Origin of the sequence: Corynebacterium halotolerans YIM 70093 = DSM 44683, from assembly GCF_000341345.1 — a bacterium.
GTDB classification, from domain to species: Bacteria; Actinomycetota; Actinomycetes; order Mycobacteriales; family Mycobacteriaceae; genus Corynebacterium; species Corynebacterium halotolerans.
Genome location: NC_020302.1, coordinates 2,287,353 through 2,345,023, shown reverse-complemented (window position 1 = coordinate 2,345,023; position 57,671 = coordinate 2,287,353). Strand labels below are relative to the sequence as shown.

Sequence of the window (57,671 nt, the reverse complement as noted above, 5' to 3'; positions counted from 1 at the left end):
CGTCGTTCCTGCGGCGGCGCTCCGCGTCCTCGTCCGGGGAGATCCGCCTGCTCACCCGCGGCGCGGACGGCCGGTACACCTCCAGCACGCTGCTGAGCCCCGCGCAGCTGGCCGGCCTGACGAGGCTCAACCCGCAGCTGCTCGTCGTCCAGGCCGCCGTCACGGCCGTCAGCTCCGCCCTGGGGGAAATCCGCGAGTCCCTCGACGAGGTGCGCGAGGGCGTCGAGGAGCTGCTGCGCGCCGCCGACGCCGAGCAGCTCGGCGACGTCTACGGCCGCCACCGCATCCTGGTCCGCATGGTCGGCGACCTCGCCGACGGCCACCGCCTGACGACGACCGACTGGGAGGCTATCGCCGGGCTCGGCCCGGGACTGGAGGTGGGCACCGAGAAGCTGCGCCGCCACCTTCTGGGCCAGCTGTCCACCCTGACCGTGGACGCCTCCCCGCGGGCGCGGGCGAAGGCGCTGCGGCGGATGGTGGGCACCGGGCGCATGGGGGATCTGCTCAAACTGCTCGTCACCGCCGAGGAGACCCTCGCCCTCTACCAGCGGCTGCGCCTGGAGCGCGTGCACGACCGGGAACCCGGGGCCGTCGAGCAGACTGTGGCCAGCATCCGCCGCATCCTCGACGAGAACCTCGTGTTGGACACCCAGCTCGCCGTCGAGCTACGCCGCATCCTCAACGACGTCGCCGTCCTCCGTCCGGCCGAGGGCTGGGACGTGCTGACCCGCCGCTCACTCGACGCCCACCGCGCGCAGCTGGCGGCGGACGTCGAGGAGTTCCTCAGTCACCGCCAGGCCCAGGCGGAGCGCTGGGAGCTGGCCGACTCGGCGAGGGTGCGCGACGCCGTCCACCACTACCGCGGGCGCGCCGGGGCGATCGGCCGGGCGGGCCGGCGGGGTGTGGCCAAGGGACTGAACACACTGGCGAGGAGGATTGATCCGACATGATGCGTCTGTTTGCGGCGTTCACGCCCTCCGACGAGGCCCGGGAGCACCTGGTGGCCGCGCTGCGCCCCATCCGGGAGCGCACCGGCCAGGAGCTGCGCTGGACCGACCCCGACAGCTGGCACCTGACCCTGGCCTTCTACGGCGACCAGCCCAACGATCCTGCCGATCTGGAACGCCACCTCGCCGCCGTCGCGGCCGGCTACGGGCCCCTGGAACTGGGGCTGCGCGGGGCCGGTTCCTTCAATCAGCGCACCCTGTGGATCGGCGTGGACGGGGACACCACCCAGCTGCGCCACCTGATGGCCGAGTGCCTGCTCGACCCGGGGGAGCGGCAGCGCCAGCGGGCGCACCTGACCGTGGCCCGCACCGGCAGCCGCACCCGCGACCGGTGGCTGCTCGACGACCTCGTGCACGCCCTGGCCGTCTACGACGGCCCGCAGTTCACCTGCGACCGGATTGAACTGGTGCAGTCCCACCTCGGGGCGGGGCGTTCCGGCGGGCCGCGGTACGAGACCGTGTCGGAGATCCGGTTGCTGGGGTAGTCCGGGCCGTGTGGTGACCGGAGGCGACAGCCCACCCGGTCCTGTTCGCCAGGCCCAGGGGATTGCCCTGGCGAAAAAGGCCGGCGAGTACACAGGTCGCAAACGTGCTCTCAGTCCGGAGAAAGTTGCAGAGGCCCGTCGGCGGGCCGACGCCGGCAAATCCACGGTCGCCATCGCCAAAGACCTCGGCGTCAGCAGGGCCACCCTCTACCGGGCACTATCGAAGGGCGATTAATCCTCCCCATGTGCATAGCTTGCGGGGAGGTGCGGTTGTCGGTGGCTCAGGCCCCCGGGAGCAGGGGTACGCGATACCTGCTTTAGGGCTGCGCGACTATTTGTAGACATCGCCGCGGGGCCCGACTCGGGCGACTTCCACGATCAGTCGATGATCTTCTACCGAGTACAAGATCCGGTGGTCACGTACCCGGATACGGTAGCCTTCTCGGCCTCCCAGGTCGACATGCCCATCCGGGTACGGGTCAGTGGACAGAGCCTGGATAGCGTGGATGATCTGCCCATAGAGCTTTGGGTCACCGCGCTGGATCTTGCGTAGGTCCCGAGCTGCCCGCCTGGTGAGGTCGATCTGATATACCGCCGTCATAATGAACAAAACGTACCATATGAATGTTTGTACTAAATGTTGTGTTTTGTTGCTTTTCCTGACATGATGAAGTCATGGCCACTGCAATGAACAACCTGTCCGCGGTCTCCCTGGGGGAGTTGCGCAAGGAGCTCGGTGAGATCGTCAACCGGGCCACTTTCGCGGGTCAGCGCACGGCTGTGACCCGTCATGGCAAGAAGGTCGCAGCGATTGTCTCCGTGGAGGATCTGGCCCTGTTGGATGAGCTGGAACGTCGAGCCGATCTCGAAGCATTGCGGGAGGCCCGCCGCGAGGATGACGGGGAGCGTATCTCTCTGGATGATTTTCTCGCCGGCAAGGATCTCTGACGAGCCCCCTCACCCCTGTCAAGGGCATGTTCTGGCGCCTCCGGGCCGGACAGCCGGCCCCAGCTGCAAACCGCTGGGACCCTGCCTTCCCGGCCCCATGGACCCTCCAGGCGCGGGAAGTGGCAGATTGAGCAGCATTCTTAGAGCGCCCGAGTATCCTTCCAGAGGGCCTGGAGGATGCCGTCCAGCCCGCCTCTCGACGATGGCGAATGAAACAACGCCCACGGATGGTTGTTCGCCCAGTTCCTCGCCGGTCTGTCGCCGCCATCGTCCACACCGGCCAGTCCCAGACGACTTCTGAAAACGACAGCACGGGCGTCGGTTGGCGCGCGAGCGGCGCAAAAGGGACCCCGCATCGGTACACGTGCGTACCGCCCCCTTTTGGGATGGGGAGAGACAGGAGGACTCCCCCTCCAAGCCCACCCGCCCCTACAGCACCGGGATGGCCGCCAGCAGGGACTTCGTGTACTCGTGCTGCGGATCGCGCCACACGTCCTCGGTGGGGCCGTGCTCGACGATCCTGCCCTCGTGCATCACCGCGACGGTGGTGCACACCTGCCGGACCACGGACAGGTCGTGGGAGATGAACACCAGGGTCAGCCCGTACTCGTCGACGAGCTTGTCGAGCAGCTCGAGCACCTGGGCGCGCACGGAGACGTCGAGGGCGGAGACGGCCTCATCGGCGAGCAGCACCGCCGGTTTACCGGCGAGGGCCCGGGCGATCGAGATGCGCTGGCGCTGGCCCCCGGAGAACTCGTGCGGGTAGCGGCCGGCCGCGTCCGCCGGGAGCCCGACCTCGGCGAGCACCTCGCGCACCCGGTGCCGGTCGGGGCGCGGCATCCCCTCGGCCACGGACCTGTCCACCCGCAGCCGCGGGTTCAGCGAGCTCATCGGGTCCTGGAAGACCACCTGCACCCCGTCGTCCACGGTCACCGTGCCGGAATCGGGGGCATCGAGACCGGCAAACTGGCGCAGCAGGGTGGTCTTGCCGGAGCCGGAACCGCCGACGATGCCCAGGCGCTCGCCGCGGCGGACGGTCAGCGAGACATCGTCGAGTGCGCGCAGCCCACCGAACTCGCGGGTCACTCCCTCGAGCCGCAGCACCGGCCCCCCGACTTCCCGGACGGCCGCGGGCGCGCCGGGGCGGGAGGCCGCGACGAGACCGGCGGTATACTCGTGCCGGGGCGCCTCCAGCACCGAGGGAGTGTCGCCGGATTCGAGGATCACGCCGTCGTGCATGACGTGGACGCGCTCGCACATCCGGGAGATCACTCCGAGGTCGTGGGTGATGAACAGCAGGGCGACGCCGCGCTCCTCGACGAGCCGGGACAGCAGCGTGAGGATCTGGTCCTGGACCGTCACGTCCAGGGCGGTGGTCGGTTCGTCGCAGATCAGCAGGTCGGGGTTGTTGGCCAGGGCCATGGCGATGAGCACGCGCTGGCGCTGTCCGCCGGAGAGCTCGTGCGGGTAGGCCGACATCTTCTCCGGCGGCAGGGCGACGTCGGAGAACAGGTCGGCCACGTCCGCCCGCCCGGCGACCTCGGCGACCTGTTTCCCGACGGTCATCAGCGGGTCGAGCGCGGTCATCGGCTCCTGGAAGACCATGGACACCGCCCTACCGCGCAACGGGCGCATGCGGCGGTCGTCGAGGCCGATGATCTCCGTGCCGTTCAACGCCACCGAGCCCCGCGCGGTCAGCGTGCCGGGCAGCAGGCCCATGACCGCCAGGGCCGTCAGGGACTTGCCGGAGCCGGACTGGCCGATCAGCCCGACGCGTTCGCCGCGGCCGATCGTCAGCGAGATGCCGCGCACCAGCCCGGCGGCGTCACGCCCGGAACGACCCGGGAGCCCGCGGCGGCTGACGTGCAGGTCGGTTATCTCCAGGACAGTCACCGCTGCCTCCTTCGCGGGTCGAGGGCGTCGCGCAGTCCGTCGCCCAGCAGGTTGAATCCGAGCACGGTCACGGCGATCGCCAGGCCGGGCCAGAACGCCAGCTGCGGGGCGGTGCCCAGCGAGGCCTGCGCGGACTGGAGCATCCGGCCCCAGGACGGGTCGGGCGGGGCGGTGCCCAGGCCCAGAAAGCTCAGGGCCGCCTCGGCGAGGATGGCCAGGGCGAACGCCACGGACGCCTGGACGATGACCACCGCGCCGATATTGGGCAGCACGTGGCGCCACGCGACCACCAGCCCCGGCACCTTCGACACCTTCGCGGAGGCGATGTAGTCCTGCGTCATCACCTGCAGGGTCCCGGCGCGGGCCACCCGGGCGAAACCGGGGATACCGGCGATACCGATGGCGATCATCGCCGTCAGTGTCGACGGCCCGAAGACCGCCCCGGCGACGATCGCCAGCAGCAGCGCCGGGAAGGCCAGCATGATGTCGGACCCGCGCATGATCAGCGTCTCGGTCCAGCCGCGGCGCATGCCCGCCCAGATGCCCAGCGGCACGCCGACCACCAGGGAGATGCCCACGGCGACCAGGCCGACGAACAGCGTGATCCGCGAGCCGGCCAGGATGCGGGAGAACACGTCCCGGCCGTAGCGGTCGGTGCCCATCAGGTGCTCGGGCGTGGAGCCGAGCAGCCGGTCGGCGGGCACGGCGTGGACCGGGTTGTAGGGGGTCCACGCCAGGGAGATCAGCGCGGTGAGGACGACGAGTGCGACGATGGCCGCGCCGATCCACCCGGAGACGGGCAGGCGTTTCAGGTTGGTCATGCGCTCCTCCTGATCCGCGGGTCGATGAGCCGGTAGGCCAGGTCGACGAGGAAGTTGACGGTCAGCGTGAACACGACCAGCAGCATGACGATGGTCTGCACGGCGGTCAGGTCGCGGTTGGCCACCGAGTCCAGCAGCATCGTGCCGAGTCCGGGGATGAGGAAGACGCGTTCGATGACGACGGCCCCCACGACCAGGGTAGTCAGCTGCAGGCCGGTGACGGTGAGCACGGGTAGGGCGGCGTTGCGCAGGCCGTGGCGGCGCAGCGCCTGGGCGACCGACGCCCCGGAGGCCCGGGCCGTGCGCATGAAGTCCTGGTCCATCACCTCGAGGATCGCGGAGCGCACGTAGCGGGTCAGGATCGCCGCCTGCACCGCGGTCAGGGCGATCACGGGCAGGATGAGCCGTTGCAGGAAACCGCCGGCATCCACGTTCGGCGGGATCCAGCCGTTGGCGGGCAGCCAGCCCAGTTGCACGGAGAACACCGTCACCAGCAGCACGCCGGCCAGAAACGAGGGGATGGCGATGCCGATCTGCGAGGCGGCGGTGATCAGTGAGCCGTCGAGCCGCCGCGAGCGCCGCGCGGCCCACATGCCCATGGGCACGGCGATGAGCAGGGACAGCACCATCGACACCCCGATCAGGATCAGGGAGACCTGCGCCCGGTCGACGATCAGCGGGGTGAGATCCTGGCGGCTGGCCAGGGACAGGCCGAAGTCGCCGGTGAGCAGTCCGCCCACCCACTCCAGGTACTGGGTGATCAGCGGGCGGTCGGTGCCCAGCTGGGCCGAGAGCTCGGCGACGGCCTCCTCGGTGGCGGTCACCCCGAGGGCCACCCGTGCGGGGTCGCCGGGGATGGCGCGCAGCAGCAGGAAGATGACGGCGGAGGCCAGCAGCAGGGAGACGAGGAATCTCAGCGCGAGGCGCGCGATGACGCGGAGAATCATGCCTTCTCCATCTCCGACAGCTGGAGGGCGTCGGTGACCACGTTCGGGTTCACGCCCTCCACGCCGGGGGAGAGCACCACGATATTCGGTGAGTTGAACAGGGTCAGCGCGCCGGCCTCCGCCATGATGCCGTCGACGGCCGCGCGCATGTGCCGGACCTGGTCTTCGCCGGTGTCGGCGGCCAGCAACTGTTCGCGCACGCCCGCGTCGTCGAAACCGAGGTAGCCGTCCGCGTCGCCGAACAGGGTGGGGATGTCGCGGGGTTCGACGTGGGCGATGATCGACATCTGGTAGTCATGCGCGCCCATGACCTCGGCGAGCCACACGGCGGGGAACTCGACGGTGGTCAGCTCGACGTCGAAGCCGACCTCGCTCAGCTGCGAGTACACCAGTTCGGAGATGTTCTGCGCGTAGGGCAGGCTGGGCACGGAGATGGTCACCTCCGGCCGGTTCCCCTCGCCGTAGCCGGCCTCGGCCAGCAGCTCCCGCGCCCGCCCCGGGTCGTGGGGGTAGTAGTTGTGGCCCGTGAACCAGGGGTCGGTCGGGGGCACCGGTGCGCCGCCGGTGTCGGTGGCCAGGCCCTCCCAGACCACCTCGTTGACGGCCGTGCGGTCGACGGCGTGGGCCACGGCCTGCCGCACGCGGACGTCGTCGAACGGCGCGGCGTCGTTGTTCATGGAGAAGATCACCTCGCCGTTGGTGGTGCCCACCTCCACCTCGTACTCCTCGGGCAGGGTGTCCAGCAGCTCGGGCGCCTGCATGGCCCACACCAGGTCGATGTCGCCGGAGCGCAGCGCGTTGACGGCGGAGACGGCGTCGGAGAAGTAGCGGATCGCGGCGTCCTGGTGCGCGGGGGTTCCCCAGTAGTCCTCGCGGACGTCGAAGGAGATGGACTCGCCGACGGCGAAGCGGTCGAGCACGTACGGTCCCGTGCCGACCGGTTCGGTGGCCAGCGTCGGAATACCGGACGGCGTCATCATCGCGCCGGTCAGCGTGCCCATCGACCACAGCCAGTTGTTGCTGGGGCGCGACAGGGTGACCTGCAGGACGTGCTCGTCGAGCACCTCGACGTCCTCGACGACGTCCATCTGGGACTTCAGGCCGTTGGTCCACTCGTTCTGCACGTACTCGATGGAGAATTTCGCGGATTCGGCGTTGAAGGGGTCACCGTTGGAGAAGGTCACGTCCTCGCGCAGGTCGAAGGTGTAGCGGGTGCGGCCGTCGGAGACCTCCCAGGACTCCGCGAGCTGGGGCCGGATCCCGCCGTCCTGGTCGATGCGCACCAGCCCCTCGTAGACATTCGACATCAACGCCTGCGGGATCGCCGCCCCGCCCGTGGCGGTGAAGTCCAGGGAGGCGGGCACCCCGGTGGTGCCGACGACTATCGACGCCCCGGCCACCCGCCCGATCTGCGTCGCGGTGGAGCCCGCGGAGCAGGAGGCGAGCACGAGGCCGACCAGGCTGATGACCGCCAGCAGTGACGCCGACCACCTTCTTGAATGCATGGGTGCAGGTTATCCCCGGCGGTTTGGCGCGCAAAAATGGCCGGAGCAGGAGTAATGGTCGAAGTTGTGTGCACAACTCGGCGGGCTTCGGCGCGAACCGTGGGGATCATCCGTCCTGCGCCCGCAAACCCGGGGCAACTTGTATTGCCAGGTGCACCGACGGGGACGCGGCGTGCCTTATCCCCGATTCCCGTTCGGGGGTGGCGGACCGCCTACCGGCGGCCGGTCACCGCCGGATTTCCATCCACAACGGTGAGGGATTGCCGCGCACGGTGTTCACGCCCAGGGTGACCAGATCGCTGCGGTAGCGGTAGTCGGAGAACTCCACTGGCTCACCGGCGCGGGTGAACGCGCGCAGCGTCAGGCGCAGCAGGGGAGTCCCCGGTGCGATGTCCAGCAGCTCGGCGTCGTCGGCGTCGGCGGGAATCGCGTCGAAGGAACGGGCCAGGTTGTCGTAGTCGACGCCGGCGTCCAGCAGGCGGCGGTGCACGGAGCCGGCGTCGGGGTCGAAGTCCAGCAGGTGGCGTCCGATCTCCAGCGGGTAGTTCTGCCGCTCAACGAGCACGGGCACGGCGTCGGCGAGCCGCAGGCGGTGCACGGAGACGATCGGCCCGCCCTCGGCCACCCCGAGGGCCGCCGCGACATCCGCGGGGGCCGGGCGGCGGGCCACCCACCGGGTCTCCTGTCCCGGGATCGCACCCAGCCGTTGGAAGGCGGTGGTGGCGGAGATGGTGGCCTCGAAGGTCTCGGTCGGGGTGGTCTCCAGCACCGTGGATCGCCGGCCGCGCCCGGAGGAGATCAGCCCCTCCGAGCGCAGGGTGGCCATGGCCTGACGCACCGGCCCACGGGAGGAGTTGAACCGCCGGCACAGCTCGGCCTCGGAGGGCAGCGGGTCACCGGGGGAGAACTCCCGTGTTCCGATGGCGTCGCGCAGCCACGCGGCGATCTCCTCGTGCTGCTGCAGCGGGCGGGTGGGGTTCACGGGTCACTTCCGGGGGCAGGGGATCTGGGGACGGCAGTGATCCTACCCAGCCGCCGGCCCGGCCCGTGCTGGTCTAGCGTGCCATCTCCCCGTGGATCATCGACACCGAGGACGGGTTGTTGCCCCGGATGGAGTTGAGGGTGAAGCTCGCCTTGTCGGGCAGGTACCGGTCATCGGAGGACTCGACGGGTGTGCCCTCGCCGGTGAAGGCGCGGCGGCGCACCCGGAGCAGGGGAGTGCCCTCCGGGACCTCGAGCAGGGCGGCGTCCTCGGCGGTGGCGCCCACGGCGTCGATGGTGCGGGTCGCGTGGTCGATGTCGACGCCCGAGTCGAGCAGGCGCTGGTAGATCGAGCCGGAGTCCGGGTCGAAGCTGAGGATGTGCTGCCCGGCCTCGAGCGGGTAGTTCAGCCGCTCGACCATCGCCGGTGTCCCGTCCATGAGGCGCAGCCGGAACACCGAGACCACCGGGGCCCGGTCGGGGATGTCGAGGGCGGCGGCCAGGCCGGCGTCGGCGGGGCGGCGGGTGACCCACTGGGTCTGCTGGCCGGGCGTGATGCCGGAACTGACGCACCACTGGGTGAAGGAGATGACCCCGTCGAAGGACTGGGAGGGGACGGTGTCGAGCACCCGGGAGCGTCGGCCCTGCCCGGAGGAGATGAGCCCCTCGTTGCGCAGGGTGGCCATGGCCTGGCGGACGGTGCCTCGGGCGGTCTCGAAGCGGCGGCACAGTTCCGCCTCGCTCGGCAGCGGCTCCCCCGGGGCGTACTCGCCGTCGCGGATCGCGGCGCGGAGATGGGCGGCGATCTCCTCGTACTGCTGAAGACGGGCCTCGGACACCTGGGACACCTGGAAACCTCCGGAACTTAACTGGACAGATTCTTCACTGCCCGAACAAGTGGTGACGTTCTTGTTGAGCATCCTAACCCGCTTTTCGGGTTTCGGTGGGGGAATCCGGGAGAAAACGACCTCACTTGTCCGGAAAAACATGAATTTTCGGTTAACTTGTCTAGACGGGAGAGATAATACCGGTCCGGGAGCGCATGATGTCCGTATGGAAAATTCCTCTGATCTCATCGTCGTCGGGTCCGGCATTCTCGGGCTCGCCACCGCTTTCCTGGCCCACGAGCAGGGCCGCACCGTCCACGTCATCGACAGCTCTGACCGGCCCGTCGGTTCCTCGATCCAGAACTTCGGGCACGCCTGCTTCACGGGGCAGGCCGACATCGTCCAAGGTGTCGTCCGTGACTCCCGCGCGGGTTGGCTGCGTGCCGCCCAGGCCGCCGGCTTCTGGGCCGCGGAATCCGGCACCCACGTCCCGGCCATGACCGAGCTTGAGCTGCAGGTTCTCCGGGAATTCTCGGAGCACCGTGAGGGTGAGGTCACGCTTCTCGACGGCCGCGGGGTCGCCGGTGCGATCGGTAACCCCGACCTGCCCGCCGTCGGCGGCGCGCACCTGCCCCGTGACATGCGCGTCGATCCCCGGGAGGTGGCGCCGGTGCTCGCCGCGTGGCTGGCGCGGCAGGGGGTGCGGTTCACCTGGAACACCCGGGTCACGGACGTGGGTGACGGGAAGGTGGCCACCACCCGCGGGGAGTTCGCGGCCGGGCAGGTCGTCGTCTGTCCGGGGTACGGTCTGGCCGGGCTCTTCCCGGAGCTCGCGGAGCGCCACGGGGTCCGGGTCTGCACCCTGGTCATGGCGCTGATCGACCGTCCCGAGCGGGTGCGCCGGGACCTCGGCATGCTCACCGGCACCTCCCTGGCCAGATACGACGGTTTCGCCGCCATGCCGTCGGTGCCGGCCCTGCGCGCGGAGCTGGCGGAGCGGGAACCGGAGTTGGTCGACTGCGTGGCCAACCTCATGGCCACCGGCATTCCGGGCGGGCTGCTCGTCGGCGACTCCCACGCCTACTCGGCCACCCCCGAGCCCTTCCTGGACGAGGGGATCGCCGAACTCCTGCTGGACAGGGCCACCGCCCTGTTGGGCATCGACCGGCCGGTCGTGCGTCAGCGGTGGCTGGGGCGCTACTCCGATTCGCCGGAGACCAACCTGGTGCTGGAGCGGCCGGATACGCGCACCACGGTGGCCGTCGTGACGTCGGGGATCGGCATGACGCTGTCCTTCGGGATTGCCGAACTCATTCTTAACGGCGGGGAAATTCCGGGCTTTTAATGGCGGGGAGGTGGCCCCCGAATGATGGTGGGGTTACTTGTACATGAACTCTTTCAACTCAGCTAGACAAGTTTGGTCCCGCCGCTGAAAATAAGTTCCGTACCTGGCGGAGACGGGCGCAGTGAACCCCCTTTTCCCGCCCGAACCCCCACCAACTTGTCTTCGAAAGGTCGACGCAATGTCCCTCCAGTCCGTCCTCCGCGGGGCCACCGGCATCGGCACCGCCGTTGCCGCCGCCTCCCTCCTCGCCGCCTGCGGTTCCTCCGAGGCCGCCAAGCCGATCACCTTCGCCGCCGTGCCGTCGGAGTCCGCCGCCACCCTGGAGACCTCCTTCGAGAACATCACCGAACTCCTGGAGCAGGAGACCGGCCAGGCGGTCGAGTTCCAGAACGCCTCCGACTACGCCGCCGTCATCGAGGGCATGCGCGCCGGTCAGATCGACGTCGCCTCCTTCGGTCCCTTCGCCTATGTCATCGGCAAGGACTCCGGCATCGACATGGAGGCCGTCGCCTCCCCGACCAACGACCCGGAGGTCGCCCCCGCCTACACCTCCCTGGCCTACGTCCGCGAGGGCTCCGACATCGACAGCCTCGAGGATCTCCGGGGCAGGAACGTCTGCTTCGTCGACGCCGCCTCCACCTCCGGCTACCTCATCCCCATGAAGGGCCTGATGGACTCCGGCATCGACATGGACACCGACCTGACCGAGATCCTCGCGGGCGGGCACGACGCCTCCCTGCTCTCCCTGGACGCCGGCAACTGCGACGCCGCCTTCGCCCACGACACCATGCTGCAGACCCTCGAGGAGTCCGGCCAGGTGACGCCGGGTTCCCTGGTCCCCGTCTGGGAGTCCGACCCGATCACCGAGGACCCGATCACCGTCAACCGCGGCTCCCTCGAGCCTGAGCTGGCCGACCGGATCGCCACCATCCTGGAGGAGCAGGCCAACGTGCCGGCGCTCGTCGAGGCCGGCATCTGCTCCTCCGGGGAGGACTGCACCCTGCCCGAGGAGATCGAGTACGGCTTCCTGCCGGTCGACGACTCCGACTTCGACGCCATCCGCGACGTCTGCGCGGTCACCGACGCCGACGCCTGCCAGAACGTCGGTTAAGGGAAACACACCATGAATCAGAAGCTCCAGCAGGAAATCGACGACCTGTACGCCGTCCAGCTGTCCCACGTCACCAAGGACTTCGGCGGCGGGGTCCTCGGCCTCGACGACGTCAAGGTCGGCTTCCGCAGCGGCGGCATCACCGTGCTGCTCGGGCTGTCCGGCTCCGGCAAGTCCACGTTGCTGCGCCACATCAACGGCCTGCACACCCCGACCTCGGGCACCGTCCGCGTACTCGGGCGGGACCTCGACAGCATCCGGGCGCGGGAACTGCGCGAACTGCGCCGGGACATCGGCGTGATCTTCCAGTCCTTCAACCTCGTCGGCCCCATGTCCGTCCTCGAGAACGTGTGCACCGGCCGCCTCGGCTCCCTGAAGGGCCCGCGCATCTCGCTGATGATGTACCCGAAGTCCGTGCGCCGGGAGGCCCTCGAGAACCTCGACCGCGTCGGCCTGGCCGACCGCGCCCATCAGCGGGCGGACACGCTCTCGGGTGGTCAGCAGCAGCGCGTGGCCATCGCCCGGGCGCTGATGCAGCACCCGAGGATCCTGCTGGCCGACGAGCCGGTGGCCTCCCTGGACCCCGTCTCCTCCCGCGACGTGATCGACCTGCTGTGCCGGATCTCGGCCGAGGACAATCTGACGGTCATCGCCTCCCTCCACCAGGTGCAACTGGCGATCGACTTCGCCGACCGCATCATCGGCCTGTGCGGCGGACAGGTCGTGCTCGACCAGAACACCGACGGCCTGACCGCCGAGGAGGCCTCCCGGATCTACTCCAGCGTCTCCGGTCTGGACGGCCTGGGCGAGACCGCGCCCCAGGTCCCCGCCCGTGGTGTCGAGGTGTACTGATGACCGCCCCCACCGTCCCGCCCGCACCGGAGCTCCCGGCCCGGCCGAAACCCCCGGTCTCCACCGCCGCCGCGGGTGTCGTCCTGCTCGCCCTCGCCGTCGCCGGCGCCTGGTCCGTGGGCGCCGTCGGCATCGACGTCGCCACCCTCGCCCGCTCGGTGGACAATGCGGTCAGCTTCATCGGCCGCATGTTCCCCCTCGACTTCCCCTCCCTCGGGGAGACGGTCGAGCTCATCGTCGAGACCCTGTCGATCGTGTTCCTGGCCACCCTGCTCTCGGTCATCCTGTCCGTCCCGCTGTCGCTGGCCGCCGCCTCCGCGACCAGCCGCGGCCGGTTCTCCCGGGGCACTGCGCGCACGCTGATCGTCCTGGCGCGCGCCCTGCCGGACCTGGTGCTCGCCATCGTCTTCCTCCGCATGTTCGGGCTGGGCGCCATGGGCGGCATCCTCGCCATGGGCATCCACTCCGTCGGCATGGTCGCCAAGCTCTACGCCGACGCCATCGAGGAGCTTGACGACGGCCCCCGCGAGGCCGTGGAGTCCACCGGCGGCACCCGCCGCCAGCAGATCTGGACGGCCGTCCCGCAGCGGCTCATGCCGCAGATCATCGCCACCGCGCTGCACCGCTTCGACATCAACCTGCGGACCTCGGTCCTGCTCGGCTACGTCGGCGTCGGCGGCCTCGGCCTGGCGATCGCGGACTCCCTGCGCGTGCTGGACTACCAGCGCGGCATGGCGCTGGCCCTGATCGTCCTGGTCCTGTGCATCGTCATCGAGATGATCTCCGGCGCGGTGCGCGCCGCGCTCATGCGCTCGGCCGGCGGTAAGGTCACCGGCGGCACCTGGGCCGACCGGATGTTCAACCGCAACCGGACAACCGGTGGCGGCGATCTCCGCCTCACCCCGCCATGGACCAGGGAACGTGCCCGGCGTTTCGGCTCGGTCGCGCTGATCGTCGCGTTCACGGTCTTCGCCCTGTGGTGGGTGGACATCTCCCTGGGCCAGTTCCTCCGGGGGCTGCTGAACCTGCCGGAGACCCTCGCGCTGTTCTTCCCGCCCTCGGCGGACGGGATGCTCCCGCTGCTGCTCGAGGAACTGCTGGTCACCGTCCAGATCGCCCTGGCCGCCACCTTCATCGGCGCGGTCCTGGCCATCCCCATCGGCGTGTTCGCCGCCCGGAACGTGGTGGCCAACCGGTACGTCCAGCAGTTCTTCCGCGTCGTCATCGTGGTCATCCGCGGCATCCCGGAGCTGATCCTGGCGATCATCTTCGTGGTCATCTCCGGACTCGGCGGCGTCGCCGGCACCCTGGCGCTGTCCCTCGGCGCCGTCGGCCTGCTGTCCAAGCTGATCGCGGACTCCCTCGAGGAGACCGACATCAACGTCCAGGAGTCGATCCGCACCGCCGGCGCCACGGGACCGCAGATCTTCTTCGCCGCCACGCTGCGGCAGGCCGCACCCGCCTTCGTGGCCCACACCATGTACCTGCTGGACACCAACATCCGCTCGGCGACCCTGCTCGGGGTCGTCGGCGCGGGCGGCATCGGCTTCCAGCTGCTCAACGCCTCCCGCATCAATCAATTCGACGTCGTCACGATGATCCTCATCCTCATGGTCGCAGTCGTCCTCCTCGTCGAGGCACTGTCCATGTGGCTGCGCAGGGTCGTCCGATGACCGGAAAGGAGCACCCCACCATGATCCGTCTCGCCGTGTTCGACATGGCCCACACCACCGTCGACGACCGCGACGAGGTCTACCGCGTGCTGCGCGAGGCCACGGAGCGGGAGGGCGCCCGCTACACCGACGAACAGTTCCGCCACCACATGGGCACCGAGAAGAAATGGGCCATCCGCCGGCTGCTCGAGATCGGCGGCATCGACGCCACCGACGACCGCGTGGAGCAGGCCTGGCAGTGGTTCCGCGCAGAGCTGCGCCGCACCTACACGGAGAACCCCCCGGTTGCCCTGGACGGTGTGCCGGAAGCCCTCGACGCCCTCCGCGACCGGGGCATCACGGTGGCGCTGACCACCGGCTTCTCCCGCGAGATCGCCGACCTGATCATCGACGCCCTCGGCTGGGACATCGGGTACTCCGCCGCCGGGGACGAGGTCGCGGCCGGTCGGCCTGAGCCGGACATGATCTTCCGGGTGATGTCCGAGGCCGGAATCAGCGACCCGGCCGAGGTCATCAGCTGCGGAGACACCGAGGCCGACGTCGTCTCCGCCCGGCGCGCCGGCGTCACCTCCGTCGGCGTGCTCACCGGCCACCTGAGCCGGGAGGACTTCGAAGAGCTCGACGCCGACCTCGTCCTCGACTCCGCCGCCGACCTGCCGGACCACCTCGTGCTGGAGGCCAAGTGACCACCGCGACCGCCCAGATCTGGACCGGCGGGCCGGACTTCGAGTGCCGGGAGATCCCCCTCCCCGAGCTCGCCGCTGGTGAGGCGATGATCCGGCTGACCACCGCCACCATCTGCGGCTCCGACCGACACACCGTCGCCGGCCGACGTTCAGCCGCCTGCCCGTCCATCCTCGGTCACGAGGGGATCGGAGTCGTCACCGAGACCCGCCGGGATGATCTGACGGTGGGGCAGCGGGTGGTGTCCAGCGTGACCACCACCTGCGGCACTTGCGCCAACTGTGCCCGTGGCCTGACCGCCAAGTGCTCGTCTGTGGAGAAGGTCGGCCACGAACCGCTCGATGGACCGTGGCCACTGTCGGGCACCTATGCCACCCACCTCCACCTACGGGCGGGGCAGACCGTGGCGCCCGTACCGGATAGCGTGCCCGATGCGCTCGCCTCGACGGCCGGCTGCGCAGCGGCCACTGTCATGGCCGTGCTCGAGGCGGCCGGGGACCTCACCGGCCGCCGGGTGCTCGTCAACGGCATCGGCATGCTCGGAACCATCGCTGTTATCGCCGCCAGGGCGCGGGGCGCCGCCCACGTGATCGCCTGCGATCCGGCGCCCCGCAGCCGGGAACTGGCCGCCGGTGTCGCCGATGAGACCATCGCCCCGGGAGGCACCCACCTGGTCGACGTCGCCTTCGAGTTGTCCGGGGTGGCGGCCGGGGTGGACGCGTGCCTTGCATCCCTCGACATCGGCGGGACCGCTGTGCTCGCGGGGTCCGTTACTCCCGGTCCCGAGGTCGTGATCGACCCGGAGTGGGTGGTGCGTGGCTGGCGCACGATCACGGGCGTACACAACTATGAGCCGAGGCACCTGATCGAGGCGGTGGATTTCCTCGCCGCAGAGGGGCACCGCCTCCCGACGGACCGGATCTTCGGCGGTCCGGTCACCCTGGAGCAGCTACCGGCGCAGTTCGCGTACCCTGACGGGACGTTACGGACCGTGGTCGAGATTCAGCGGGTCTCCGGGGAATCGAACCGCTGACGTTTCCGGGGTGCATCGCCGGTCCTGAACGTCCCCGAACGGAGGGCGGGCTGCACGGACCCTGAGGTTGTTCGCAAAAACTAACACGGGGGCGGGATGACGGACGCGTTGTGCCTGTTCGGCAGGCGAGGGGGCGTGAACTTTTGCGACCACCCCGCAGGCTCCGGGGTAGCCGCCGGAGAGCGGACGCGGCAGAGGCGAGAAGGCCCAGGATCCCACCTCCCGTTCAACGGCCCGTGCCGAACACGCACGCGCCTGCCTACGTGCCGATACGATCGCACACAGGAGGGAGATCGATCATGGACACCATCCGCTTCGACCGGCTCGACCCGTCGGTCTACGCCCGCCAGGCCCGCACGGGACTGCGCACCGACATGACCACCCGCGCCGCCTACACCTCGGACGCCTCGATCTTCCGGCGGGTGCCCGCCGCGGTGCTCGAACCCCGCTCGGTCGAGGACATCCGCGACGGGCTGATGATCGCCCGGGAGAAGGGGTGGCCGATCGTCGGCCGCGGCGGCGGGTCCTCGGTGGCCGGCAACGCGATCGGGGAGGGGCTGGTCATCGACACCTCCCGCCACTTCAACCGCATTCTCGACCTCGACCCGGTGGCGCGCACCGCCACCGTCGAACCCGGCGTGGTGTGCGACGCGCTGCGCGACGCCGCCGCGGTCCACGGCCTGACCTACGGCCCGGACCCGTCGACGCACTCGCGCTGCACGATCGGGGGCATGGTCTCCAACAACGCCTGCGGCTCGCACTCGATCGTCCACGGCACCGCCGCCGACAACCTCGTCGACGTCACGCTCATGCTCGCCGACGGCCGCGAGGTCACCGTCGGTCCGGAAGGCTGCGACGACCCGGAGATCGACGCGCAGCTGCGGCGGCTGGCCGAGGCGGATGACTGCCTGCTGCGCAGCGAGCTCGGCCGCTTCCCGCGCCAGGCCTCCGGCTACGGGCTGCACCACCTGCTCGACAACCCGGCCAAGGCCATCGCCGGCACCGAGGGCACCGTCGGCGTCATCACCCGGCTGACCGTCAACCTCGTGGCGAAACCGCGGGCCACCGCACTGGCGGTGCTGGCCTTCGGCTCGATCTTCGACGCCGCAGCGGCCGCCGCGGCCCTGCGCCGGGTTGACCTGCCCGGTCTGGCCACCGTCGAGGGCATGGGCGGCGACCTGATCGATGCGCTGCGCAACCGCCCCGGCCAGAAGAACGCCGGCGACAACCTGCCCGGCACGGACCGCGACGCCGACGGCTGGCTCTACTGCGAGACCGGCGGCGCCACCCCGGAGGAGGCCGCCGAGCGCGCGGCGGCCGTGACTGAGGCAGCGGCCGTCGACACGCTCGCCGCGCAGGTCTACACCGACGCCGACGAGATGCGCGGGTTGTGGCGCATCCGCGAGGCCTCGGCCGGCATCGTCACCCGCCTGCCCGACGGCGGCGAGGCCTGGCCGAGCTGGGAGGACGCCGCCGTCCCACCGGAGCACCTGGCCGACTACCTGCGTGACTTCGACGCCCTGCTCGACCGGCACCACCTGCACGGCATCCCCTACGGCCACTTCGGCGAGGGCTGCGTGCACGTGCGCATCAGCTTCGACTTCCACTCCGAGGAGGGGGTCGCCGTCTTCCGCGAGTTCATGGCCGACGCCGCCCGCCTCGTGGTCTCCTACGACGGCTCCCTGTCCGGCGAACACGGCGACGGCCGGGCGCGCTCCGCCCTGCTGCGCGAGATGTACTCGTCCGCGCTGCGCGACGCCTTCGAGAAGTTCAAGCTCATCTTCGACCCCGACCGCGTGTTCAACCCCGGTGTGCTCGTCTGGGCTGATGCGCTGACCGACGGCCTGCGCCCGGGGCCCGCGCAACGCACCTTCGAGATCACCCCGGTGCACAGCTTCCCCCACGACCGCGGCTCCTTCCTCAACGCCGTCAACCGCTGCGTCGGGGTGGCCGCCTGCCGCTCCGAGGAGGGCGCGATGTGCCCGTCCTTCCAGATCACCGGCGACGAGGTCCACTCCACCCGCGGCCGCGCCCGGGTGCTCTCCGAGATGTTCCGCGGCGAGAGTCTGCCCGAGGGCTTCCGCGCCCCCGAGGTCGAGGAGGCCCTCGACCTGTGCCTGTCCTGCAAGGCGTGCGCGGCGGAATGCCCCGTCACCGTCGACATGGCCACCTACAAGGCGGAATTCCTCCAGGAACACTACCGCGGGCGGCTGCGCCCCCGCTCCCACTACCTGCTGGGCTGGCTGCCGCTGCTCGGGCACCTGGCGCACACCCTGCCCGGTGTGCCCCGTCTGGCCGACGCCGCGCTGCGCACCCCGGGGCTGTCCGGGCTGATGAAGCGGCTGGGTGGGCTGGACCGGAAGCGTCCGCTCATCCGGTTCGCGCACACCTCGCTGCGCAAGTGGCACCGGAAGCGGACGGGCGGCCGGTCGGCCGGTACGGACGGTGCGGACGGTGCGGACGGGGACTGGGAGACCGTCGTCCTGTGGCCGGACACGTTCACCTCCTCACTCGACACGGGTCCCGGCCGGGCGGCCGTCGAGGTGCTCGAGGCGCTCGGCTACCGGGTGGAGATCCCCGATGCCTTCGTCTGCTGCGGGTTGACCTGGCACTCCACCGGTCAGTTGGGCATGACGAAGAAGGTCCTCGAGCGCACCGCGAAGGTGATGAAGCCCTATCTCGACCGCGGGCTGACCGTCGTCGGCCTCGAGCCCTCCTGCACGGTGATGCTGTCCACCGAGGTCACCGCGCTCTCCGACCACCCGGACCTGGCGCGCCTGGCCGCGGCCGTGAAGCCCTGGGCGGAGGTCGTCGCCCCGCGCCTGCGCGCGCTCGTCGAGAAGGGGGAGGTGGATGCGGCGGGGCCGGCGACCGCCACCGCCCTGACGCAGGTGCACTGCCACGAGCGCTCCCTCGGTGACCCCGGTGCGGCGTCGGCCCTTCTCGACGCCCTCGGCATCGACGAGGAGCAGATCGCCACCGGCTGCTGCGGGCTGGCCGGCAACTGGGGCTTCGAGGACGGGCACGCCGAGATGTCGCTGGCCCTCGGCGAGCGCGAGCTCTTCCCGAAGGTGCGCGCCGCCGAGGGGGAGGTCATCGCCGACGGCTTCTCCTGCCGCACCCAGATCGGGCAGGGGACAGGTGAACGCGCGAAACACCTCGCCGAGGTCGTGCACGACCTCCTCGCGGACCGGGGCGTGGCAGAGTAGGACACCATGCTGCAGGTGCTCATGGGTTTCATGGTGGTGGTCATCGTGATCGCCGTCGGCTGGCTGCTCGGCCGCCGCGACTCGCTGGGGGCGGGCGGCCGGCAGGCGCTGTCGTCGTTCGTCTACCTGGTGGCCACCCCGGCGCTGCTGTTCGACCGGATCATCCACACCGACCCGGCCGAGATCCTCTCCGCCGATCTGGTGGTCATCTCCGTCTCCGCCCTCGTGGTCGGCTTGCTGTTCTTCCTGCTCAGCCGGCTGCTCCTGCGCCGCAGCGCCGCGGACAGCATCATCGGCATGCTGGCGTCGTCCTATGTCAACGCCGGCAACCTCGGCATCCCGCTGGCCGTCTACATCCTCGACGACGCCGCCGCGGTCGTGCCCGTCGTCCTGTTCCAGGTGGCCTTCTACGCGCCCGTGTCACTGACCGCGCTCGACCTGCTGCACCGCTCGAAGCAGTCGAATCTGCTGCGTAACCTGGTCGTCATCCCGCTGACCAACCCGATGCTCATCGCCGCCCTGGCCGCGATGCTCATCGCCTTCCTGCACGTGCCGGTGCCCACCTTCGTCGAGGAACCCGCGGCCATCCTCGCCGGCGCCGCGGTGCCGTTGGCCCTGGTGGTCTTCGGCATGTCGTTGCACGGTGGCCGGGTGCGCCTGGGGGCGGACGTCCTGGCCGTCGCGGCGTTCAAGAACATCCTCCAGCCGGTGGTGGCCGGCCTGCTGGCCCACTACGTGTTCGGCATGACCGGCCACGCACTGTTCACCGCGGTCGTGCTGGGAGCCCTGCCCACGGCCCAGAACGTGCTCACGTACGCGTTGCGCTTCCGCACCGACGAGGCTCTGGCGCGCGACGCGGGTGTGGTGACCACCCTCGTGTCACTGCCCGTCCTCATCGTCGCGACCGTGCTGCTGGGATAAACTCACAACCACCATGAACGCGATCACGCTGCGCCCGAGCGCGGCCCACCTGGCGACGTCGAGGGCCGTCATCGTCTGCGCCGTCTTCGTCGTCGGGTTGCTGCCGGTGCTCGCCGGGCTGCTGTTCTCCGCGTCCCGGCAGACCGATGAACTGTGGGCCCGGCTCTACGCCGTCGCCGCGCTGGCCCCGGCCACCGGCGTGGTCATCGCCCTGATCAGCGTGGTGGTGGTGCTGTGGCGCCGCTCCCGGCCGGTGCTGCGCATCGACGGCTGTGTGACCATCCCGCACACCGGCGTGTCCTTCCCCCTCGAGGAACTCCACACCGTGCAGCTGTGGTCGCGCGGCCGGACCTTCGTGACCCTGTTGCCGGGGCACGTCGACGAGCGCGTTCCCCACGACCGGAAGGCCGTCGCGGCCTACACCGTCGCGTTTCCCGCCGGGGCCACCCCGCGGCCTTTCGAACTGATAAGTCTCATCAAAGAAGTGAAACCGGGCGTCAAGGTCGATAAGATCGGTTCCCTGACCTGACGCCCCCGTTCCCGCCGCACCTCGGACCGGGGGTCTCCCACACGAGAGAGCGGCACTGATCATGGAGAACCCTCCCAGTACACCCGACTATTCCCACCGCTCGGAGACCAGGGAGGTCTCCGAGCCCGAGGAACGGGAACCGAAGAGACGCTTCCTCGGCCTGAAGTCGGATCCCTTCATCTTCCTCGGAGCCACCGGATTCATCGTGGTCTTCGTCATCGGCACCATCCTGCTGGGCGAGTCCGCGCAGATCGCGTTCGCCTCGGTGGCCGACTCGCTGATGACCAACCTCAGCTGGCTCTACATCGGCGGTGTGTCGATGGCGTTCCTGTTCCTCATCGGCATGTTCGTCTCCCGCTACGGCCGGGTGAAACTCGGCGATGACGACGACGAGCCCGACTACTCCCTGCCGGTGTGGTTCTCCATGCTGTTCGCCGGTGGCCTGGGCGCGACGCTGATGTTCTGGGGCGTGGCGGAGCCGATCAACCACGCCTACAACGTGCCCATGGACAATCATCCCTCGATGTCGCAGGAGGCCGTCGAGCAGGCGTTCGCGTTCACCTTCTACCACTTCGGCATCCACATGTGGGTGATCATGGCCCTGCCCGGGCTGGCGCTGGGCTACTTCATCTACAAGCGCAAGCTGCCTCCGCGCCTGTCCAGCATCTTCGCCCCGCTGCTCGGCGGGAAGATCTACGCCTGGCCCGGCAAGCTCGTCGACATCCTCGCGATCATCGGCACGACCTTCGGCATCGCCGTCTCCGTCGGCCTGGGCGTGCTGCAGATCAACGCCGGCATGAACATGATCTGGGGCACCCCGCTCGCCAGCTGGGTCGAGCTGCTGATCATCCTGTTCATCACCGTCATCGGTTGCCTGTCAGTGGCCTCCGGCCTGGACAAGGGCATCAAGATGCTGTCGAACATCAACATCGGCCTGGCGGTGCTGCTGATGCTGTTTATCCTGGTCACCGGCCCGTTCCTGACGCTGATGAAGCTCATCGTCGAGTCCTTCGGCATCTACGCCGACACCCTGCCGGAGCTGATGTTCTGGGTCGACTCCTTCAACAACAACCCGGGCTGGCAGGGCAACTGGACCGTGTTCTACTGGGCCTGGTCGATCTGCTGGTCGCCGTACGTGGGCATGTTCATCGCACGCATCTCCCGCGGCCGCACCGTGCGCGAGTTCATCGCCGGCGTCCTCTTCCTGCCGACCCTGTTCGTGATCGTCTGGTTCGCCGTCTTCGGCCGCGCCGGCATCGAGGTCGAGCGCGAGAACCCCGGCCTGCTCACCGAGCGCGTGGTGGAGGACGGCGACGTCCCGTTTGCGCTGTTCGGCCTGCTCGCCGAGTACCCGCTCACCGGCGTCGCCTCCGTGCTGGCGCTGGCGGTGATCATCATCTTCTTCATCACCTCCATCGACTCGGCGGCCCTGGTCAACGACATGTTCGCCACCGGCGAGGAGAACCAGACGCCCACCTACTACCGCGTGGGCTGGGCGATCGCCATCGGCGCGGTGACTGGCGCGCTGCTGCTCATCTCCCCGGAGTCGGGCATCGCCACGCTCCAGGAGGTCGTGATCATCGTCGCGCTGCCGTTCTTCCTCATGCAGTTCGTGATGATGTACTCGCTGGTCAAGGGCATGGTGGACGACGCCTCCGCCCAGCGCCGCATCCGCACCCGCCAGTGGGAGAAGACCGACACCCCCGAAAAGCTCGAGGAGCACGAGGCCCGGCCCGCCCCCGGCTTCGACGAGGAGGGCAACGAGCTCGGCGTCCCGGTGCTCGAGCACGACGAGGACGGCAACATCGTCATCCCGGGCAACGTCGTCGTCGGCGGTGACCTCGGCGTGGTCGGCGACATGGTCGATCAGGACGAGGCCGTCGACATGCAGCGCCGCTTCCGCATCGTGGAGCAGTCCAAGCCGCGTTCCCGGGACGAGGACTTCACTATCTGACGCGTCCTGTGATGCTGAGCATGTCAGGGCCCCGCCCGTCTCCGGTACGGAGGTGGCGGGGCTGTGTGGTGTCTGCGGCGGTGAACAGTATCGGATGCCGGACAGCCAGCCGGTCGGCGTCTGGCCCGTACCGGGGCCGACAGAATCGGAACCGGGAGCCCGCCGGTACGGGACGCTGGCCCAGAACACGCCCTGTTGTCCGGGCGAACAGGGGGTGCGGTCTCCCTTCGGGATTCCGGCGCCCGAACCGGGAGGGGTGGACCTCCGCCAAATGAATCCGATTCGTTGTGCTTTCGACACCTGGAGCTCTGACCTGCCGGTTGTCGTTACAACGTCCCGCAGATACCACGATCTCCCCCAGAATGGGCCTGTCAGTGGAGCCGGCGGCATGTCTGAAATGCCGGGTTTCCCTACCGTGGGCGGTGATGCCGAAAAACAACCCGGCAGATCTGATCATGAACTGAAGGGACACCATCATGGCGAATAACGTGAATCGCCCGGCAGGGGACGCGGGGACCGGTGACCGCCCACTCACCGGGGCCAGGCCGGCCACCGAGGGGCGCCGCGAGACCACCCCGGCGGTCGAGCCCACCTCCAGCGCGGTCCACACCGAGACCGCGCCCGACGACCACAGCGCCCAGGAGGCCTGGCTGGGCACCGACGACCCGAACGTTTCCAGGGGTAACGCCTCCTGGGGCGCGATCATCGCCGGTACCGTGACTTTCATTGCCCTGACGCTCCTGATCGGCGTGGGTGCCGCGGCCCTGGGCCTGCAGGACTTCAGTGGCACTGTCGTCGGCATCTGGACCCTCGTGGGTCTGGTGATCGCTTTCGTGGCCGCAGGCTACGTCTCCGGCGTTCTCGCCGTCCGGAGCGGCCTCCTGCATGGTTTCGTCACCTGGGCCACCTCCGTGCTTGCGGTGATCTTCCTGGCGGGTTGGCTGGGCACCAGCGCGATGGGCGCGTTGGGTAGCGTCGCAGGCACCGTGGCCACGACAGCTTCCGAGGCTGTCAACGTCACCACCGGAGACGCGCAGTCTGCGGCTGAGAACACCAATCCGCAGCAGGCGCAGGACACGGCCGGACAGGTGGCGCAGGACGCCCAGCAGGCTGTCGAGGAAGCTGCGCCCGAGGCTGCAGCCGGCAGCTGGTGGACCTTCGCCGGCCTGCTGATCGGCGCGGTGCTCGCTTCCCTGGCCGGGGCAGCCGGCGCACGCAGCGTCATCAACAAGCGCGAGGAGTATGTCGCAGGCCCCAACCGCGGCTAAGCTCGTCACCTGACTCGCGTAGCGACGCCGAGCGGCACCGGAGCCCGGGTCACCAGGAGGTGGCCCGGGCTTTCGCGTGCCCTGGCGGCGGGCTCAGCGACGGGGCTCAGCGACGGGCGTCGAGAAGCGGGGCGGAAGCGCTACACCCTGTGCTCGCCCGGTGCCCCGGCCATCCGAGACGGATCCAGCGACCAGGCGTCGGCGAGGATCTCCATGGAGCGCAGCGCCTCGTCGTGGCTGGTGGACTGCAGGGAGATCATCAGCTCGTCGGCTTGGGCCAGTTCGGTGAACTCCTCCAGGTACTGGCGGACCTTGTCGCCGGTGCCGATGGCGGAGAAGCGCAGCATGTCGAGGATCTGCTGACCCGAGTGGGAGTTGAGGATCTGGTCCAGCTGGTCCTCGGTGAGGTGGCGGCCGCGGCCGGCCATGGAGCGCACGCGCTCGCGGTGCACGCCCTCGGTCTGGCGCTCGGCGTCCTCCTGGGAGTCGGAGGCGGTGACGTTGACCGCGGCGATGACGTACGGCTCGGACAGGGTGTCGGAGGGCTCGAAGTTGTTGCGGTAGTAGGTCACCGCCTGCACCAGGTGGGTCGGCGCGAAGTGGGAGGCGAAGGAATACGGCATGCCCAGCTTCGCGGCCAGGGTCGCGCCGAACATCGACGAGCCCAGGATGTAGAGCGGCACGTTGGTGTTCGCTCCCGGGATGGCCTGCACGCTCGGGATGCGCGAGCGGCCCTTGAGGTAGCCGTCGAGCTCGAGGACGTCCTCGGGGAAGTGGTCGGCGGCGTTCGCGTCCCGGCGCAGCGCCCGGCCCAGGGTGTTCATGTCCGTGCCGGGGGCGCGGCCCAGGCCGAGGTCGATGCGGTCCGGGTAGAGCTCGGCGAGGGTGCCGAACTGCTCGGCGATGACATAGGGGGAGTGGTTGGGCAGCATCACACCACCGGCGCCGAGGCGGATCTTCTTCGTCTTCGCGCCGATGTGGGAGATGAGCACCGCCGGGGCCGCGGAGGCGATGGACTTCATGTTGTGGTGCTCGGAGTACCAGATGCGGGAGTACCCGAGGCTCTCCGCGCGCTGGGCCAGGTCCACGGAGCGGGCCATGGATTCGCCGACCTTCTCCCCCGGGTAGACGGTGCAGAAGTCGATGAGGGACAGGGGGGTCGAGGGAGACATGAAAAAATCCACCTTCCGGTTAGCTGGGGGTTTCTTAACCCAACCTTACGGAAAGTGGACTGTCCCGGGGCAGGGGCGCGGCCTTCACCCCGCCACCCCGGGGGCGAAACTCAGCCCTGCAGGGAGTGGATGAGCTTCTTGACGTTCTCGGGCGCCGGGTGCGGCTTGACCACGTCGATGATCAGGCCGATGACCAGGGCGACGACGGTCGGCAGAACCCAGCCCAGGGTCAGATCCTGCATCGGGGCCCAGGAGATCAGCGGCTCAAGGAAGGACGCGCCCCAGCCGAGGTCGACGAGGGTGGTCAGCGCGGACCAGATCACGGCCACCCAGATCGGCAGACGGAACGCCCAGAAGAAGAACAGCTTCCCGCGCAGCACCGGCTCCAGCAGGGTGATGAAGATCAGGGTGATCGCCGGCGGGTAGATGAAGCCGATGATCGGGGCGGCGACCGCCAGCACGGTGTCCAGGCCCATCGTGGCCAGGGCGAAGGACAGCAGGGAGAAGACGATCGCCCAGGCGCGGTAGTTGATACCCGGGGTCAGGGTGTGGAAGAACTCCGAGGTGGCGGAGATCAGGCCAACGGCGGTGGTCAGGCAGGCGAGCAGGACGATCAGGCCGAAGATGATCTGGCCCGGCGTGCCCATGGTCAGTTCCGCGGCACCGGCGAGAATGCCCGCGCCGTTGTCGTACTGCGCCGGATCCGGGATGATCTGGCCGATGAAGCCCAGACCCAGGTAGATCAGCGCCAGCAGGACACCGGCGCCGAGCCCGGCCCAGATGGTGCCGCGCACCACCGGGCCCCCCTCCGGCATGCCGCGGTAGCGCAGGGCGGAGATGACCACGATGCCGAAGGCCAGGCCGGCGATGGCGTCCATGGTCAGGTAGCCCTCGAGCAGGCCGGCGGCGGCGGGCGAGTCGTACTTCTCCAGCGGGGCGCCCGGCTGGCCGTCGAACTGGAACACCGCCAGGGCGACCAGGATGACCAGCAGCACCAGCAGGATCGGGGTGAGGAACTTGCCCAGGGTGGCCACGATCTGGTTCGGGTTCCAGGCCAGGGCGAGCGCCACGCCGAAGAAGATGAAGTTGAAGATGCCCGACGACAGCATGCCGTCCCAACCGGTCAGCGGCTGAATGGCGGTCTCGTAGGCGACCGCCCCGGTACGCGGCAGGGCGTAGAAGGCGCCGATGGACAGGTAGGCCAGGATCGGGAAGACCAGGCCGAAGATCCAGCCGCCGCGGTTGGCGAGATCCCGGAGGTTGTTGCCGGACAGGGCGATGGCGATGATCGCCAGCACGGGCAGGAGCACGCCGGTGCCCAGGAAGCCGAGAATGGCCGGCAGGAAGCTTTCGCCGGCCTCGACGCCGAGCATCGGCGGGAAGATCAGGTTGCCGGCACCGAAGAACATCGAGAAGAGCATCAGGGCCGTGGCCACGACGAGCATCGGACCGGGCTTCGAGGCCACGGTGGAACCGGCGCGGGCGTCAGTGTCAGCTGTCATCGGGAAAACCCCATCATGTCAGGTAGCGGGTGCGGATTAAGTCACGGTATCTGTCGAGCATGCGGCAGTGAAAGGGGGTGTTTCTCGTGCCGGTGATGCCACCCGGGTCAGGGCGATGAACGGTTCGGGGCCGGGGCGGGGCGTGGGTGACCTCGCCCGTCCGAACATGTCCTGGTAAGTCACTGAACTATACCGCGCGGGAGGCCCACTGAGACAGCCGGGGAACGGACGGCACGACCGCCCGCAACCGCTTGCCGACGCCCCGGAAGACCACCTGGTTGTCGACGGGCGTGGTGGGGCTTACAGTTTCCGGCACGGGCCCCGCCCGCGGCCGGGCATCCGCTGCACGAGCCGTGCCTCTACCACCGGGAGTTGCCATGACACCGTTGCACGAGATCATCGACACCGCCGTGACCACCGCCGCTCGCGCGCCCTCGGTCCACAACACCCAACCCTGGGAACCGGGCACGCCCGTGATCGACGGCGACGAGGCCTGGCTCGAGGTCGGCGTCGACCCATCCCGCACCCTGCCCGCGGCCGATCCCTCCCACATGGACCTGCTGCTCGGGCTGGGCTGCTGGATCGAGTCCTTCGCCATCGCCGCGGCCGCACAGGGCGCCCGCGCGGACGTCGTTGCGGTCACCGGCACCGCCCCGGATATCACCGTGGCGCTGCGGGTGCGCCGGGAGGCGGGCATCGACGAGATCTTCACCGCCACGGACATCCGCCACCGCCAGGTCGACCGCGGCCGACTCGAACCCGACCCCGCCGCCCTGCAGGCCGCCCTTGGCGACGCGGAGGCCGAGTGGCCGGCCCGCCGGGCCACCCACGGGTACCCGGAGGTGGTCGTCGGCATGGTGCCGGAATCGATGTGGTCCCGCCTGGCCCCGATCGCCGGGAGGCACCTGGCCGGCAGTCCCGCGCTGATCCGGGAGACGATTGCGTGGCTGCGCCTGGACCCGGCACACCCCCGCCACGGGCTCGACGGGCTCAGCGCCGAGACTCTGCGCATACCACCGCGCCGGGCCCGGTTGGCCGCCCGTCTGCTGCGTTCCCGGCCGGCCGGGATGCTCATCGACCACGCCGGGTTCTGGCACCGGGCACTGCACCGTGTCCACCGGATGAGCGCGCGGGCGTCGGCGGGCGTGCCGCGACGGAAACGCCCGCCGGCGCGGCTGGTGCTCGGCGCGCGCCCCGGCCCGGTCACGCCGGGGGAGTGGATCGGCCTGGGGCGGGTGCTCATGCGGCTGTGGCTCACCCTCGACCGGTACGGACTTCGGGTCTCGGTGCACTCCGAGCTCAAGAACCCCCCGGACACCGCGCGGTTTCTGCGCCGGTTGGTCGACGGCGAGCCGTTCGCGGTGTTCTCGGTGGGCCGCTCGGTCCCGGAGGAGGTGCCGCGCTCGGCGCGGCGGTTCTGAGGATCGCGAGGTCGGCGGCAACCGGCCGGGATTCGGGAAATTGTTCCGCGCGTTCAGAGGTACCGGAACACGAACAGGTGCAAGGAGGAACAGGAGATGACCGCACGATCGGGCGGCTTCACAGAGCGGGAACGCGCCGCCATGAAGGAACGCGCCGCGGAGCTGAGAAGGGAGTCCGAGCGCCCCCGGGGCGGGAGGAAGGCCGCCGAGGAACTCGACGTCCTGGCGAAGATCGAGGGGATGGACGACACCGACCGCCCCGTCGCCGAGCGCATCCACGCCATCGTCACCGCCACCGCACCGGACCTGGCCCCGAAGCTGTGGTACGGCCAGCCCGCCTACGCGCGGCAGGGAAAGGTGGTGTGTTTCTTCCGGAGCGGAACCGACGACAAGGAGCGCTACTCCACGTTCGGGTTCACGCCCGAGGCGAACCTCGATGACTCGGACGGCCTGTGGCCGACCTCCTTCGCCGTCACCGGGCTCACCGGCGCCGCGGAGAAGGCCATCGCCGATCTGGTGGCGAAGGCCGTGGGCTGAGCCTGCCGGTCTTATCCGACCAGCCGTTTGACCGCCTCGAGCGGGATGTCCACCCAGCCGGGGCGGTTGTCGGATTCGTAGACCACCTCGTAGAGGGCCTTGTCCAGCACGTAGGCGTCCAGCAGCGGGGAGGCCCCCACGCCGTAGCCGGCCAGGAATTCCCGGGTGGCGCCGGCCGCCCACTCCGCGGGCGCGGCCGGGCCCTGTTCCCCGGAGTGGGAGTGGAAGTGCGCGGCGTAGTCCAGCGAACGGATGATCCCGGCCACGTCGCGCAGCGCGGAGTCGGGGCGGCGGCGCTCGGCCAGCGGGCGGGCGGGCTCGCCCTCGAAGTCGATGAGCACGTAGGCCTCCGGGGCGCGCAGCACCTGACCCAGGTGCAGGTCCCCGTGGATGCGCTGGACTGTGTGGGTCCCGTCGCCGAGCGCCCGGTAGCGCTCGCGCGCGGCGTCGGCGTAGGGCTCGAGGACGGGGGCCCGGGCCACCAGGTGGTCAAGGTGTTCCTCGAGGCTGCGGGTCAGTTCCGTAGCGGGGACCTCCTCGGTGGGGAAGGCGTCGGCCAGGGCGGTGTGCACCGCGCGGGTGGCCTCGCCGAGCAGGGCGGCCTCGGCGCCGAAGCTGGCGTCCAGGGCGGCGAACCCGAGGGCGAATTTCCAGCCGTCGCGGGCGTCGGCCACGAAGTCCTGGACCATCGCCAGCACATGGTCCTCACCGTCGATCTCCTCGGTCACCCAGCCGAGCACGGGGGCGACGTTGGGGCAGTCCGGAATCTTGGACAGCAGCTCGACATCCGGGTTGACGCCCGGTTCGAGCTTGCGGAAGACCTTGACCATCAGCCGGTCGGCGGTGTCGTCGGAGAAGATCAGCGAGGTGTTGGACTGCTCGCCGGAGATCATCCGGCCCGTGAGACCGCCGGGCAGGTCGGCGACCGTGTGCAGTCCGCCGAAGCCCGCGGGCTCGCCGCCGAGCAGTGCCGCGCCGTAGTCCGTGGCGACGTCCGCGTCGGCGAGGACGTCCGACCCCTCGGCGTCGACAAGCACCTGGTAGAGATCCGAGCGTCCGCCGTGGTGGACGCGCAGGACCATCAGCGTCCCGCCGGCCGCCGGGGCCTCACGGACGACGTCGATGGAGTCGATCGCCTCGGACTTCGCGCCGTAGAAGCGCGCGTTTTCCAGCATGCGGGCCAGGTTGTCCATCACTCCTCCTCAGGGGCGAGGTCGAACCAGAAGAAGCCGTGCGGGGCCATCGTGACCACCCACGGGTGGTCGTCGATGGTGGGGAAGGGCGCCCAGCCGGAGAGCTCGCGCGGGGTGACACCGGCGAAATCGGGCAGGTGCAGGGACACGGCCTGCGGACGGTCGGAGAGGTTGTTCACGCACAGCACCGTCTCGCCCTTGTACTCGCGCAGGAAGACCAGCACCGACTCGTTGGCGGCGTAGATCTCCCGGTAGGTGCCGTGCCCGAAGGCCTGGTACTGCTTGCGGATGTGGATCTGCGCGCGCACCCACTGCAGCAGGGAATTCTCGCGCTTCATCTGGTTCTCGACGTTGTAGACCGCGTAGCCGTACTGGTCGTTCTGGATGGGCGGCAGGTACAGCCGCTCCGGATCCGCCTTGGAGAACCCGCCGTTGCGGTCGGAGGACCACTGCATCGGGGTGCGCACGCCGTCGCGGTCGAAGAGCCAGATGTTGTCGCCCATGCCGATCTCGTCGCCGTAGTAGAGCACCGGCGAACCCGGCAGGGACAGCAGCAGGGCGTGGAAGAGCTCGAGCTTGTTGCGGTCCGAGTTGAGCAGGGTGGTCAGGCGGCGGCGGATGCCCACGTTGGCCTTCATCCGCGGGTCCTTGGCGTAGGTCTTGTACATGAAGGCGCGCTCTTCCTCGGAGACCATCTCGAGGGTGAGCTCGTCGTGGTTGCGCAGGAAGATGCCCCACTGGGCGCTCGACGGGATCTCCGGGGTGTCGGCCAGGATCTCCGAGATCGGCTTGCGCGACTGCTGGGCGGCGGCCATGTAGATGCGCGGCATCAGCGGGAAGTGGAAGGCCATGTGGCACTCGTTGCCCTCCGGGGTGTCACCGAAGTACTCGACGACGTCATTGGGCCACTGGTTCGCCTCGGCCAGCAGGACGCGGCCGGGGTACTCCTCCTCGATGACGCTGCGCACCTTCTTGAGGAACTCGTGGGTCTCCGGCAGGTTCTCGCCGTTGGTGCCCTCGCGCTCGTAGAGGTAGGGCACGGCGTCGAGCCGGAAGCCGTCCAGTCCGAGGTCCAGCCAGAAGCGCATGACGTCCAGCATCGCCTCCTGGACGTCCGGGTTGTCGTAGTTCAGGTCCGGCTGGTGGGAGAAGAAGCGGTGCCAGTAGTACTGCTTGCGCACCGGATCCCAGGTCCAGTTGGACTCCTCGGTGTCGACGAAGATGATGCGGGCCTCGCTGTAGAGCTCCGGGTCATCGCTCCAGACGTAGAAGTCGCCGTAGGGGCCGTCCGGGTCGTGGCGGGACTCCTGGAACCAGGCGTGTTGGTCCGAGGTGTGGTTCATCACCAGGTCGGTGATGAGGCGGATGCCGCGGCGGTGGGCCTGGTCGACCAGCTCGACGAAGTCGTCGACCGTGCCGAACTCCGGGAGCACCTCACGGAAATTGCGGATGTCGTAGCCGCCGTCCTTAAGCGGGGAGTCGTAGAAGGGCAGCAGCCACAGGCAGTCGATGCCCAGCCACTCCAGGTAGTCGAGCTTCTCGGTCACGCCCCGCAGGTCACCGGTGCCGGTGTTGTCCGAGTCGTAGAAGGCGCGGGTGAGGACCTCGTAGAACACGGCGTCCTTGTACCACTGCAGGTTCTTGCGTTCCCAGGGGGCGTCACCGGGGGCCGGGGCCGGGGTGTCGAACTCCTCGGACTCGTGCTCGATGATGTGGCCCTCGGCGTCGACCGCCGGGCGGGGAACGCGGATCTCCTCGGCGTCCATGCCGTCCAGAGGGCCGGTGGACAGGCCGGGGCCGGCCTCGCCGACGGCCTCCGTGGCGCCGCTGAGCAGGGGTGGGTTTTGTTCGTGGTCCTCGGGGGACGAGCCGTCCCGCGGCCCGGTGGACAGACCCGGACCGGGCTCGGAGCCGGACGTCGGATTGGGGGAGCCGGCCTCGGTGTGCTCGCCGACCTCGGGGCGGTCATCGCGGTGCGGTTTCTCGGTCATGACACTCAGGGTAGGGAAGAACGAATGAGCCTGCAGGAGTCCCTGTGAAACAGCGCACAGTTGCGGGGGTGGGGGCTGGTTTCCGGGTCTAGGGTGGGTCGCCGGGGTGGGCGTGGTGAGTGACTCGGGGCACGTTCCTTGGCCCCGGGCCCGTTGGGTCGATCCCGTTGGGTCGATCCCACCCGCGAGTTCGACCCGGCAGGTCGATCCTGCCCGCAGGATCGACCTGGTGGGATCGACCGGGCGGGATCGACCTCGGGAGCCGGCTCTCGGGGACCGGCTTCAGCGTGGACTTCAGGAGCGGTTTCCACCGGCCAGCAGGCGGATTCCAGGAGCTCACACAAAATCCCGCCCCGCGCACCCGCAAAAAGACCTGACCCGCCGGAAAGGAAACTCCCCGGCGGGTCAGGTCACGCTCCCGGTCGAGAGCGTTTAGTCCTCCGCGTCCACCTGCGCGACGGCCTCGGCCATGCGGCGCACGCCCTCCTCCAGCAGTTCACGGGAGGTGGCGAAGTTCAGACGGGCGCAGTACTCGCCGCCGGTGCCGAAGGTGGTGCCCTCGTTCAGCGCGACCTTCGCGTTCCTGCGCAGCCAGGCGGCCGGCTGCACCAGGTCCCCGATGACGGTGCCGGAGAAGTCCAGCCACATCAGGTAGGTGGCCTCGGGATTGGACACCTGCAGGCCGGGCACCCGCTTGGGCAGCTCCTCGACCAGCCAGTCGCGGTTGCCGCGCAGGTAGGCCAGCTGCTCGTCGAGGTGATCGCCGCCCTCCCGGTAGCAGGCGGCCGCGGCGAACACACCGATGGTGGAGGTGCCGTCCTTGGCCACCCCGGTCATCTTCCCCCAGGTCTCCTTGTCCACCGGGTTGGTGAAGATGATCTGCGCGCACTTCAGGCCCGCGATATTCCACGCCTTGGAGGTGGCGGTGACCGTCACGCAGACCTTCGCGGCCTGCTCGTTCAGACCCGCGGCCACGATGTGGCGACCGGAGAAGACCAGCGGGGCGTGGATCTCGTCGACCAGCACGCGGGCGTCGTAACGGTCGGCCAGGGCGACCAGGTCGGTGAGGAACTCCTCACTGAGGGTGTAGCCGAGCGGGTTGTTCGGCGAACACAGCAGGATGGAGCCGGCGCCGTTTCTGAACGCCTCCTCGATCTCGGCCAGATCCAGCCCGTCGTAGGCGTTGACCTCGACCTTCTCCCGGTCGGCGGTCTCCGGCAGCTCCAGGAACGGCGGGTAGGCGGGCACGGGCACGACGACCGGGGAGCCGGGGCGGGTCATGTACCTGATGGCCAGCAGCAGACCACGCACGACGTCGGGCACCGCGACGACCATCCCCGGGTCCGGACGCCAGCCGTAGGCCCCGGCGTAGAAGTCGCTCAGCGCCTGCGGCAGGTCGGAGGTGGCCGGGGTGTAGCCGAAGGACTCGCGTTCCACCGCGTCCCGGATGGCCTGCTTGACCGGGGGAGAGGTGAAGAAGTCCGATTCGGCGATCCACAGGGGCAGGACGTCGTCCCCGTAGACCGTCCACTTCCGGGTCCGGCGGTTCTTCAGTTCGTCGAGGCTGGGAAACTGCATGCCTGCCACGTTAGTCGCCCCGGGCGGAAACGCCGGAGTTGGATTCATCTGCGGTGTCCCCGGTGTCCCCGGAGCCGTCGGCCACGAAGCCGAACTTCTTCAGCCGCGCCCGGTCGGCCGCCGAGGACGAGGCCGTCAGCTTCAGCAGCTCCGAGTAGATGCCCCCGGAGGCGGCCAGCTCGTCCGGGGAGCCGATCTCGTCGACCTCGCCGCCGCGCAGGGTGACGATGACGTCGACGTCCGCGATCGTCGACAGGCGGTGCGCGATGATCAGCGTCGTGCGGTCCTTCATCAGTTCGTCGAGGCCGGCCTGCACGGCGCGCTCGGACTTGGTGTCCAGCGCGGAGGTCGCCTCGTCGAGGACGAGCACGGGCGCGTCCTTGAGCATTGCGCGGGCCACGGCCACGCGCTGCTTCTGTCCACCGGACAGGCGCAGGCCGCGCTCGCCGATGACGGTGTCGTAACCGTCCGGGAAGGCGGTGATGAAGTCGTGGGCGTTGGCACGTTTGGCCACATCGACGATCTCCTCGTCGGTGGCGCCGGGGCGGCCGTAGGCGATGTTCTCGCGCACTGTGCCGGAGAACAGCGCCGGCTCCTGGAAGACCACACCGACGCTCGCCCGCAGCTGCTCGGCCGTGAGCTCCGCCGCGTCGTGCCCGCAGACCAGCAGGCGGCCGTCGCTGATGGGGTACAGGCCCAGCAGGAGGTTGACCAGCGTGGACTTCCCGCCGCCGGACTCGCCGACGAGGGCCACCCGCTGGCTGCGCCGGGCCGTGACGGACACGTCGCGGAGGACCGGTTCGCCCTGTTCGTAGGCGAAGGAGACGTTCTCGAAGGCGATGACGGGGCGGCCGTCCACAGGGGTGAGCGGTTCGACGGCGCGGGTGTCGAGCTCCGGCACCCCGGTGGCGGCGGTCGCGGCGGTCAGCTGACGGTTGGCGGTGGGCTCGAACTCCTCCTCCATGACCAGGAAGTAGTCCTTGGAGCCGGCCATGGCGCGCTGGGCGGCGTCGACGATGAAGCTCATGGAGAACACCGGCTGTTTGGCCAGGTTAACCAGCTGCAGCAGCATCACCATGTCGCCCAGCGTGAAGTACCCGTTCAGGGTGCGCAGGAACAGCACCAGGTAGATGGCGAAGAAGATCAGGCTCAGCGCCGCCCCGCGCAGGGTGTCCATCGAGTGCCACCAGTTCGACTGCGGGCGGGTGATGTCCACCGTCCTGCCGTAGCGGCGGCCGAAGGCGGCCAGCTCGCGGACCTCGGCGGCGAAGGACTTGACCACCTTGACCTGGCCGATGACCTCGGCGAAGCGACCGTTGGCCTGGTCGACCTGACGGTTCTTGTCGCCCTCGAGACGCTGCCAGCGCTTGCTGGTCAGGGCCGTCAGCCACATGTAGATCGGGAACAGGGCGGCCAGCAGCACGGTCAGCGGCCAGTAGTACCAGGCGGTGATGGCCAGCACCGCCACCGCCGTGATGAGCATGGGGAAGAAGTTGTTGGAGAACGACTGCAGGAACTGCGTGATCGAGGTGATCGAGCGGTCCAGCCGGGCGATGACGGTGCCGGTGACCTGGTGGTCGAAGTAGCGCTGCGGCAGGGCCAGCAGCTTGGCGTAGTAGCGCGTGGACAGGATCTGGCGCATGCGGGCGGCCATCACGTCGCCGATGTAGCCGCCGACATTGCCCATCGCGTTGTTGGCCAGGTCCGCGATGAACAGGCCGGCGGCCAGCCACACGATGGTCATGGTCACCGACTCGGCGGTGACGTCACCGCTGACGGCGGCGACGATCGCGTCGGTGGCCTCCCGCAGGATGAACGGGGAGACCAGCGCCAGCGCGGCGACGGCCGTGGCGGCGAGGATGACACCGAGGTAGAACGGCCACAGCGCGGAGGCGCTGCGGAGGATTCGGACGAGTGACTTCACTGTGCTCTCTTCAGGTCGGAGGTCCGAGTGCGGGCGGGGGTGGCGGGCAAATGATTCATTATGCCACCGGGGCGGGGTTCGCCCGCGATCCGAGCGTATCGGCGGTACTCTATGGGACAGTCCAGCGTCGTCCACCGTCGAAAGGCAACACCGTGAAGTTGATCCGCGTCGGCGTCCCCGTGGCCGTGTCCGCGCTGCTCCTGGCGGGCTGCGGCGGAAACGGCAACGGTGACGTGGAGGAGACCATCTCGGTCACCACCTCCGAGACCCCCGTGGCCCAGCCCGATGAGGTCGATCCGGTCGAGGCGGAGAGCCTCTACGAGACCGTCGAGGATCCGGGACTGAACGTGGAGTGGACCTACCAGGGCGCGAACTACGGCACGAACGGCGGCACGGTGATCACGCTGGCGGTCAAGAACCTCAACGAGGAGCCCCTGCCCCCGGACGCCATCGAGCCGCCCACCCTGACCCGTTCCGACGGCATGGGCGGCACCGTCGACGTCGAGCTGATGGACGACGACACCTCCGGCATCACCAGCGGCCTCGACCTGCCGCTGGGTTCCCAGGCGATCACCAATGTCCGCTACGCCTTCGAGGACGGCCCCGGCCTGCTGTGGGACGCCGAGCTGCAGGTGGGCAACGTGATCTTCGCCGGCAACCTCAATATCTGATCCTCCCGGGAACCGGGTGGCGTCCGCGGCAGTCCAAGTACGGTGAGCACGCCTGCCGACCCCGTGTCGCACGTGCTCCGGGCCGCCGACAGCGGCCTGACCCGGACACCGAGGGGATCCGCCCATGCCCATCCGAACCATGCTGCTTCCGCTGCTGGCGGGGGTGGCCGCGCTGCTGCTCACCGCCTGCACCCCGCAGGGTGACGTCGTGCTTGACGACGCCCCCTCGGCAGGGGAATCACAGGTGGAGGTCGCGGAAACCGTGGAGGCGGCCGAGCCCGTGGTGGAGCTCGGGGAGTTCAACGCCGAGCACGACGAGTTCGTCGTGTTCGACCCGTGCACCGAGATACCTCGGGAGGTGCTGGATTCCGTGGGGCTCGGGGAGATGGTGTCGGAGCCGTTTTACAGTCCGATGAAGTCAGTGACCTGTTCTTATCCCGCGGCTTCGCAGGGTGCGAGGATGGAACTGCTGACGATGGCGGGGGATGTCGTCCCGAAGCAGCGGGTCCGGGACCTGGGGTTCATGATCTCGGAGGACGCAAACTCGGAGGTTCCTGGGGTCTATGTCCATCACATGGGGGAGGGGACGGAGAACGCATGTACTGCTGCGATTCACACCACCAAGGGACGATGGACAGTGGCATACACGTCGGGACGGCCAATTCCGAGCAGAGAAGACCTCTGTGGCGAAGCTATTGACTACCTGGAAGCGATCTACTTTCAACTGGGGGTACAAAATGGAAGTACAGCTTGATCCGGCTTCAATTCAAGGATCGATCACGCAACTCAAGTCGCTGCACACCAACGCCGCGACCACTGCCAAACAGGCGATCCAGTCACGACTCGACGGCAGCTACTCCGGAGTCTCCGGCCTGGACCAGCTCGGGGGTGGCCATGGGGGCGTGCTCACGGGAGGCGCCGGTTCGGCACTCACTGTCCTGAACTCCTACGCCGAGCAGATCGACTGGCTCGGCCAGGCACTCGGCGCGAGCTACCGCGCGCTCACCGGCCAGAACGCCTTCGTCGAGCGGGGCATGGAGATCGCGGACGAGGGCGGGGTCATCGGGGACGACGCCGTCTCGTTTCCGACCCGTCCGACGCCGCGCTTCGAGAACTTCAGTTTCACTCCGCCGATGATCACGCCGGCGCTGTCGATCAACCAGCTCTCCGCGGACTTCACCGCGACGAAGATCGCCGAGTCCGTGTTGGCCTCGGAGACGTGGAAGCAGTTGTCCGCGGACATCTCGTCCATCGCCCAGGGACTGCACTCGGTGTCGCAGGGCCTGGCCGGCAGCAACGGCGGCGACGTCATTGACGCGGCCGTCGAGAAGATCTCCGAGGTCGCTCAGGCGGGGGAGACGTTCGCGCAGAACTCCGCGGTCATGGGGCAGTCGGTGGAGAAGCTCGCGGCCATCAAGTCGCAGGGCGCCCACCAGGTCAACATGGCCCGGGTCGCGCTGGCCACCATCCAGGATCCGGTGGCCCGTGCGGCCGCCGAGCAGAGTTTCCTCGCGTCGTTCCCGGCCACGTTCACCCCGTCGGTGCTCACCGGCATGCCGCCGATCCGCAACCTCATGTCCATGGAGGGAGGTGCCGGGGGTGGTGGGGAAGTCGCCCTCGGGATGACGGACGTCGAGGGCACCGGGGACAAGCACGACGCCTCCGGACTGCGCGCCCCGGGTACAGGAGCCGTGACCGACGCGTTGGGGGCGCTGCGCCAGGCGGGCACGGCGGGGCAGTTCTCCGCCGTCGACAGCCGGACCGCCGACCTCGCGTCGGTGGGTGGGGCGGCCCCGGTACCGGAGGCGGCGTTGCGGCCGGGGGAGATCGCCACCTCCGCCGCCAACGCCGGGACTTCGCTGCCGAATATCTCCCCGCTCACCGGTGCCGGCGTCACAGGATCCGGGACCGGCCTGGGGACCGGCGCGGCCCCGGGAATCCCGGCGGGTGTCGGTATCGGCGGCTCGGGCACGGGCACCGGCGGCGCCGGTGGTGCCGGTGGTGCCGCCACCCCGGTCGTCGGCCCCATGGCCCCGATGGGCGCACGTTCCCCGCTGGGCGGGACCTCGGCGGCCGCCACGACGGGAATCGGGGCGGTGCCCGGCGCGCCGGTCGGACGCGCCGCCGCCCCGGGCATGCCCGTTTCCCCGGTGGGCCGTGGTGTGTCCGGTGGTGTTGCCGGCGCGGGTGTCGGCGCGGGCGTCGGTACCGGCGTCGGTGGCCGGGCCGGTGTGCCGGCGGCAGGCGGTGGTGTTCCGGGGGCCGTCCCGAATCCCGGGGCGGGCGCGGGGGCTTCCTCCCAGCCCGCCGCGGGTGCTGGCCCGCGGGGTGGTGTGGCGGGTACCGCTCCGGCGGGTGCGCGCGGGATGATGCCGATGATGGGTGCGCCGCTGGCGGGGGCCGGCCAGCAGTCGAAATCCGCGAAGGTGCGCACCGTGACGTCGACGGTGGAGGAGGACACCAATGTCGCCGCGCTGCTCGGCGACCGCGGGCCGGTTGTGCCCGGGGTGATCGGCGCCTGGGCCAGGGGATAGGCCCCGGCCCCGTCCCCCGCTAGGGTGGGGTCATGACTCACGATGTTGAACTGGTGGTCCTGGCCGATGAGCACGGCCGGCCCGCCGGCACCGCGCCGAAGGCCACCGTCCACACCGAGGACACTCCGCTGCACTTCGCCTTCTCCACGTTCCTGCTCGACGGGGACGGCCGCCTGCTCATGACCCGGCGGGCCCTGGGCAAGAAGACGTGGCCCGGGGTGTGGACCAACAGCTTCTGCGGCCACCCCGGCCCCGATGAGCCGAACGTCGACGCCATCCGCCGCCGCTCGGTTCAGGAACTCGGGTACGCGGAGGACGCGATCGTCGAGATCACCGAGGCCGTGCCCGATTTCCGCTACCGGGCCGTCGACTCCAGCGGCATCGTCGAGTGGGAGATCTGCCCCGTGTACATCGCGCGCCTCGCGCGGGGCGCGCAGCCGGACCCCAACCCGGAGGAGATTGAGGAACTGGCGTGGGTGGCACCCGGCGAGCTCATCGCCGCCGTGGACGCCGCCCCGTTCGCGTTCAGCCCCTGGCTGATCGAGGAGCTGGCGCGCCCCGAGCTACGCGCCGGCCTTGGCGCGTAGATACGGCAGGGCCCGCAGCGGCAGGTCGACCATGTCCGGGCGCTGCTCTGTCTCCCGGAGCACGTCCTGCACGATGCGGTCGATGCGAAGGGCGGTCAGCAGCGGGGAATCCTCGGAGTGGCCGTAGCCGTCGAAGAAGACCTCGGAGGTCTTTGTGAGCCAGGCGCGCTGGCCCTCGCTGGCGTGGTACAGCGAGTTGAGTACCCCCGCGACGTCGCGCAGCGGGGTGTCGGGGCGCCTGCGTTCGGCGAAGGGGAGACGGGCGTCGCCCTCGAAGTCGAGGAACAGCCAGTTCGTGTCGTCGTAGAGGGTCTGGCCCAGGTGCAGGTCGCCGTGGACGCGCTGGAGGTCGCACGGGCCGGTCAGACTGCGGTAGAACTCCCGGATCCAGTCGGCCTGCTGGTCCAGCTCGGAGTTGTGCCCGAGGAAACCGTCGAGCCTCTGCTCCAGTCCACCTGTCACGTCCTCCACCGGCACGGTGGTCGTGGGAAAGGCCATCGCCAGGCTGTCGTGGATCATCCGGAGGGTCTCGGCGAAGCGGTGGGTGACCCGGTAGGAGAACATCTGCGCCGCGGCGTGCTCGGCGGTGTGGTGGAACCCGTCGGCACCGTCCAGGAACCGCTGGACGGTCGCCAGGGTGTAGGTCTCGCCGTCGATGTCCGTGGTGACGTGGCCGAGCAGGTCGGGCACGAAGGCGCTCGGGATGGCGGAGAGCACCTCGACCTCCGGGTGCGGGCCCGGCTCGAGGTGGCGGTAGACCTTGACCACGACCCGGTCGCGGCCGGTGTCGTCGGCGTAGATCAGCAGGGTGTTGGCCCGGTCGCCGGGCAGGACCCGGCCGGTCAGTCCGGCGGGCATCTCCCCGTGGAGCGCCGCCGCGCCGGGCGGGTCGCCGGCGGCCAGGGCCTGACCGAAGACGGTGACGCCCGCGCCGGTGAGCTCGTTGCCCTCGGCGTCGAGAAGCACCTGAACGAGCCCGGTTCCGCCGGTGGAGGCGATGACGTGCTCGCCCCCGTCGAAGGGCGTGCGCGAGATGACGGTGATCTCGGGGTCCCCGGATACAGCGGCGTCGGGGGGCTGTCGGTCGGCCAGTATCTTCGTGAGCTGAGCTGTCACGGACACCCGCTCCTTCCTGCTCAGGGGTGGAATGCCTCCCTCACCATCCGGAGGGGGTCACTTATTGCGTTCATCTTATAGGTTGTTAGGTTCACGCGTTGAACAATTCTACCGGTGCCCGGGGAGTACTGTTCCCAGCCCGGCTCCTTCCCGCGCGCGAAGTCGGCGAGCCAGCCGTTGAGCAGCTCGGCCGTCGGACCCTCCTGCACGCCGAACAGGTAGGGGATCTCCGCGCAGTGCAGCGCGGGGCCGTGATCGGAGGTGAACTCCATCATCCAGGTGGGGCCCGGGGCCTCGTCGCCGGCCTGGGAGACCCAGCGGCGGTTGGCGGAGTCGCCGATGAGCCGGCCGGCCAGTCGCTCCGGGTCGATCTTACGGGCGGCGGCCAGCCAGTCGTCGACCGGGCCGCTCACCCCCATGGGGCGGGCCAGCAGCTTCACGGCCTGCGCGCTCAGCGGCGTACGGTCGATCTTCACCCCGGCGGGCATGTGGTAGAACTCGTCGCGCATGGAGGTCAGCACGAGCGGGACATCGGACAGTTGCGTGCCGTCGAAGGGGGCGGGGCCCAGCGCCATGTCCAGCCCGTGCCGGCTGCGGAAACGCCGGTAGCCGCGCTTGAGCTTCTCGGGCTCGATCGCCGAGAGCGCCTCGCGGGTCACCGGTTTGCCGAGCGCCCGGCGCAGCGAGGCTTTGCGGGCGGCGAAGTCGGCGCGCGGATAGCACGGTGAACTGGCGACGACGCGTCGGAAAGCCCCGCGGTAGTGGTCGCGGCGCATCAGCCACAGCGCGGTCGTCGCGCCGGCGGACTGGCCGTAGAGCGTGACGTTGGTGGGGTCGCCGCCGAAGGCCTCGATATTGCGCTGCACCCACTCCAGGCCCAGCTGGCAGTCGTCGATGCCGCGGTAGCGGTCGGGCTCGTCGTCGTGGAAGCGGGCGAAGCCCGCCAGCCCGACGCGGTAGCCGAGCTGGACGGTGACCACGCCGCGGGAGGCGTTGGCGCGGCCGTCGGCACGCGGGTCCTCGTGGGTGCCGTACTCGAAGCGTCCGCCGTGGATGTAGACGATCACGGGCAGGTCGTCGTCCGGGCGCGCTCCGGCCGGCGTCGTCACGGACAGCGCGATGTCCTTCGGGCGCGGGCTGGTGGCGTCGATGGTGGCGGGGCGGGCGCGGCCGGCGTCGGCGAAGTCGCCCGGAATTTCGGAGTAGGGGATGGAGTGGAAACGCCGGACCGTGCCGTCGTCCAGGCCGGTGATCGTGCCGGCGGGGCAGGTGAGCGTGACGTGGGCTTCCGGGACCATGGCGATAACGCTACCAACTACCATGGGATTCCATGACTGTGAAGAACCCGTTGCTGACCCCCTCGCCGCTGCCGTACGAGCTCCCGCCGTTCGCCGACATCCGGCTCGAGCACGTGCCCCCGGCCTTCGACGCCGCGCTCGACGAGCACAACGCGGAGATCGCCGCCATCGTCGACGCCGCCGAGCCGACGTGGGGCAACACCGTCGAAGCACTCGAGGCCTCCGGGCAGACGCTCAAGCGGGTGGCCGCCTGGTTCTTCAACCTGCAGGGCACCGACTCGAACGAGGAGATGGACGCCGTGGCCGCCGACATCGTGCCGCGGCTGTCCGCCCACACCGACGCGATCTACCAGAACGCGCAGCTCTACGCCCGCATCCGCGACGTCTCCGTCCCCGACGACGCCGAGTCGGCCCGCCTGCACTCCTGGCTGCTGCGCCGCTTCGAGCGCCGCGGTGCCGCCCTGGATGAGGCGGGTAAGGCGCGGCTGTCCGAACTCAACCAGCGGCTGTCGGTGCTGAGCGAGCAGTTCGGCCGCAACCTGCTGGCCGACACGAGGCAGCTGGCCGTGCGCTTCGATGACGCCGAGGAGCTCGCCGGCCTGTCGACCTCGCGCGTTGAGGCGGCCGCCGCCTACGCTGCCGAGACCGGCACGGACGGGTGGGTCCTTCCCATCGAGCTGCCCACCGTGCAGTCCGACCAGGCGGTACTCGAGGACCCGGCCGCCCGCGCCCGGCTGTACGAGGCCTCGCAGGCCCGCGGCACCGGGACCAACGTGCCCGTGCTGCTGGAGGCGGTGCGCCTGCGCGCGGAGCGGGCCCGCCTGCTCGGCTACGACACCCACGCCGACTACGTCATCGCCGAGGAGACCGCCGGTGACGCATCCGCCGCCCGCGACCTGCTCTTCGACCTGGCTCCGGCGGCCTCGGCGAACGCGGCGGCCGAGCGCAAGCTGGCCGGGGAGCTGGCCGACGTACCGGTGGAGGGCGCTGACTGGCCCTACTGGGAGTCGAAGCTCCGCGAACGCGACCTCAACCTCGACGAGGACGAGCTGCGCAGGTACTTCCCGCTGGACCAGGTGCTCGTCGACGGCGTGTTCTTCGCCGCCCGGCGCCTGTACGGCATCGACGTGGTGCGGTGTCCCGATCTGGCGGGGTACCACGACGACGTCGACGTGTGGGAGGTGCTCGACGCCGACGGCACCGGCCTGGGCCTGCTGCTGACCGATTACTTCGCCCGGCCCTCGAAGCGCGGCGGGGCGTGGATGAGCACCTTCGTCGACCAGTCGCGGCTGCTGGGCAAGCGCCCCGTGGTGGTCAACGTCCTGGGCATCGCCAAGCCGGTCGACGGCTCCCAGCCGCTGCTGAGCATGGACCAGGTGACCACCCTGTTCCACGAGTTCGGCCACGGACTGCACGGCCTGCTCTCCGATGTGCGCTACCCCTCGTTCTCCGGCACCTCCGTGCCGCGCGACTGGGTGGAGTTCCCCTCCCAGATCAACGAGAACTGGGCCTTCGACCCGGCCGTGGTGCGCAACTTCGCCCGCCACGTGGACACCGGTGAGGTCATCCCGGATGAGCTGCTCGACGCGGTCGTCGAGGCACGCCAGTTCGGCCAGGGCTTCGCCACCTCCGAGTACCTCGCCGCCGCGATCATCGACCTGGCCTGGCACTCACTGACCCCGGAGGAGGCTGAGGCGGTGGGCGTGTCGCTCGACGCGATCCACGCGTTCGAGGAGCGCGCGCTTTCCGAGGCGGGCCTGGACGTCGAGGAGCTGGCCCCGCGCTACCGCTCGACCTACTTCAACCACATCTTCGCCGGCGGCTACTCGGCCGGCTACTACTCCTACCTGTGGGCCGAGGCCCTGGACGCCGACGGCTTCGACTGGTTCACCGAGACCGGTGCCGCCGGCGCCGCGGGATCGGATGAGGCGGCACGCAGGGCGGGGGAGAAGTTCCGTGGGCTGGTGCTGTCCAAGGGCGCGTCGGTGGAGTACGGCGAGGCCTTCGAGCGGCTGCGCGGCCGGGCCAAGGACGTCGGCCCGCTGCTGCGCCGCCGCGGCCTGGCCGGGGCGGACGTGCGCTGACCGATGATCACGGACGTCCTCAATTCGATCACGCAGTTCGTGACCTCGGCCTCCCTGTGGCTGCAGGTGCCGCTGGTGATGCTCGTGGCCCTGCCCCTGGCCGCGGTCTTCGCCGGGTTGCTGCTGCGGGCCGTCGACGGCACCGCCCATGCGTGGACGCGGTTCTGGGCGCAGACCGGGGCGTCGGGGTCGGCTGAGGATTCTGATTCCCCCGGAACCGGGAAGTAGACTCACAGGCACATCCACCCCGCCCTTGAGAAGAGATCAGGAATCGATGGCCAATCCCGAGGAACTGCGCAAGGAAGACCAGAAGCTGCCGAAGCGTAAGCGCAAGTACCCGCAGTCGCGCGTCACGCAGGCGCTGTGGGTTCTCATCGCCATCGTCGTGATCGCCTGGCTGGTCTCGCTGATCTAGGGACCGGCTTGAGCGCAGTCCCGGTTTTCTGCGGTGTCTGCGGTGTCGAAGGCACCTCGTCGAAAGCACTTCGTCGAAAGGGGATCTCGTTTCGACCAAGCGAGTCGAAACGAGATCCCCTTTCGACGACGCGGTCTCGACGATCAGTGGCAGCGTTAGCCGGCAGCCGATTCGCGGACCGGTAAGCGATCCGGGGAGCTCTTCAGCTTGGCGCTGACCAGGTCAAGGAACTCGCATGAACCATCAGCTCGCGAATGCATGTGCCGGTATCCGACTCGGATGACGACGTACCCGAGATTCTGCAGAATCTTTTCGCGGTCGCGCTCGTCCTTGATGATTTCCGCCACCTTGCCGTAGGTCTCGTCGTCGTATTTCACCTCGCCGTCAATCTCGATGATCAGCCACCCGTTGATGAGAAGGTCGACCTCAAAGTACTGGCCGTAGGGGCCGTAGTAGATTCTCGCTTGCGGTCGGATGCTCCTGATCTCGGACAAGCCCGCCTGGAGCAGGAGAAAACGGGCGAGGGTTTCGGGAACGCTTCCGGAATTGGGGATGGACAGATGCAGTGCCTCACGAACCCGGGAGATACCGCGGTACGAGAATTTACCGAGGAGACCGGTCTCGAGTTGTTCGAGGGTGAGACCGGACCATCTCCGACGTACCGAATCGAGCGCGACCACCCCATCCAGAACACCGTGGAAGCGGGCGATGTCGGCGACCGTCCGCAGGATCCGGGTGGTTCTCATCCCGTGTTCTTCTGTCAGCTGAGTGGCGGGAAGGTAGGTCGAACGGTAGATCACGCCCTCAGGCCAGAACCTTTTCGCCACCGGTTTCTTTCCGTCAAGCAGCTGCAGATCCACCAGCGGATCGGTGCCCAGAATTTCGATCTCCTGCAGACGTGCCGCTGCCCGCCCTGAGATCACGGCCCGGTCCACGGTCAGAGCCACAGCGGCGGCCCTGGCGGTCGCCTTGTCCCAGGTGGGCAGCGCAGCAAAACGTTCCGCGTTCATGCTGATCTCGTCCGTCAACTTGATGAACTCCCCCGAATGCAGGCGCTCCAAGAGGTCGACCTCCGAGATCCTGACTTTACGCAGCTCCACCAATCCAAAATGTTTCCCCCAGTTCTTCATGCGGTCAGTGTGCACGACCGGGGCCTGATCCGCGCGTGAGCGGCCGCGGGAACCCCACCGTCTGTGGATAACGCAATGTTCTCCACAGGGGAGGAGAACGGCCGGTTGTAGCGGAGCCTCTACCTCGTAGATACTGAGGCTTTTGGCTTTACGTCGAGATCACGTTGTCGAAAGGGGATCTGATCTCGACCAATCGGGTCGAAACCAGATCCCCTTTCGACGACGTGATCTCGACCTGGGCCCGGGACCGCACCCGAACCGGACCAACCAGACCAATCCGGCCAGAAACCCAGGATCCCAGAAATCTAGTGCCGCCGCGACGCCTCCGCGATCTTCCGGAACAGCTCATTGCCGGCCAGGTCCTCGATGAGCACCGGCTCGCCGGAACCGTCGCACAGGGGCACGCACCAGTTGGGGTACTGCTCGTTGTTGGTGCCCGGCTGGTTCTGGGCGCGGACGTCGCCGACCATGTCCACCAGCGCGGTGCAGCTCAGGGCGGAGGGGGTGCCGGAGATGAAGCGGTGCATGCCGGCCATCAGTTCGCCCACGGGACCGCGCTCGTCACGCGCCAGCCCCTCGAAATCGCGCTCAGCCAACCCGGTACCGGAAAATTCGCCGGCCTCGCGCACCCGGTTGAGGATCTGCGCCTGCCAGGCCCGGTCCCCGCGGTGCTCTTCCTCCGGATCGGTGGTGAGCACGCCGAGGCGTTCACGCAGGTCGATGTGCTCGCCGGCCAGGTACCCGGCGGTCGGCGGGAGATCATGGGTGGTCACGGACGACAACGCCAGCTTCCGGTACTCCTCCTGCTTGCGCGGGCCCTCCACCGACGGGGAGGACTCGAACCACAGGACCGAGGTGCCCATCACGCCGCGCTCGGCCAGCACGTCCTGCACCCACGGCTCGAAGGTGCCCAGATCCTCACCGATGACCACGGCACCGGCCCGCTCCGCCTCCAGCGCCAGCACCCCGACGAGCGCCTCGTGGTCAAAGTTCACGTAGGTGCCGGTGGTCGGCGACTGCATCCGCGGGATGAAGTACAGGCGGAACAGGCCCAGGATGTGGTCGACGCGGATGCCGCCGGAGTGGCGCAGCACGGTGGCCAGCAGATCCCGCCACGGGCGGTAGCCGGCCTCCGCGAGCTTGCGCGGGTTCCACGGCGGCTGGGACCAGTCCTGGCCCTGCTGGTTGTAGCCGTCCGGCGGGGCTCCCACGGACGCGTCGGGGGCCAGCCACGGCGCGAGGTTGTGGGCGTCGGCGCCCCCCGGGTGCACGCCGACGGCCAGGTCGGCCATGATGCCGATCGACATCCCGGCGTCCCGGGCCCGCTGCTGGGCGGCGGCGAGCTGCTCGTCGCAGAGGAACTGCAGCCACATGTAGAACTCAGCCAGCTCGTCGAGATCCGGGGACACGGCGTGGGCCCGCTGGGCGTGGACCTGGTCGAGCTCGCGCCGGGCGCACCAGTCGGCGAAGTCCTGCAGGCCCTGGCCCTCGCGGTCCTTGTACGCGCGGAAGGCGTCCTCGCGCTTCCCGGACCCGCGCAGGTTGAACAGCTCGTGCAGGACCTGGAGCTTGCCGTCGTAGACGGGGTTGCGCTCGAGGAAGTCCGGGGTGCGGTTGAGCTCGCGCAGCTCGGAGGCCAGCTCCTCGACGTCCTCGCGGACGGAGGCGTCGAGCAGGTCGTACTCGGGCAGGTCCTCGATGCGCAGGTAGATCGGGTTGATGAACCGCCGGGTGGTCGGCAGGTAGGGCGAGTCCTCCACGGGCGGGACGGGTTCGGCCGCGTGCATGGGATTGACCAGCAGGTAGTCCGCGCCGGCCTCCCTGGCCAGGGTCTCGGCGAGCAGGCCCATGTCGTGGAAGTCGCCGATGCCCCAGGAGTCCTCGGAGCGCACCGAGTAGATCTGGGCCATCACGCCGGCGGCCGGCTCGGCCAGATACTTGTCCGTGGTGGACAGCCGCGCCGGGGTGATGATCAGCGTGGCCTCGGCGTGCCGGTCATTCGACTGCAGCACGATGGTGTGCCAGCCCTGGGGCAGGTCACCCGGGATGCGGAAGGTCGCCTCGCCCCAGGAAATGCCGTCCACCTCCACGGGCGTGGTCCAGTTGTCCTCCTGGGTGACCTCGCGGCGGGAACCGTCCTCGAGGAGCAGGTGGACGTCGGCCGGGTCACCGTGGTGGACGTGGACGTCGAAGGTCGGTCGCGCCCCCTCGACCGCGACGACGGTCGGTGGCAGCGGGCGGGAGGCCTCGGCCTCGTGGAGCGCGGTCAGCGCCGCGCGGACCTCGGCCTCGTCGGGGGCGTCGCCAAGCGGCACGTCGAGCGCGCGCAGAATCTTCAGCAGTGTGTCCTCTGCGACGGTCTTCTCCTTGCCGTCACTGGCGACATAGCTTGTGGCGACGCCGTGGGCGTCGGCGAGTTCTCTCAGCACGTCCTGGTAAGTCACAAGTCCATATCCTGCCATCACCGGCGGGCTTTCGCCGCGGGAATTCCGGAACCAACCGCCACGTCGCGTCAGCGGATCCTCCGGACGGGCGGTACCGTTATGAGGAAACCGTCATGTTTTGCGCCCTGACCCGCCCCACGACTGAGAGGATCGCCCCCCGTGCAGGAGTACACCACCCCGGCCGAGTTTGAACTGCGCGCCGAAGACAACTGCCTGTCCGCCCTGCTCGCGACCGCCCGGTCCCGCCCGCACGGGGTGCTGTTCACCCGCCCGGCCAACTACGAGTGGATCAACGTCACCGCCCAGGAGTTCCGCGACGAGATCTACGAGGTGGCCAAGGGGCTGATCGCCATGGGGGTGGAACCCGGGGACCGGGTCGCGCTGCTGTCGGCCACCCGCTACGAGTGGTCGCTGCTGGACTTCGCCATCTGGGCCACGGGGGCGGCGAGCGTGCCGATCTACCCGTCGTCCTCGCTGACCCAGATCCAGTGGATCATCGAGGACTCCGGCGCCGTGCTGGCGCTCAGTGAGACCCGCGAGCACACCAGCCAGATGGAGCACCTGGTGCTGCAGCCCGACGGCACCCCGCAGCTGGCCGGCTCGCCGTCGCGGCTGCGCCGCATCCTGGAGATCAACTCCTCGGCGGTGGAGACCCTCAAGTTCGAGGGCCGCGCCATCGACGACGCCGAGGTCGACCGCCGCATCGCCGGCATCCGGCACGAGGACCTGGCCAGCCTCGTCTACACCTCCGGCACCACGGGCAAGCCCAAGGGCTGCATCCTCACCCACCGCAACTGGATCCACCAGATCCGCGCGCTGCTGACCCACCCCATCGGTGCCATCGCGGTGCCGGGCACCCGCATCCTGACCTACCTGCCCATGGCGCACGTGCTGGCGCGCGCGGTGTCCCTGGCCGTGGTCATCGGCGGGGCGACCCAGTCGCACTGGTCGGACGTGTCCACCCTGACCGTGGAGTTCCAGCGCACCCGCCCGCACATGATCCTGGGCGTGCCGCGCGTGTTCGAGAAGGTGCGCAACGCCGCCGCGAACAAGGCCGCCGACGGTGGCCCCCTGAAGGCCAAGATCTTCGAGCGCGCGGAGAAGACCGCCGTCGAGTACTCGAAGGCGCTCGACACCCCGGACGGTCCGTCGAGGGTGCTCGCCGCCAGGCGCCGGCTCTATGACCGGCTGGTCTACTCCAAGCTCAAGTCGGCCGTGGGTGGGGCGGTGAAGTACTGCATCACGGGTGGTTCCGCCATGAGTCCGGAGCTGCGCCACTTCTTCCGCGGAGTGGGCCTGCCGGTCTACGAGGGCTACGGCCTGACCGAGACCTGCGCGGCCGCGGCGGTCGACTTCACCGACGTCAGGATCGGCACCGTGGGCCAGCCGCTGGGCGGCTACTCCGCGAAGATCAACGACGCCGGCGAGATCTGCATCCGCGGCGAGGGGGTGTTCGCCGGTTACTGGAACAACCCGGAGGCCACCGCCGAGGCGCTGGATGTGGGGGGCTGGTTCAACACCGGCGACCTCGGCGAGATCGACGAGACCGGCCACATCATCATCACCGGACGCAAGAAGGACCTGATCGTCACCGCCGGCGGCAAGAACGTCTCGCCCGCCCCGCTGGAGGAGAAGCTGGCCTCCCACCCGCTGATCTCCCAGGCGCTGGTGGTCGGCGACGGCAAGCCCTTCATCGGCGCGCTGGTGACCCTCGACGAGGACAGCCTCCTGCGCTGGCGGCTCGACCACAACATCCCGGAGAATCGTTCCGTCAGGGAGCTGGCGCACGACCCGGCCCTGCGCGCGGAGATCCAGGACGCGGTCAACCTCGCCAACTCCACGGTCTCGCACACCGAGGGCATCAAGCGCTTCCGCATCCTCGACCACGACCTGACCGAGGAGGAGGGGGAGATCACCCCGACCATGAAGGTCAAGCGCAACGTCGTCTTCCGCCGCTACGCCGATGACATCGAGGAGATCTACCAGCGCTAGAACTTCTCCGGCGCGTCGGACTGAAACGCCGCGGAAACTACCCTAGAGTCAGCAGGCGTTGGCTAAACTCTCAACCTCAACTTCAGACTTGTCCGCCCGTCGAAAGGAGCAGCCCAGCATGCACAAGATCGCGGCCGAGCTGCGCCACCGGGAACTCACGCAGGAGATCTACAACATCGGCGACGAGGTGGCCGAGTACATCGAGCACCTCATCGAGTCGATCGCCGACTGGGATCCCGAGCTGGCCCGGGAGTGCCTCGAGGAGTTCTCCGAGATCATCGAGGACGCCCGCGCCGACTCCCGCCGCGCCGTCGGCGAGCTGCTCGGCCTGCGCCAGGCCCTGACCTCCGGCGTGCGCGCCGGCACCCTCAGCGCCTCCGCCAGCCCCGGTAACCAGCTGCCGGAACCTGAGCTTCTCGACGCCCGGGCGCTGGAGGCCGCGCACCCCATCTCCAGCTCGCCGATCGTCGTGCGCGAACTGGCCGCCGCGCTCAACGGGCGCACCGAGAACGTGACCGAGCACCTCGAGGGGCTCGTCGACTGGGTCCTCGACCAGACCGAGGCCGTGGCCCACCACCTCGACGCCGTGTCCCTGCCGCACCTCTACGCGCGCGTCGGCAGGCACGTCACCGCGGCGGCCGAGGGGTGGCTGCACACCGTCGCCGACGCCCACCCCGTCTACGCGCGCACCATGCGCGGGGCGAATCCGCCGGCGTTCCTCGTCGAGCGCGCGCGTGTCGACGCCGTCGTGGCCCGGGTGGCCGCCAAGCGTGCGAGGGATCGGGGCGCGGCCAGCTAGACCGGGCGGCTCCGCGGACGACGTGATTCTGATTGCGTGATCCTGATATCGGGGAACGCGGATCCCCGGCTGAGCCGCCCACTTCTGGACCGCTCGGCCGCCAGCTAGACTGGGCGGGATATGACTACCCCCTTCGGCGTCTACGTGCACGTCCCCTTCTGCGCCACCCGCTGCGGCTACTGCGACTTCAACACCTACACCCCCGGCGAACTGGGCACCTCGGCCTCGCCCGAGTCCTACCTCGACGCCCTGGAACGCGAACTGGAGCTCGCCGTGGCGCGGGTGGGGGAGCGTCCGGCCGAGACCGTGTTCATCGGCGGCGGCACCCCCTCACTGCTGGGCGCGGATGGCCTGGGGCGGGTGCTCTCGGCCGTGCGCAACACCTTCGGGCTGGCCCCGGGCGCGGAGATCACCACCGAATCCAACCCCGAGTCCACCTCGCCCGAGTTCTTCGCGGGGCTGCTGGACGCGGGCTACAACCGCATCTCGCTGGGCATGCAGTCCGCCTCGGCCGGGGTGCTGCGCGTGCTGGAGCGGGCCCACACCCCGGGCCGGCCCGTGGAGGCCGCCCGTGAGGCCAAGGCGGCCGGCTTCGGGCACGTCAACCTGGACATGATCTACGGCACGCCCACCGAGACCGACGACGACGTGCGTAAGACATTGGACGCGGTGATCGGCGCCGGCGTGGACCACGTCTCCGCCTACTCCCTGATCGTGGAGGACGGCACCGCCATGGCCCGCAAGGTCCGCCGCGGCGAATTGCCCGCTCCCGACGAGGACGTCTACGCCTCCCGCTTCGAGCTGATCGACGCCCGCCTGCGCGGCGAGGGGTTCGACTGGTACGAGGTCTCCAACTGGGCGAAGCCGGGGGGCGAGTGCCGCCACAACCACATCTACTGGACCGACGGCGACTGGTGGGGAGCCGGCCCCGGCGCCCACTCCCACCTCGGTGACCAGCGCTTCTACCACGTCAAGCACCCGGCGCGGTACTCGTCGATGATCGCGGCCGACGAGCTGCCCATCAAGGACGTGGAGCACCTGACCGACGAGGACCACCACACCGAGCGGATCATGCTCGGCATGCGCCTGCGCGAGGGCGTGCCCACGGCGTGGTTCCGTGCCGGTGCGCGGCCGGTGATCGAGGGGTTCATCGGCCGCGGACTGCTCGAGACCGCCGGCGACCGCCTGCGGCTGACCGATTCCGGCCGGCTGCTGGCCGACGGCATGGTCGCCGACATCCTGGTGGCCGAGGAGGGCTAGGGGAATCCGGTCAGGTCCATTCCCCCGGGCCTGGCTGGCGGGGTCGACCTGGTCAGGTGGCTCCCGCCAACCCGAGCTCGGGTGCGGGATTCTCTGCAAGGTCGAAAGCACATCGTCGAAAGGGGATCTCGTTTCGACTCGCTTGGTCGAAACGAGATCCCCTTTCGACGATGTGGTCTCGACGATCAGCGGCAGCGTCGGCCGGCAGTCGATTCCCGGCCGGCCCACCCACCGGATCCGCACCCCGCGACCTGGTTGACAACCGGGGTTAGACTGGAGATCTAGCAATCGAAGGAGGGGAGTGCCAACCATGGCCGGATCGACCGACCAGCGCCGCGATGAGGTCCTGCGCGCCATCGTCGCCGACTACATCGCCTCCCAGGAACCCGTCGGCTCGAAGGCGCTGCTCGAGCGCCACCACCTCAACGTCTCCTCGGCCACCATCCGCAACGACATGGCCGTCCTCGAGTCCGAGGGCTATATCGTCCAGCAGCACGCCAGCTCGGGCCGCATCCCCACGGAGAAGGGGTACCGCCAGTTCGTCGACTCCATCCACGACATCAAGCCGCTGTCGACCGCCGAGCGGCGCGCCATCGTGGGCTTCCTCGAGGAGGGCGTGGACCTGGAGGACGTCCTGCGGCGTTCGGTCCAGCTGCTGGCCCAGCTCACCCGCCAGGCGGCCGTCGTCCAGCTGCCCACCCTCAAGGTCTCGCGCGTCAAGCACTGCGAGGTCGTCCCGCTGAGCCCGGTGCGCCTGCTGCTCGTGCTGATCACGGACACCGGCCGCGTGGACCAGCGCAACGTGGAGCTGGAGGAACCGCTGGACCCGGAACAGGTGCTCCAGCTGCGCGACCTGCTCAACGACGCGCTCGTCGGCAAGACCCTGACCGACGCCTCGACCTCCCTGGCGGAGCTGCCGGAGCACGCGCCGGCGGAACTGCGCACCGCGGCCCTGTTCGCGGCGACCACGCTGATCGAGACCCTGGTCGACCAGCCCTCGGACCGCCTCATCCTCGCGGGCACCTCGAACCTGACCCGCATCTCCCGGGACTTCCCGGTCGGCCTGCCCCTGCTCATCGAGGCGCTCGAGGAGCAGGTGGTGGTGCTCAAGCTCCTGGCGAACGTGCCGGACCTGGGCAACGTGAGCGTGCTCATCGGCGAGGAGAACGAGAACGAGGAGCTGCATTCGGCGTCGATCGTCACCACCGCGTACGGTTCGGACGGGGCGGCCCTCGGCGGGTTGGGCGTGGTCGGCCCGACGTTCATGGACTACCCGGGGACGATCTCGAAGGTCTCGGCCGTCGCCCGGTATGTCAGCCGGGTACTGTCCGGCGAGTAGACTGATGCGACGCCAAGACGCGCAAGACGGCAGCTCGACCGCGTCGCAACGACCGTTTAACTGACACTGAACTCTGAATTAGGAAGTACTGTTTAATCGTGGCTCGTGACTATTACGGCATTCTGGGTGTGGATCGCTCCGCCTCCGATCAGGAGATCAAGAAGGCCTACCGCAAGCTGGCCCGCAAATATCACCCGGATGTGAACCCCTCTGAGGAGGCCGCCGAGAAGTTCCGCGAGGTCTCCGTGGCCCACGAGGTGCTCACGGACCCGGAGAAGCGCCGCATCGTCGACATGGGCGGCGATCCGATGGAGCAGGCCACCGGTGGCCCGGGTGGCTTCGGTGGCTTCGGCGGCGGTGGCCTCGGCGATATCTTCGAGGCCTTCTTCGGTGGTTCCGGTGGGCCCTCCTCCCGGGGCCCGCGTTCGCGCGTCCAGCCGGGCAATGACGCCCTGTTGCGCGTCGCCGTCACCCTCGAGGAGGCGTATTCCGGGGCGAAGAAGGACATCACCGTCGACACCGCCGTGGTCTGCGACCACTGTGAGGGCAGCGGCTCGGAGTCGAAGGCCGCGCCCGTCACCTGTGACAACTGTGGGGGCGCGGGCGAGGTGCAGGAGGTCCAGCGTTCTTTCCTGGGCAACGTCCTGACCACCCGCCCCTGCCCGAAGTGCTCCGGTTTCGGCGAGGTCATCACCGATCCCTGCAAGAAGTGCGGCGGCGATGGCCGCGTGAAGAAGCGCCGCGACCTGGTGGTCAACATCCCGGCGGGCATCAACGACGGCATGCGCATCCGCATGGCCGGGCAGGGTGAGGTCGGCCACGGCGGTGGTCCCGCCGGCGACCTCTACGTGGAGATCGTCACCCGTCCGCACAAGGTCTTCGTCCGCGACGGCGACAACCTGCACCTGACCGTCCGGGTGCCGATGATCGACGCCGCCCTGGGCACCACCTTCACCGTGGACAACCTCGCCGGCGAGGAGCTGACCCTCGAGGTCGAGGCCGGCACCCAGCCCGGTGAGGAGATCCGTCTGAGCGGCGCCGGCATGCCGCGTCTGCGCGCGGAGGGCAACGGCGACCTCATCGCGCACGTCGATGTCACCGTGCCCACCGAGCTCGACGGCCACACCCGTGAGCTGCTGGAGAAGATCCGCGATCACCGCGGCGAGGACACGGCCGTCAACGAGGAGGGCGAGGGCACCGGCTTCTTCTCCCGCCTGCGCGACCGCTTCGGGCTCTGAGGCCATGAGTCTCCCGGTCTTCCTTCACGACGGCCCCTTCGAGGACACCGTCGAACTCGGCGGCGCGGAGGCCCGCCACGCCGTCACCGTCAAGCGCGTCCAACCGGGCGAGCATCTGCTGCTGGTCGACGGCCGCGGCACCTGGGCCGAGGTCGAGGTCACCGCGACCTCGGGCAAGGAGCGGCTGAGCGCGGAGGTCATCACGCACGGGATCACACCGGAGCCCACGCCGCGGGTCACGGTCGTGCAGGCGCTGCCGAAGTCGGAGCGCTCCGAGCTGGCCGTCGACCTGGCCACCCAGGCCGGGGCCGATGCGATCATCCCGTGGCAGTCCGAGCGCACCATCGCCAGGTGGACCGGGCCGAAGGTGGCCAAGGGTGTCGCGAAGTGGGAGGCCGCAGCCCTGGCCGCGGCGAAGCAGTCGCGGCGCACCCGCATTCCCGTCATCGGCCAGCCGGTGAGCACGAATGAGCTCGCCGGGCTGATCGCGGGGGAGACCGCGCTCATCCTGCACGAGGACTCGGCCACCCCGCTGCGCGAGGTCGACCTCACCGGGGTGGGTAGCCTGTACCTGATCGTCGGGCCCGAGGGCGGCATCGGCGAGGACGAGGTCGCCCGGCTGCGGGAGGCCGGTGCCCGGCCCGTGCGGCTCGGCCCGGAGGTGCTGCGGACGGCGAGCGCCGCGATGGTGGCGCTGTCCGCACTCGGAGTGCTCACTTCCCGCTGGTAGAGTTTGATGCATCACAACCGAGCAGGAAAGCAGGCGCTCTTCTCCGTGGCAGCACAACCAACTCCCGAGGTCGTCACCAGGACCGTCGAACTCGACGCGGCCCACGCCAACGTGGTCCTCGGCACCAACGACGACAACCTCCGCGTGCTCGACAACCAGATCGACGCCGACGTCTTCGCCCGCGGGCACGTGGTGCGGTTGACCGGGCCGGACCACGAGGTCGCCCGGGGCGTGAAGGTGCTCGAGGAGCTCGAGTCCATCGCCCGCCGCGGGCACGTGATCTCCCCGGACTCGGTCAAGCACGCCGTCTCGATCGTCACGGTCGAGGCCCCGCAGTCCGTGTCGCAGGTGCTCGCCTCCGACATCATCGCCCGCCGCGGCAGGGCCATCCGCCCCAAGACCCTGGGCCAGAAGCGCTACGTCGACGCCATCGACGACAGCACCATCGTCTTCGGCCTCGGCCCCGCCGGTTCCGGCAAGACCTACCTGGCGGTGGCCAAGGCGGTGCAGGCGCTGCAGTCCAAGCAGGTCTCGCGCATCATCCTCACCCGCCCGGCCGTCGAGGCGGGCGAGAAGCTGGGCTTCCTGCCCGGCACGCTGAACGAGAAGATCGACCCCTACCTGCGCCCGCTGTATGACGCCCTGCGTGACATGATCGACCCGGAGATGATCCCGAAGCTCATGGAGGCGGGCATCATCGAGGTCGCCCCGCTGGCCTACATGCGCGGGCGCACGCTCAACGACGCCTTCGTCATTCTCGACGAGGCCCAGAACACCACCCCGGCGCAGATGAAGATGTTCCTCACCCGCCTGGGATTCGGCTCGCAGATGGTGGTCACCGGCGACATCACCCAGGTGGACCTGCCCGGCGGGCAGAAGTCCGGCCTGCGGCTGGTCCGCCACATCCTCCGCGGCGTCGAGGGCGTGCACTTCGAGGAATTCGGCAGCCAGGACGTCGTCCGGCACGCGCTGGTCGGGCGCATCGTCGACGCCTACGAGGCCTACGATGAGCGCATGGAACGTGCTGAGCAACAGCGGAGGGAGAACTGAGTGAGCATCGAGGTCTTCAACGAAGCCGGTTACGGGGGCGTCAACGAGGAGATGCTCATCGACGTCGCGTCGTTCGCGCTCGGGGAGCTGGACATCCACCCCGACGCCGAGGCCAGCATCCACATCGTCGACCAGCCCACCATCGCCGACCTGCATGTGCGCTGGCTCGACCTGGAGGGACCCACCGACGTGATGACCTTCCCCATGGACGAGCTGGCGCCCGGCGGGGGCGGGCGTCCCGACGCCGCGGTGCCCGGGCCCTCCATGCTCGGCGACATCGTGCTCTGCCCCGAATTCGCCGCCCGGCAGGCCGAGGCCGCCGGGCATGGCCTGGACCACGAGCTGGCGCTGCTGACCGTCCACGGCTGCCTGCACCTGCTCGGCTACGACCACGCCACCCCCGCCGAGGAACGCGAGATGTTCGGCCTGCAGAACGAGCTGCTGGCCGACTGGTACGACGACGTCGCCAAGCGGGGCATCCGGTACCAGCCCAAGCCCACCGGCCCGCAGGCCTTCCCGACGGCCGCCGACCGGCTGGCCCTCGACGAGATCGTGCCCGGCGGCGGCCTCCCCGCCGTCGGTGAACCCCAGAAGCCCCGAAGTCCCCGGGAGGACGAGTCCTAGATGGACGTGGAGATAGTACTCCTCTGCACTGCCACTGTTCTTGCGCTGTTTGCCTCCGGCCTGCTGGACTCCATCGAGTCCGCGGTCAGCGCCATCTCGCGCGCCCGCGTCGAGGGGATGGTCAAGGACGACGTCTCCGGCGCCCGCAACCTGCTCAAGGTGCTGGACCGGCGGGCCGACCACATCAACCTGCTGGTCCTGCTGCGGACCCTGCTCAGCGCCACGGCCACCGTCTTCGCCGCGGCCCTGGCGATCGAGTTCCTCGATTCCACGGGCTGGGCGTTCGCCGTGGCCATCCTCGGCGTCACCCTGGTCAGCTACGCCGTGGTCGGCCTCTTCGGCCGCACCATGGGACGCAAGAACCCCTACTCGGTCTCCCTGCGCTCGGCGATGGTGCTGTCCACCCTGACCCGTATCCTCGGCCCGGTGGCCCGGCTGCTGATCTGGCTGGGCAACCTCATCGCCCCCGGCTCCGGCTTCCGGGACGGGCCCTACGCCACCGAGGTCGAGCTCCGCGAGATGGTCGACATCGCGCAGGAGCACGGCATCGTCGAGGTGGAGGAGCGGCGGATGATCCAGTCCGTCTTCGACCTCGCCTCCACCACCGCGCGCCAGGTGATGGTGCCCCGTCCCGAGATGATCTGGATCGAGGCCGACAAGCACGCCGGCCAGGCCACCAGCCTGTGCGTGCGCTCCGGTCACTCCCGCATCCCGGTGGTCGGCGAGAACATCGACGACATCGTCGGCGTGATCTACCTCAAGGACCTGGTCCACCGGACCTACCACCGCACCGACGGCGGCCGCGGCGTGCGGGTCTCCGAGGTCATGCGCCCGCCGACCTTCGTGCCCGACTCCAAGAACCTCGACGCCATGCTGCACGAGATGCAGCGCGACCACACGCACCTGGCCATGCTCGTCGACGAGTACGGGGGCATCGCCGGGCTGATCACCATGGAGGACATCCTCGAGGAGATCGTGGGCGAGATCGCCGACGAGTACGACGCCCGCGAGGTCGCCCCCGTGGAACAGATCGGGCAGCGCACCTACCG

The 57,671-nt window shown here is 69.4% G+C and carries 50 protein-coding genes (2 of these 50 cut by a window edge); 33 read left to right on the top strand and 17 right to left on the bottom strand.

Annotated elements, in window-relative coordinates:
- The 3 genes in view from A605_RS10770 to A605_RS15090 are tightly spaced (at most 10 nt apart) and all read left to right on the top strand, a layout consistent with a single transcriptional unit that may run on beyond the window.
- On the top strand, positions 1-950 hold the 3' portion of the coding sequence (locus A605_RS10770) for a hypothetical protein (RefSeq protein ID WP_015401545.1). 208 nt of this gene lie to the left of the window's left edge; the window shows 950 of its 1,158 coding nt (coding positions 209-1,158); its start codon lies beyond the left edge, outside the window; the stop codon is at positions 948-950.
- Complete coding sequence (thpR, locus tag A605_RS10765; RefSeq protein ID WP_027004290.1) at positions 950-1,492, top strand: RNA 2',3'-cyclic phosphodiesterase; 543 nt, start codon at positions 950-952, stop codon at positions 1,490-1,492. Before A605_RS10770 ends, thpR begins: the two co-directional genes overlap by 1 nt.
- A 10-nt stretch (positions 1,493-1,502) precedes the next feature.
- The gene (locus A605_RS15090) at positions 1,503-1,727 is read left to right on the top strand and encodes a helix-turn-helix domain-containing protein (protein ID WP_341872419.1); all 225 of its coding nucleotides are present in this window, start codon (positions 1,503-1,505) and stop codon (positions 1,725-1,727) included.
- A 96-nt stretch (positions 1,728-1,823) separates the two neighbouring features.
- On the opposite strand, the gene A605_RS15085 is transcribed toward A605_RS15090, so the two are convergent.
- Positions 1,824-2,093, bottom strand: a complete 270-nt coding sequence (locus tag A605_RS15085; RefSeq protein WP_015401543.1) for a type II toxin-antitoxin system RelE family toxin — start codon at positions 2,091-2,093, stop codon at positions 1,824-1,826.
- 74 nt (positions 2,094-2,167) lie between these two features.
- On the opposite strand from A605_RS15085, the gene A605_RS10760 reads away from it, so the two are divergent.
- Complete coding sequence (locus A605_RS10760) at positions 2,168-2,440, top strand: type II toxin-antitoxin system Phd/YefM family antitoxin (protein WP_149029427.1); 273 nt, start codon at positions 2,168-2,170, stop codon at positions 2,438-2,440.
- Positions 2,441-2,869: 429 nt separating this feature from the next.
- Here the strand turns inward: A605_RS10760 and A605_RS10755 are convergent, their stop codons facing one another.
- The 6 genes from A605_RS10755 to A605_RS10730 all read right to left on the bottom strand — a co-directional run bounded on the left by A605_RS10755 (position 2,870) and on the right by A605_RS10730 (position 9,435).
- Positions 2,870-4,309, bottom strand: coding sequence for an ATP-binding cassette domain-containing protein (locus A605_RS10755; protein ID WP_042440479.1), 1,440 nt, complete (start codon positions 4,307-4,309; stop codon positions 2,870-2,872).
- Positions 4,310-4,329: 20 nt separating this feature from the next.
- The gene (locus tag A605_RS10750) at positions 4,330-5,154 is read right to left on the bottom strand and encodes an ABC transporter permease (RefSeq protein ID WP_015401540.1); all 825 of its coding nucleotides are present in this window, start codon (positions 5,152-5,154) and stop codon (positions 4,330-4,332) included.
- On the bottom strand, positions 5,151-6,098 hold the full coding sequence (locus A605_RS10745; RefSeq protein WP_027004291.1) for an ABC transporter permease: 948 nt from the start codon (positions 6,096-6,098) through the stop codon (positions 5,151-5,153). The genes A605_RS10750 and A605_RS10745 overlap by 4 nt, the downstream gene beginning before the upstream one ends.
- Positions 6,098-7,606, bottom strand: coding sequence for an ABC transporter substrate-binding protein (locus A605_RS10740; RefSeq protein ID WP_015401538.1), 1,509 nt, complete (start codon positions 7,604-7,606; stop codon positions 6,098-6,100). The genes A605_RS10745 and A605_RS10740 overlap by 1 nt, the downstream gene beginning before the upstream one ends.
- A gap of 226 nt (positions 7,607-7,832) precedes the next feature.
- Positions 7,833-8,588, bottom strand: coding sequence for a GntR family transcriptional regulator (locus A605_RS10735; RefSeq protein ID WP_015401537.1), 756 nt, complete (start codon positions 8,586-8,588; stop codon positions 7,833-7,835).
- 73 nt (positions 8,589-8,661) lie between these two features.
- A complete protein-coding gene (locus A605_RS10730) occupies positions 8,662-9,435 on the bottom strand; it encodes a GntR family transcriptional regulator (protein ID WP_015401536.1) in 774 nt (257 codons plus the stop codon).
- A gap of 205 nt (positions 9,436-9,640) precedes the next feature.
- Here A605_RS10730 and A605_RS10725 point away from each other — a divergent pair, with 205 nt between their 5' ends.
- The 11 genes from A605_RS10725 (at position 9,641) to A605_RS10675 (ending at position 23,993) form a co-directional block, all read left to right on the top strand.
- Complete coding sequence (locus A605_RS10725) at positions 9,641-10,759, top strand: TIGR03364 family FAD-dependent oxidoreductase (RefSeq protein WP_015401535.1); 1,119 nt, start codon at positions 9,641-9,643, stop codon at positions 10,757-10,759.
- A 178-nt stretch (positions 10,760-10,937) separates the two neighbouring features.
- Positions 10,938-11,870, top strand: coding sequence for a phosphate/phosphite/phosphonate ABC transporter substrate-binding protein (locus A605_RS10720; RefSeq protein ID WP_015401534.1), 933 nt, complete (start codon positions 10,938-10,940; stop codon positions 11,868-11,870).
- A gap of 12 nt (positions 11,871-11,882) precedes the next feature.
- On the top strand, positions 11,883-12,722 hold the full coding sequence (gene phnC, locus A605_RS10715) for a phosphonate ABC transporter ATP-binding protein (protein WP_015401533.1): 840 nt from the start codon (positions 11,883-11,885) through the stop codon (positions 12,720-12,722).
- On the top strand, positions 12,722-14,395 hold the full coding sequence (gene phnE / locus A605_RS10710) for a phosphonate ABC transporter, permease protein PhnE (RefSeq protein ID WP_015401532.1): 1,674 nt from the start codon (positions 12,722-12,724) through the stop codon (positions 14,393-14,395). Before phnC ends, phnE begins: the two co-directional genes overlap by 1 nt.
- Positions 14,396-14,415: 20 nt before the next feature.
- Complete coding sequence (locus A605_RS10705; protein ID WP_015401531.1) at positions 14,416-15,081, top strand: HAD-IA family hydrolase; 666 nt, start codon at positions 14,416-14,418, stop codon at positions 15,079-15,081.
- Positions 15,078-16,112 carry a zinc-binding dehydrogenase gene (locus A605_RS10700; RefSeq protein WP_015401530.1) on the top strand — a complete coding sequence of 345 codons (1,035 nt, stop codon included), beginning with the start codon at positions 15,078-15,080 and terminating at the stop codon, positions 16,110-16,112. Before A605_RS10705 ends, A605_RS10700 begins: the two co-directional genes overlap by 4 nt.
- Before the next feature lie 296 nt (positions 16,113-16,408).
- Positions 16,409-19,321, top strand: coding sequence for an FAD-binding and (Fe-S)-binding domain-containing protein (locus A605_RS10695; protein WP_149029511.1), 2,913 nt, complete (start codon positions 16,409-16,411; stop codon positions 19,319-19,321).
- Between the two features lie 6 nt (positions 19,322-19,327).
- Entirely contained in the window at positions 19,328-20,242 is a 915-nt protein-coding gene (locus A605_RS10690; protein WP_015401528.1) for an AEC family transporter, read from the top strand.
- Positions 20,243-20,255: 13 nt separating this feature from the next.
- On the top strand, positions 20,256-20,771 hold the full coding sequence (locus A605_RS10685; protein ID WP_015401527.1) for a hypothetical protein: 516 nt from the start codon (positions 20,256-20,258) through the stop codon (positions 20,769-20,771).
- Between the two features lie 61 nt (positions 20,772-20,832).
- Positions 20,833-22,725 carry a BCCT family transporter gene (locus tag A605_RS10680; protein WP_015401526.1) on the top strand — a complete coding sequence of 631 codons (1,893 nt, stop codon included), beginning with the start codon at positions 20,833-20,835 and terminating at the stop codon, positions 22,723-22,725.
- Positions 22,726-23,201: 476 nt separating this feature from the next.
- Positions 23,202-23,993 (top strand): TIGR04086 family membrane protein, encoded by a 792-nt coding sequence (locus A605_RS10675; protein WP_015401525.1) that lies wholly within the window; start codon positions 23,202-23,204, stop codon positions 23,991-23,993.
- Between the two features lie 140 nt (positions 23,994-24,133).
- Here the strand turns inward: A605_RS10675 and A605_RS10670 are convergent, their stop codons facing one another.
- Together A605_RS10670 and brnQ are read right to left on the bottom strand one after the other, a co-directional pair.
- On the bottom strand, positions 24,134-25,165 hold the full coding sequence (locus A605_RS10670; protein WP_015401524.1) for an LLM class flavin-dependent oxidoreductase: 1,032 nt from the start codon (positions 25,163-25,165) through the stop codon (positions 24,134-24,136).
- A 110-nt stretch (positions 25,166-25,275) separates the two neighbouring features.
- Complete coding sequence (gene brnQ / locus A605_RS10665) at positions 25,276-26,667, bottom strand: branched-chain amino acid transport system II carrier protein (protein ID WP_015401523.1); 1,392 nt, start codon at positions 26,665-26,667, stop codon at positions 25,276-25,278.
- Between the two features lie 377 nt (positions 26,668-27,044).
- Here brnQ and A605_RS10660 point away from each other — a divergent pair, with 377 nt between their 5' ends.
- Together A605_RS10660 and A605_RS10655 are read left to right on the top strand one after the other, a co-directional pair.
- Entirely contained in the window at positions 27,045-28,088 is a 1,044-nt protein-coding gene (locus tag A605_RS10660; protein ID WP_015401522.1) for a hypothetical protein, read from the top strand.
- 96 nt (positions 28,089-28,184) lie between these two features.
- On the top strand, positions 28,185-28,625 hold the full coding sequence (locus A605_RS10655; RefSeq protein WP_015401521.1) for a DUF1801 domain-containing protein: 441 nt from the start codon (positions 28,185-28,187) through the stop codon (positions 28,623-28,625).
- Positions 28,626-28,636: 11 nt separating this feature from the next.
- On the opposite strand, the gene A605_RS10650 is transcribed toward A605_RS10655, so the two are convergent.
- The 4 genes from A605_RS10650 to A605_RS10635 all read right to left on the bottom strand — a co-directional run bounded on the left by A605_RS10650 (position 28,637) and on the right by A605_RS10635 (position 35,311).
- Positions 28,637-29,818, bottom strand: coding sequence for a phosphotransferase (locus A605_RS10650; protein WP_015401520.1), 1,182 nt, complete (start codon positions 29,816-29,818; stop codon positions 28,637-28,639).
- Positions 29,818-31,584 (bottom strand): maltose alpha-D-glucosyltransferase, encoded by a 1,767-nt coding sequence (treS, locus tag A605_RS10645; protein WP_034990651.1) that lies wholly within the window; start codon positions 31,582-31,584, stop codon positions 29,818-29,820. Before treS ends, A605_RS10650 begins: the two co-directional genes overlap by 1 nt.
- A 657-nt stretch (positions 31,585-32,241) precedes the next feature.
- A complete protein-coding gene (locus tag A605_RS10640; RefSeq protein WP_015401518.1) occupies positions 32,242-33,387 on the bottom strand; it encodes a MalY/PatB family protein in 1,146 nt (381 codons plus the stop codon).
- Positions 33,388-33,397: 10 nt separating this feature from the next.
- Positions 33,398-35,311 carry an ABC transporter ATP-binding protein gene (locus A605_RS10635; RefSeq protein ID WP_015401517.1) on the bottom strand — a complete coding sequence of 638 codons (1,914 nt, stop codon included), beginning with the start codon at positions 35,309-35,311 and terminating at the stop codon, positions 33,398-33,400.
- A 152-nt stretch (positions 35,312-35,463) separates the two neighbouring features.
- Between A605_RS10635 and A605_RS10630 the strand changes: the two genes are divergently transcribed.
- From A605_RS10630 to idi, 4 genes are all read left to right on the top strand, one after another.
- Positions 35,464-35,982, top strand: a complete 519-nt coding sequence (locus A605_RS10630; protein WP_015401516.1) for a hypothetical protein — start codon at positions 35,464-35,466, stop codon at positions 35,980-35,982.
- A 124-nt stretch (positions 35,983-36,106) separates the two neighbouring features.
- Positions 36,107-36,736 carry a DUF3558 domain-containing protein gene (locus A605_RS10625; RefSeq protein ID WP_015401515.1) on the top strand — a complete coding sequence of 210 codons (630 nt, stop codon included), beginning with the start codon at positions 36,107-36,109 and terminating at the stop codon, positions 36,734-36,736.
- Positions 36,720-38,516: a hypothetical protein gene (locus A605_RS10620; protein ID WP_027004295.1), complete on the top strand. Its 1,797-nt coding sequence runs from the start codon at positions 36,720-36,722 to the stop codon at positions 38,514-38,516. The genes A605_RS10625 and A605_RS10620 overlap by 17 nt, the downstream gene beginning before the upstream one ends.
- A 32-nt stretch (positions 38,517-38,548) precedes the next feature.
- The gene (gene idi / locus A605_RS10615; RefSeq protein WP_015401513.1) at positions 38,549-39,103 is read left to right on the top strand and encodes an isopentenyl-diphosphate Delta-isomerase; all 555 of its coding nucleotides are present in this window, start codon (positions 38,549-38,551) and stop codon (positions 39,101-39,103) included.
- Here the strand turns inward: idi and A605_RS10610 are convergent.
- Together A605_RS10610 and A605_RS10605 are read right to left on the bottom strand one after the other, a co-directional pair.
- The gene (locus tag A605_RS10610) at positions 39,080-40,219 is read right to left on the bottom strand and encodes a phosphotransferase (protein WP_149029426.1); all 1,140 of its coding nucleotides are present in this window, start codon (positions 40,217-40,219) and stop codon (positions 39,080-39,082) included. The genes idi and A605_RS10610 overlap by 24 nt on opposite strands.
- Positions 40,220-40,239: 20 nt before the next feature.
- Positions 40,240-41,517, bottom strand: coding sequence for a carboxylesterase family protein (locus A605_RS10605; RefSeq protein WP_015401511.1), 1,278 nt, complete (start codon positions 41,515-41,517; stop codon positions 40,240-40,242).
- A 32-nt stretch (positions 41,518-41,549) separates the two neighbouring features.
- On the opposite strand from A605_RS10605, the gene A605_RS10600 reads away from it, so the two are divergent.
- From A605_RS10600 to A605_RS15655, 3 genes are read left to right on the top strand one after another with little or no spacing between them, the layout of a single operon-like run.
- Positions 41,550-43,601, top strand: a complete 2,052-nt coding sequence (locus A605_RS10600; protein WP_015401510.1) for a M3 family metallopeptidase — start codon at positions 41,550-41,552, stop codon at positions 43,599-43,601.
- Between the two features lie 3 nt (positions 43,602-43,604).
- Positions 43,605-43,829, top strand: a complete 225-nt coding sequence (locus A605_RS15590; RefSeq protein WP_015401509.1) for a hypothetical protein — start codon at positions 43,605-43,607, stop codon at positions 43,827-43,829.
- 46 nt (positions 43,830-43,875) lie between these two features.
- Positions 43,876-44,016 carry a hypothetical protein gene (locus A605_RS15655; RefSeq protein WP_015401508.1) on the top strand — a complete coding sequence of 47 codons (141 nt, stop codon included), beginning with the start codon at positions 43,876-43,878 and terminating at the stop codon, positions 44,014-44,016.
- A 155-nt stretch (positions 44,017-44,171) separates the two neighbouring features.
- Here the strand turns inward: A605_RS15655 and A605_RS10585 are convergent, their stop codons facing one another.
- Both A605_RS10585 and malQ read right to left on the bottom strand, forming a co-directional pair.
- Entirely contained in the window at positions 44,172-45,146 is a 975-nt protein-coding gene (locus tag A605_RS10585) for a PDDEXK family nuclease (RefSeq protein WP_027004296.1), read from the bottom strand.
- 305 nt (positions 45,147-45,451) lie between these two features.
- Complete coding sequence (gene malQ, locus A605_RS10580) at positions 45,452-47,590, bottom strand: 4-alpha-glucanotransferase (RefSeq protein ID WP_015401506.1); 2,139 nt, start codon at positions 47,588-47,590, stop codon at positions 45,452-45,454.
- Positions 47,591-47,749: 159 nt separating this feature from the next.
- On the opposite strand from malQ, the gene A605_RS10575 reads away from it, so the two are divergent.
- From A605_RS10575 to A605_RS10535, 9 genes are all read left to right on the top strand, one after another.
- Positions 47,750-49,582 (top strand): AMP-dependent synthetase/ligase, encoded by a 1,833-nt coding sequence (locus A605_RS10575; RefSeq protein ID WP_015401505.1) that lies wholly within the window; start codon positions 47,750-47,752, stop codon positions 49,580-49,582.
- Between the two features lie 118 nt (positions 49,583-49,700).
- On the top strand, positions 49,701-50,381 hold the full coding sequence (locus A605_RS10570; protein ID WP_015401504.1) for a hypothetical protein: 681 nt from the start codon (positions 49,701-49,703) through the stop codon (positions 50,379-50,381).
- A gap of 120 nt (positions 50,382-50,501) precedes the next feature.
- Positions 50,502-51,641, top strand: coding sequence for a radical SAM family heme chaperone HemW (hemW, locus tag A605_RS10565; RefSeq protein WP_015401503.1), 1,140 nt, complete (start codon positions 50,502-50,504; stop codon positions 51,639-51,641).
- A gap of 310 nt (positions 51,642-51,951) precedes the next feature.
- The gene (gene hrcA / locus A605_RS10560; protein ID WP_015401502.1) at positions 51,952-52,980 is read left to right on the top strand and encodes a heat-inducible transcriptional repressor HrcA; all 1,029 of its coding nucleotides are present in this window, start codon (positions 51,952-51,954) and stop codon (positions 52,978-52,980) included.
- A gap of 98 nt (positions 52,981-53,078) precedes the next feature.
- On the top strand, positions 53,079-54,218 hold the full coding sequence (gene dnaJ, locus A605_RS10555; protein WP_015401501.1) for a molecular chaperone DnaJ: 1,140 nt from the start codon (positions 53,079-53,081) through the stop codon (positions 54,216-54,218).
- 4 nt (positions 54,219-54,222) lie between these two features.
- Positions 54,223-54,948 carry a 16S rRNA (uracil(1498)-N(3))-methyltransferase gene (locus A605_RS10550; RefSeq protein ID WP_015401500.1) on the top strand — a complete coding sequence of 242 codons (726 nt, stop codon included), beginning with the start codon at positions 54,223-54,225 and terminating at the stop codon, positions 54,946-54,948.
- Positions 54,949-54,993: 45 nt separating this feature from the next.
- Positions 54,994-55,998 carry a PhoH family protein gene (locus tag A605_RS10545; RefSeq protein WP_015401499.1) on the top strand — a complete coding sequence of 335 codons (1,005 nt, stop codon included), beginning with the start codon at positions 54,994-54,996 and terminating at the stop codon, positions 55,996-55,998.
- Positions 55,999-56,622, top strand: a complete 624-nt coding sequence (gene ybeY / locus A605_RS10540) for an rRNA maturation RNase YbeY (RefSeq protein WP_015401498.1) — start codon at positions 55,999-56,001, stop codon at positions 56,620-56,622.
- Positions 56,623-57,671, top strand: partial view of a hemolysin family protein gene (locus tag A605_RS10535; protein WP_015401497.1) — the 5' portion only. The gene runs 298 nt beyond the window's last position; 1,049 of the gene's 1,347 nt are visible here — the first part of the coding sequence; the start codon lies at positions 56,623-56,625; its stop codon lies beyond the right edge, outside the window. It abuts the gene before it with no gap.

Bases quoted from the DNA above. Each gene is read 5' to 3' on its own strand.
- thpR (WP_027004290.1), top strand. From the start codon at position 950: ATGCGTCTGTTTGCGGCGTTCACGCCCTCCGACGAGGCCCGGGAGCAC.
- A605_RS15085 (WP_015401543.1), bottom strand. From the start codon at position 2,093: ATGACGGCGGTATATCAGATCGACCTCACCAGGCGGGCAGCTCGGGAC.
- A605_RS10760 (WP_149029427.1), top strand. From the start codon at position 2,168: ATGGCCACTGCAATGAACAACCTGTCCGCGGTCTCCCTGGGGGAGTTG.
- A605_RS10750 (WP_015401540.1), bottom strand. From the start codon at position 5,154: ATGACCAACCTGAAACGCCTGCCCGTCTCCGGGTGGATCGGCGCGGCC.
- A605_RS10740 (WP_015401538.1), bottom strand. From the start codon at position 7,606: ATGCATTCAAGAAGGTGGTCGGCGTCACTGCTGGCGGTCATCAGCCTG.
- A605_RS10725 (WP_015401535.1), top strand. From the start codon at position 9,641: ATGGAAAATTCCTCTGATCTCATCGTCGTCGGGTCCGGCATTCTCGGG.
- A605_RS10720 (WP_015401534.1), top strand. From the start codon at position 10,938: ATGTCCCTCCAGTCCGTCCTCCGCGGGGCCACCGGCATCGGCACCGCC.
- phnC (WP_015401533.1), top strand. From the start codon at position 11,883: ATGAATCAGAAGCTCCAGCAGGAAATCGACGACCTGTACGCCGTCCAG.
- phnE (WP_015401532.1), top strand. From the start codon at position 12,722: ATGACCGCCCCCACCGTCCCGCCCGCACCGGAGCTCCCGGCCCGGCCG.
- A605_RS10705 (WP_015401531.1), top strand. From the start codon at position 14,416: ATGATCCGTCTCGCCGTGTTCGACATGGCCCACACCACCGTCGACGAC.
- A605_RS10690 (WP_015401528.1), top strand. From the start codon at position 19,328: ATGCTGCAGGTGCTCATGGGTTTCATGGTGGTGGTCATCGTGATCGCC.
- A605_RS10685 (WP_015401527.1), top strand. From the start codon at position 20,256: ATGAACGCGATCACGCTGCGCCCGAGCGCGGCCCACCTGGCGACGTCG.
- A605_RS10680 (WP_015401526.1), top strand. From the start codon at position 20,833: ATGGAGAACCCTCCCAGTACACCCGACTATTCCCACCGCTCGGAGACC.
- A605_RS10675 (WP_015401525.1), top strand. From the start codon at position 23,202: ATGGCGAATAACGTGAATCGCCCGGCAGGGGACGCGGGGACCGGTGAC.
- A605_RS10670 (WP_015401524.1), bottom strand. From the start codon at position 25,165: ATGTCTCCCTCGACCCCCCTGTCCCTCATCGACTTCTGCACCGTCTAC.
- brnQ (WP_015401523.1), bottom strand. From the start codon at position 26,667: ATGACAGCTGACACTGACGCCCGCGCCGGTTCCACCGTGGCCTCGAAG.
- A605_RS10660 (WP_015401522.1), top strand. From the start codon at position 27,045: ATGACACCGTTGCACGAGATCATCGACACCGCCGTGACCACCGCCGCT.
- A605_RS10655 (WP_015401521.1), top strand. From the start codon at position 28,185: ATGACCGCACGATCGGGCGGCTTCACAGAGCGGGAACGCGCCGCCATG.
- A605_RS10650 (WP_015401520.1), bottom strand. From the start codon at position 29,818: ATGGACAACCTGGCCCGCATGCTGGAAAACGCGCGCTTCTACGGCGCG.
- treS (WP_034990651.1), bottom strand. From the start codon at position 31,584: ATGGACGCCGAGGAGATCCGCGTTCCCCGCCCGGCGGTCGACGCCGAG.
- A605_RS10640 (WP_015401518.1), bottom strand. From the start codon at position 33,387: ATGCAGTTTCCCAGCCTCGACGAACTGAAGAACCGCCGGACCCGGAAG.
- A605_RS10625 (WP_015401515.1), top strand. From the start codon at position 36,107: ATGCCCATCCGAACCATGCTGCTTCCGCTGCTGGCGGGGGTGGCCGCG.
- A605_RS10620 (WP_027004295.1), top strand. From the start codon at position 36,720: ATGGAAGTACAGCTTGATCCGGCTTCAATTCAAGGATCGATCACGCAA.
- idi (WP_015401513.1), top strand. From the start codon at position 38,549: ATGACTCACGATGTTGAACTGGTGGTCCTGGCCGATGAGCACGGCCGG.
- A605_RS10605 (WP_015401511.1), bottom strand. From the start codon at position 41,517: ATGGTCCCGGAAGCCCACGTCACGCTCACCTGCCCCGCCGGCACGATC.
- A605_RS10600 (WP_015401510.1), top strand. From the start codon at position 41,550: ATGACTGTGAAGAACCCGTTGCTGACCCCCTCGCCGCTGCCGTACGAG.
- A605_RS15590 (WP_015401509.1), top strand. From the start codon at position 43,605: ATGATCACGGACGTCCTCAATTCGATCACGCAGTTCGTGACCTCGGCC.
- A605_RS15655 (WP_015401508.1), top strand. From the start codon at position 43,876: ATGGCCAATCCCGAGGAACTGCGCAAGGAAGACCAGAAGCTGCCGAAG.
- A605_RS10585 (WP_027004296.1), bottom strand. From the start codon at position 45,146: ATGAAGAACTGGGGGAAACATTTTGGATTGGTGGAGCTGCGTAAAGTC.
- A605_RS10570 (WP_015401504.1), top strand. From the start codon at position 49,701: ATGCACAAGATCGCGGCCGAGCTGCGCCACCGGGAACTCACGCAGGAG.
- hemW (WP_015401503.1), top strand. From the start codon at position 50,502: ATGACTACCCCCTTCGGCGTCTACGTGCACGTCCCCTTCTGCGCCACC.
- hrcA (WP_015401502.1), top strand. From the start codon at position 51,952: ATGGCCGGATCGACCGACCAGCGCCGCGATGAGGTCCTGCGCGCCATC.
- A605_RS10550 (WP_015401500.1), top strand. From the start codon at position 54,223: ATGAGTCTCCCGGTCTTCCTTCACGACGGCCCCTTCGAGGACACCGTC.